Raw genomic sequence first — 57,671 nt, forward strand, 5'->3', positions numbered from 1 at the left:
ATTTTTGATATATCTGTATGGCAAGTTAACAATGTTGTTTTGGAGGTAAAAACTAATGTCTTCGCCCTTCACTTGTAGTAATGCAGAAGCTAGGCGACCACTATTTACTTGTTCTTCCATAAAGTCCATCAATGGTTGAAATGCTTTGGCAGTGTCCTTCTTCAAATCAGCTAAAGATACTTCGGCTGAGTAGGTTTCAAAGCTTTCAGCAGTTACATCATCGATAAATTTTTGTGCATCCATTTCCATATTATTAAAACACCTATCTTATTTTTTTACGTTCTTTTTCACGATTCTTACGTAGTCATTTTTAATTTGTTTAGCAGCAATTCGATACCATAGTAAGTTCACAATGATTCCTAATACCGCAAACACTACTGCGAGAATCGAAATACTATTATGACCTTGGGTCGCAAAAATAAATACAATTCGAATCATTGTTAAAGTATAGATACCCACCACGAATAATAGGAAGTGGTAAGCTAGACGCCACTTAAGTAAGCCACCTATAATTAGAAGTAGATATAATACCGTCGCAACAATAATTGTCTTGATTAGATCTTGGGCATTTCCACCCATCAAAAAATCACATATAATAAACATTACTAGTGATAAGAGACTCCAAAGGCTGATAATCTTTTTATTCATAACGTCCTCCGGTTTAAAATTACTATTTACACCTTATCACAACTCGACTGAATATAGTAACACATTTGACTAAAAGAGGTGAAAAAATGCAAAAATGGGAATATAAACTCATCGTTTCAAACGCTAACGAAGAAACATCGCTACGAGAATACCTACAAAAGCAATTATTAATCCCTAAGCATCTCATCTTCTCACTTAGGACCAATGAACGCGTCTTGGTTAATGATAAGTATTTGCCCATGAATTTCGCGATTAAAAACGGTGATGAAATCCATCTAACATTTGTTGAAGATGATTTTTCACTACCGGTGCAAAACTTGATTCCAGATGATTCGATTAAACCTGATATCTTGTACGAAGATGACGATTTGTTGGTTGTCAACAAGCCCCGTGGATTCAAAACCCACCCTAATCAACCAGGCGAAAACAACACCCTATTGAACTTTTGTGAGGCCTACCTTAATCACGCCAATCAACACGCATTCATGATTCATCGGTTGGATCAATTTACCTCTGGTGCCATTATCGTTGGAAAAAATCCGGCAGTCGTCCCTATTTTAGTCCGTCTAATCAAGGACAAAACAATTCATCGAAACTATCTCGCATGGACAGATGGCATATTTAATACGCCAACAGGTACCATCGATAAAGCAATTGGCTTTGATCCAGATGATAAACGAAAAAGAAAGATTGATGGGATAAAGCCACTCCAAGCCAAAACCGACTATCTGGTTAAATCTACCACCAAAGAGCACTCACTGGTCGAATTATCACTGCATACTGGGCGGACTCATCAACTGAGGGTCCATTTAGCATCCATTAGCCATCCAATTGTGGGCGACCCTTTGTATAACCATAATTCGGATAGTGATGAAATGTTACTTCATTCATGGAAGTTAACATTAATTAGACCATATCATATGGATCAAATTGAGATTGAATCACCATTACCCGATTCATTTCAAAAATTTATGTAAACAAAAAGAACCGTATCTTGCGATACGGTTCTTTTCTTTATGGTTTGACCATAAGTGAATCAGATAAATTATCTAATTACTTTAATGGTTTCCATTGCCATTCGTTAACTTCTGGTAAGTCAGTACCAACTTCACGGATGTAAGCATTGTGCTTGTCAACCATGTCGTTCATACGTTGTACGAATGATGCACCCTTAACAGAGTATTCTGGAATGTCGTTAACAACTTCCTTAGCTAGGTCGAAACGATCTAGTTGGTTCAATACACGCATGTCGAATGGTGTAGTGATATCACCGTTTTCACGGTAACCGTGAACGTGAACGTTGTGGTTGTGACGATCGAAGAATACATCCTTAACAAGGCCTTCGAATCCGTGGAATGCGAATACAACTGGCTTGTCAGTAGTGAATAGACGGTCAAATTCTTCATCAGTTAAACCACGAGGGTCAACCTTAGGTGAACGTAGTTTCAAGAAGTCAACAACGTTGATGAATCTGATCTTCATTTCTGGGAATTCGTCGTGTAGTAATGAGATAGCAGCTAGTGATTCCCAAGTTGGTTCAGTACCAGCAGCAGCAATAACTACATCAGGTTCTTGACCTTGGTCAGTTGAAGCCCAGTCGATGTAACCTAAACCATTGTTTACAAGGTTAGTAGCTTCTTCAATTGAGAACCATTGTGGACGTGGGTGTTTTGAAGTAATGATTAAGTTAATCTTTTCTTGGCTGGCGAAAGCAACGTTACCAACAGCTAATAATGTGTTAGCATCAGCTGGTAAGTATTCACGAATGAATTCTGGTTTCTTTTCAGCTAAGTGAGTTAACATACCTGGATCTTGGTGAGTGTAACCATTGTGATCTTGTTGGAATACAGTTGAAGTATCAACAAAGTTCAATGATGGGTACTTCTTTCTCCATGGTTGGTCAGCAGCTTTACGTAACCACTTGAAGTGTTGAGTTAACATTGAGTCAACAACACGACCGAATGATTCGTAAGTTGCGAAGAAACCATGACGACCAGTTAATACGTAACCTTCTAACCAACCTTCAGCTTGGTGTTCTGAAAGTTGTGAATCGATTAAACGACCTGATGGTGATACGTATTGGTCATTTGGTTCCATAACTTCTTCCATCCATTGACGGTTAGTTTCAGCAAACACACCGAATAGACGGTTTGACATTGATTCATCAGGACCAAATGCACGGAAGTTATCTGGGTTAGCCTTCATAACGGCACCTAACCAGTTACTCCATACAGCCATATCTTGGGCTACAGTTTCACCTGGAGTCTTAACGTCAACAGCAAATTCTTTAACGTCTGGTAAGATAAGTGGCTTAGGATCGATACCACCGTTAGTAATAGGGTTAACTGACATTCTTCTGTCACCCTTAGGTGCTAGAGCCTTAATGTCATCCTTGATAGTACCGTCATCGTTAAATAGTTCTTCTGGTTTGTATGACTTCAACCAGTTAACGATTAAGTCAGCGTGTTCCATCTTGTCTGATGAAACATCAACTGGGATTTGGTGAGCACGGAATGAGTTTTCAATTGGGTTACCGTCTAAGTCAAACTTAGGACCAGTCCAACCCTTTGGAGTTCTAACAACGATTACTGGCCATACTGGTTCAGTAGCAGTGTCAGCAGTTTGGTTTTCACGTGCATTCTTTTGTACGTCTTTAATTTCTTGAACAGCTTCGTCCATAACCTTAGCCATCTTTTCGTGGTAAGCCATGTGATCATCGAAGTCTTGTTCGTTTTCAACGAAGTAAGCTTTCCAGCCCATACCCTTGAAGTAGTCAGTAATTTCTTGGTCTGACATACGTGACATGATAGTTGGGTTAGAAATCTTGAAACCGTTTAAGTTAATGATTGGTAGAACGGCACCATCTTTAACTGGGTTGATAAACTTGTCTGAGAACCAACTTGCAGCTAGAGGACCAGTTTCTAATTCACCATCACCAATTTCAACAGCGGCAATTACATCAGGGTTATCAAAGATAGCACCAACACCGTGGGCTAGTGAGTAACCTAATTCTCCACCTTCATGAATTGAACCTGGAGTTTCAGGGGCAGCATGTGATGCAACTCCACCAGGGAATGAGAATTGTTTGAATAATTTAGCCATACCCTTTTCATCTTGTGAAATGTTTGGGTAAATGTCTGAGTAACTACCATCAATGTATGAGTTAGATACCATAACTTGGCCACCGTGACCTGAACCTTCAATGTAGAACATGTTTAGGTCATACTTGTTAATAACACGGTTTAAATGTGCGTAAATAAAGTTTTGAGATACGATAGTACCCCAGTGACCGATAGGCTTAACTTTAACATCACTTGATGTTAATTCTCTCTTTAATAATGGGTTATCTTTTAGATATAGTTGACCTACTGATAAGTAGTTAGCAGTACGCCAGTATTTATCTAATTCTTCCAAGTATTGCTTGGAATCGAAATCTTGAGCCATTAATTAACACTCCTTTTAAATAAAAACTATTGAAATTAATAATGGAAAAATCATCAGACTACGCCCGATAATTTTAATTACAATGAATATAATAAAGACTTTTTGCAAAAAGTCAACCTTTTTGCAAATTGATACGGTCCAATTTTTTCATCATAATTAAACCATTATTACATCGTCATTATTATGAACGATTTTGGCATAATAGTCCAATGATTTTCATAACTTTTTCTTATTAATTTTCTATACCATAACAAAAGTATTGTAACGTAAATATTGGTAGTGCAGACGCATGTTTGAGACCTCAAATGGAGTCCCGTCATCTAGGAAGAAAATTCCTTCCATGACACCAACTGGTTCGGTTGGCTTTAAGTCAAGCAATTCTTGATCTTGTTCATTCGATGGGCTAGCCAATATTGATAGGAATGAACGAGTGACACTCTTGTTAATTGTGTCTTCAACGTAGTTAAAGATAGACTTTTCGACAATCTCTTGTGTTAGTTCAGGAGCAATCTTAATTGGAATATATCCTGTTTCTATCATGAACGGTTTGTCATCAAACAAACGAAGTCGTTGAATTTCGTACACGAAATCCCCTTCGGCTAAGAATAAGTCTTGTTGAATTTCTTTGCTGGCAGGTACAACCTTGAAACTCAATAACTTAATCTTTGGAACTTTCCCCTGGCTCTTCATACTGTCAGTAATCCCTAGGTTAGAACCTTCGTAATGAAAAATTGTTTTATTCTTCATAAATAATGGATTAATAAAAGTTCCAGAACCACGTTTTTTGAAAATAATGCCGTCATCAGCTAACACTTTCAACGCCCGTTTCACTGAACTGCGGCTTACGTGGTATGTCTCACTTAATGTTCGCTCGTCGGGCAAGCGCTTATTAGGAAATTTGTTATCGACTATCTTTTGCTTCAAGTCGGATGACACTCTCCTGTAAACTAAATCAGCCATTTTCTACTCCTTGCGATTAATTTTCTAAAAATCAGTATAACAGATTTATCGAGACAACTTTGCAATTAAAATAAATTCTTCGGATGAGGTTTACCCACCATCTCATGTTTGACGTGTTGAATCATATCCGAAATCATCTCTACAACGTGTGGATCGTCGACACCGTATAATACGCTGATACCGACTTTTTCCTTACATACAATTTGATACTTATATAGGATACCAAGTTGTTTTGAAACCACCGGTTGATCCAATTTAGTCGCTTCACAAATTTGATTTACACTTAGTGATTCGTCCGCATCCATTAAGGAAGTAATGATTAAAATTCGACGTTCATTACTTAACACCTTATAGATGGCTGCGACTTCCTCAATGATTTTCATTTTGTCCTGCATTTAAACATCCCCTAGAACCAAGAAATCACGTGGGCGATTAATCCACTGTCGAATAATACATAGATTCCGACACCGATGTAGACCACCTTGGTCAAAATCTCACCGTATTTTTCCATCAAGTCATTAACCACTTTAATGTTACCAATCCACTTAATAATCAAAATGATTAAGATGGATAAAATCGTCAAGACTGCAATTACTTCGACAATTTGAATTGCGCTAATTGTAGATAGTACTGGTAAGAATAACGCCAGGTTGCATCCCGCACATACAGATAAGTAGGTAATTAGTGTAATCACTACAGGTGACTTGTGGTTCACCTCTTTGGCATCTTCGTCTTCATCTTTTAGTGCCATGTAGATAGGTAGAATTCCCATTAAACCTAATACCCATTCTGGTAGAAAACGGTCTAGGATTTGGCCGACACTAAAACTTAGAATTAGTAATATCCATAATCCGATTAGGTACCCCATCATTACAGATCCTAGTTTATGTTTCTTCAACAAAAGAAGTAGAATGAAGAAGAAGTCTAGATTCACCCCTAAAAAAGTAACTAAAATTAATAACCAATTCATTTATTTGTCCTCATTTCTTATATACCTGTTTTTATATATACCATTTTCGGTATATACTACATTAACGTGAATCGGTTGTCAATTCTATGCTAAAATAATTATCGAGGTGATTTTGAAATGGGAAAAAAGAAGAAAAATAAAGTTCATAAGACTTTAGTCGAACAAATTCTTGATAAACACAACATTTCTTATATCCAACACCAATTCGCAACACACGACGAAAATAACGTCGCTCAACTAGAAGTCGAAGAAGACATGGATCAACATCGTATCTACAAGACATTAGTGCTTGAAGGTAAGGAAACTGGTCCAGTTGTTGGCGTGGTGCCCTTGGATCAACATTTAGACGAAAAGAGACTTGCCAAAGAATCTGGCAACAAGAAGGTCAACATGGTTCCATTAAAGGACCTATTAAAGACCACTGGGTATGTTCACGGTGCTAATACACCAGTTGGAATCTACGAAAAATTCCACTACCCTATTTATATTGATAACGAAGCTAAACGCCAGGGCCAAATCCTGGTATCATCAGGACAAGTTGGTCGCTCCGTTGAACTAGACGCAACTGATTTAGTTAATTTAGTTCACGGTCACTTCGTTGATATCGTAAAGTAATTACGTATCTATTAATGAATGCCTTGCCATTCATTCTTAAATTCCCTCACAAAATCGTGCATATATTGACTACGTCTGTCCGCCATCTTCTTGGCCACCGGCGTATTCATTAAATCAGGTAATTTGAATAACTTTTCATAAAAATGATTAATGACCGTTGTATGCTCACGATATTGACTTTTGTCCATATCATTGCGAGGCATTTGTTCGGGGTCATAAATGGTATCGCCAAAGTGACCGCCGAAATACATAGCTCGAGCAACGCCAATGGCGCCAATCGCATCTAGTCGATCGGCATCTTGGACGATTTGCCCATTAATCGTTAATTCATAGTGATGCTTTAGGTTCGCACTGTAAGACATGTGCGTAATGATATCCATCACTTCAACAATTTGACTTGAGGTGTAATCCAGTTTTGCTAACTTGGATTGCACCTCTTTTTGTTTGTCATATGTATTGTCTACCAACTTATCGTCGATAACATCGTGTAAATATGCTGCGGTTAAAACAATCAATAAATCAGCGTCTTTGGTTTGTTCTCCGATTGTCTTAGCCAATGCCACAACACGTTGAATATGCGTGTAGTCATGACCGGTAGTGTCGTTACCGAGTTCCTGTTCAACGTATTGTTTTAATTTATCGATTGTTTCCATAATATCCACCCCACCGTTTATTTATAGTTTATTTTATATTATTTGAATTCACTTTTCTTTAAAATCGTTTTTTCTTTGTCGTTTCAAAATAACCCCAAACAAAAAAGCACCCTACCAACGTAGGATGCTTTTTTATTATTCATAAATCATATCTTCAAAGATTTCGTTAGCAATCAATCTGTTAACAATGGTGTCAGCGATTGAACTTAGTAGTTGTTCAATTTCTGAATCGTTGTTAGCTACTGACTTGCCGTCTGCGATATGGTGTAGCTTTTGAACCAACATTTCAATGAATTCATCATATGCTTGTTTAGGAAATTGTTGTTTGGTAATTTCGTCAATTCCGCGTCTGATGTCCTTAATTGAAAAAACTGGTTTTAATAAACTGATAATTATAATGTCTGCCACGTGGACAGTTTGATATTTCTTTTTAACTGGCGCAAATGTCGCCTTGTTTTTTACGTAATTATTAACCATGGACTTAGTTACCGTATCCATCCCTAGTGGTCCAATCGCCTCGTTGACAACGGCCACTAGCTGATCCATGTATAAATCAAACTTAGGAAGTTCTTCCCATTTTGGCAAAGTAACTTCTTTCATTTGGTCCTGCCACTTGGTATATTTGCTGTTCATTAGATCACCTCAATATCATTATTATATCATATCAAGTAGTTTTATATACTAGCTTAAATGGAGTCATCAAATTTTTCAGGATTAATCTTTATCAAAATTCGACGGACAACTGATGACATCACGATAAACACAGGTACAGCAGTCACTACGACAAGTGATGCTGGAATAAAGATTGGCATCTTGAATACATCTACCAGTGAAAATACTGATGGGAAGAATAAAAAGATAGCCGCAAATATAACAATCGATGGAACGATAATGGATAACTTCACCTTGCTTAGCGGACGTGAAGCCTTGAATAACGCAATCCAGTAAATAAATCCGGTAACCAAGACACTGATTGTCGATCTTTGAACGTAACCAAAGTGGAACGCCTTACCGATATAGATTATCAATACGACGTATCCAACAATCGTCATCGCTGCAGGCAACGCAATGTTGTAAATTTTGGCACTAAACTGATTAGTAACTCGTTGATAATTTGGTGCCAAGGCCAATAGGAACGATGGCAAGCCTACCATAAAGGTATTGATTGGTGTTAGTTGAATTGGTTGAAATGGGTAGCTGTGAATGCTAAACATAAACAAGATGGTAAGTGATAACGAGAACATTGTCTTAATCAAGTATAGCGAAGCCACACTACCAATATTATTGATAACACGACGTCCTTCAGCCAACACATCGATCATCGCTGAAAAGTTCGAATTAATTAAAACGAAGTCAGCAATTTCCTTAGTACTTTCACTACCGGACGCCATCGCGATTCCACAGTTGGCTTGTTTCATCGCCAACATATCATTCACACCGTCTCCAGTCATCGCAACTGTATTACCATTCAATTGATATGAACGAATTAGACGTTTCTTTTGTTGAGGTGTCACACGACCAAAGACTGCGTTATTCTTTACCAATTCTTGGTAATCGGCATCAAATGGCACTTCTGTCATGTCGACAATCTTGTCGCTGTCCTTTAGACCCACTCGTTTAGCAATTGCACTAACAGTCTTAGGATCATCCCCAGAAATTACCTTCAAATCGACACCTTGGTCGACGAAGTATTGAAGAGTACTCTTAGCGTCTGGTCTAATTTCATCACTGATTAGGATTAAACCAAGTAGCTCAGCATCATCTAAGTCTTCGGTTAGATCCTTGTGACTTTGTAGCAATGCCAAGACCCGATAACCTTGGTTCGCGTATCCACTAATTGCGTCAGACACTTCTTTACTCATGTTTTCAATGATGAACTGAGGCGCACCCATGATAAAGTTTCCTTCGGTGGTGTCCACCCCACTCCACTTCTTATCAGATGAAAATGGGAAGCTCTTTACAATCTCGACATTTGGATTTTTAATAGCCTGTTTGATTGCTGCAGATGTTTCGTTATCGTCTTCAAACGCGTATACCAAACTACCCAAAATGTGCTTTAACTCATCCTTGGAATGATGATTGTAAGGTAATACATCCTCGAATTTTAGCTTTCCAGATGTAATCGTCCCTGTCTTGTCCAAACAAATGGTATCAACTCGTGCCAACGTTTCAATCGCAGGTAGTTCACGCACTAAAACCTTGTGACGAGCCAGCTTTGCAGCAGATACTGCAAGAGTTACAGACGATAGTAGAACCAATCCTTCTGGAATCATTCCAATCATCGCAGCAACGGTTCCTAACATTGCTTGATCGATGTTATCCCCGCGCATAATCTTGGTGTACAACAGCAATGCACCCAATGGAACAATCACAAATGTTAGCCACTTAATGATTTTGTTGATGGTCTTTAGCATCTTGCTGTCGGAATCCTTCTTAGTACGACTAACTTCGAATTCCATCCTATTAATGAACGTATCTTCGCCAACTTCGGTTGCCACAATTCTGGCACTACCACTTAAAACGACACTACCAGATGTAACGGAGTCACCGTGATTTTTTTCGATTGAATTAGTTTCACCGGTGATTTGAGATTCATCGACTTGAAGTGAATCTGAGGTTAGGACTCTCCCATCGATTGGAATTTGGTCCCCATGGCCGATTAACAAGACATCCCCTAAGACAATGTGGTCATCTTCGACTTTTTTGATTTGGCCGTCACGCACGACCCTAATCAATCCTTGTGATAAGATTGCCATTTTATCGAGTTGACGTTTAGATCTAATTTCTTGGATACTACCGATAACGGTGTTAGAAATCGCAATCACTAAAAACAATAGGTTTTTGTAGTCACCAGTGTAAAAAACCATTGCCGCCAAAACGATATTGATAAAGTTAAATAATGTGAAAGCATTTCCCTGTAAAATTTGTGGAATGGTCTTGGTGAAACCCTTCCGTTTAGTGTTATGTAAGCCTTGCTCATATAGACGTTTGGCTTGTTTGGTAGTCAGTCCCTTTTGACTGTCTATTCGTGATTGCAAAAAAACACCCCTAACGTGTAAAAAATTTGATTTATATTGTTTTTAAGGACTATCATTAATCATGGTACTTAAATAATCAAAGGAGGCCATTTTATTATGCCTAACTCAATTAAAGATACCATAAAGCTAAGAGACGGTAACCAAATGCCTGTAGAAGGATTTGGAACCTATAAATTAGCGGATCAAGATAGTATGGATGCAGCAATTAAATCTGCATATGAAGCTGGATATAGATTATTCGACACCGCACAATTCTATAATAATGAAGAACTACTAGGTAATTCAATCAAAAAGCTACAAATTAACAGAAATGAAATATTCATTACCACTAAAATCCCAGAACCAAAGCAAGGTTACCAATCAACTTTAGACGCGATTGATGAATCACTTGCAAAGTTACAAACTGACTACATCGACTTATTACTAGTTCACTGGCCAGTTCGTTCACACTTCTTTGAAACTTGGCGTGCATTTGAAGACGCTAAGAAGGCTGGTAAGGTTAAGTCAATTGGTGTAAGTAACTATCACCAAACTCACTTAGATTTACTAAAGACTAAGGCAAATGAAATGCCTGTCGTAAACCAAATCGAAGTGCACCCTTACCTAAGTCAAAAATCAATGCTAAAGGCTAACGAAGACGAAGGAATCGTTACCCAAGCATGGAGTCCAATGGGTCGTGGTGCTACTCTAAACGATGACACCATCCAAGAAATTGCCAAGGCTCATGGTAAGTCTACTGCTCAAATCATTTTAAGATGGCATCTACAAAATGGTGTAACCATCATTCCTAAGTCCAGCACTCCACAAAGAGTTGCCGAAAATGCTGACTTATATGATTTTGAATTATCAGATCACGAAATGAAATTAATCGATGACTTAAATCAAGACTTCCGTACAGGTGACGATCCAGAAGTCGTTTACGAAATTGAACATCAATACCCTCGTCACAAGTAAAAAAATTAGTAAGTAATTATACTAAGTGTATAATTACTTACTAACAATACATATTAAGGAGTTTTGGTTATGGGTTATATAATTGTCGCTTTGCTAGCAATGGGTCTTTTCCTAGGATTTGGTTACGTTATCGTCTACGGTGCCCTATTCATCATTTGGCTGATTAGCTTATTTTTCGATCGCGATGAACGAAAAAGAGCAAATGAAGAAGCAAAGAGAAACAATGAAATGTATCAACGAATGATTAGTGACCTACAAGCTGAAAACGAGGTCATCCGTCAGAGAACCGAAGAATTAAAGGCAGAAAACCAACGAAAACGAGAAGAAATTGCTCGTAATCAAAACCAAAATTAGATATCTATATATTTTTTGTTGCATTTTTCTCAATTAGCGTTACTATATATGTAATTTAATAATTTATCTAAGGAAGAGGCGCAAATGTTAAAAGTAGCTTAGTAGAACCATTTAGGTGGTATTGAAACTAAGTGAAAGGAACATTTGCCGAAATAATTGGTTACCTGAATAACTAGTTGTTGGGTCCTAGTTGAACAAGCTAGGGACTGTCGTGAATAGTCATTCACGGGGTGCTTTTAAGATTATACGTAGAGAATTTAACACGATAATAATTTTAAAAGGACTATTCGAATGAATAGTCCTTTCTTATTACAAGACCTCCTTTTGATAACAATCAATCGGTGGTCTTTTTCTTTACTGTGGCACTCTTCTTTTGAAGGGAGAATATAATTTATGGATAAGGTTTCAGTCAACAAGAAGATTTCAACGATGGGATTAGTATTAATTATCTTTTCCACCATCTTTGGAATTTCCAATTCACAAACAGCGTTTTATCAAATGGGATACTCAAGTATCCTCTGGTATGTATTAGGAGCGGTGCTTTTCTTCATCCCTACTAGTATGATGTTCGCCGAATTTGGTTCATCATACAAGGATGCTCATGGCGGGATTTACTCCTGGCTTGAAAATTGTATTGGTAAGAAGTGGGCATTCATCGGTAGTTTCACATGGTTAGCCGGCTGGATTATTACCCTTGTCTTCATGTTAACTACAATGTGGATTCCTTTAGCCGTTACCATTTCAGGACATGATACTACTGGTAGTTGGCACATCGGATCATTAGATTCAACTGCTACAGTCGGAGTCCTAGGAATTATCGTCATCATTGCCGTTACCTGGTTAGCCAACCATGGTATGAAGTCAATTGCTAGTCTATCCTACTTCAGTGGACTTATCGGAATCTTTGATATGGCAATTTTCATCTTACTATCAATCTTCGTTTTAGCAGCCAACCACGGACACTTTGCCGAACCGGTTACTGCACAGGCATTTGTACATTCACCAAACCCTGCCTTTCAATCACCAATTGCTGTATTTTCTTTCCTAGTTTACGCCATCTTTGCATACGCTGGTATGGAAACACTAGGTAGTATCACAGATAATACCAAGAATCCTAAGAAGACTTTCCCTCGTGCCGTTGTTATCGCAACCATCATAATGACCGTTGGATACCTAGTTGGCATTTTACTTTGTGGTATTAGTACTAATTGGTTACATACTTTAAGCGGATCAAACGTCAACTTAGGTAACGTTCGTTTCGCATTACTTACTAACTTAGGATATGTATTCGGTCACAACTTCTTGCATCTAAGTGTTGCCCAATCCTTAGTAATGGGACAATGGGTAACTAGAATCACTAGTTTGACTGGTTTTCTAAGTTACGCTGGAGAATTTATTTTCTTAACATATGCACCAATCAAGTCATTTATTGAAGGTTCACCTAAGGAATTATGGCCAAAGCGTTTAACTAAGATTAACCGCTTCAACGTTCCTGCCAACGCACTATGGGCACAATGCCTTGTCATCGTCTTAATCATCGCAGGAATTTCATTCGGTGGATCAAGTGCACAAACCTTCTACACTATCTTGACCGACATGAACAACATGACCACTGCCGTGCCATACTTATTCTTAGTCATTGCCTTCCCTGTCTTTAAGAAGCACATCACTCAAACAAGTGATAACTTTGTTTTCTACAAGAACAAGTGGACAACCTGTATAACTTCTATCGTGACAATTTTAGCTTTAAGTTTTTCAATTATTTTTACGACACTTCAACCACTATTACAAAATGACTTCCAAACCGCATTCTGGACACTATTTGGACCAGTCTTCTTCATCTTCATCGCATGGTGTTTTTACCATCGTTTCCAAAGTAGAATTCCAAATTAATTAAAGAAATAGTTTGACAGTCAAATTTTTTTGGTCTATTCTTAAAAGCAACTTGAAAGTAGTAGTTCAAAAAGACTTGTTAAGCGAGTATCTGATTTAGTGAAACGAGATACCTTGTCCTTGAACGAAGGCAGTCAAGATTTATCAATTGAATCGAAATCTTAATGCGCATTAAGAACCAGAGGTATCAAGTGCGAGCTTGATATAAAACTAAGGTGGAACAGTGTTACGACGCCCTTGTACGAAAGTACAAGGGCGTTTTTTTATTTACCAAAAGGAGAATGAATTATGTACGATTTTTCAAAAGAAGATCCAGAAATTTTCAAGGCAATCGAACACGAAAACGATCGTCAAGATAACGTAATTGAATTAATAGCATCAGAAAACATTGCATCCAAGGCTGTTTGCGCGGCTCAAGGTTCTGTATTAACTAATAAATACGCAGTAGGTTACCCCGATAAACGTGTCTACACTGGAAACGAAGCAATCGATGAAATCGACAAGATTGCCAAGAAACGTGCCGAAGAATTATTCCATGCTGAATATGCAAACGTTCACCCTCACTCAGGAAGCCAAGCTAATCAAGCTGTCTATGCCGCCTTCTTACAACCCGGCGATAGAATTCTTGCAATGAGCGAACATGCTGGTGGTCACTTCACTCACGGTCAAAAACATAACTTCTCTGGTCAACTTTACGAATCACACTTCTATGGTGTTGATCCTAAAACAGAAATGTTAAATTTTGACAATATCCGTCAAATTGCTTTAGAAGTAAAGCCTAAATTAATTATCGCTGGTGCCTCAGCATACAGTCACATCATTTACTGGGAAGAGTTCAGGAAGATTGCTGATGAAGTCGGTGCCATCCTAATGGTCGACATGGCCCACATCGCTGGTCTAGTCGCTGCCGGTGTTCACCCTAACCCAGTTGAAGTTGCAGATGTTGTCACCACAACTACTCACAAGACATTGCGTGGACCACGTGGTGGTATGATCTTAGCCAAATCAAAATACGCAGATAAGTTAGACTATGCAGTCTTTCCTGTCTCACAAAGTGGTGCTTTGGAACACGTTATTGCAGCTAAGGCCGTTGCATTAGGTGAAGCTTTAAAACCAGAATTCCATTACTACGCTAAGCAAGTAATTAAAAATGCTAAGGCCATGGCCAATGTCTTCAACCAAGACGAAAAAATTCGTGTTGTCTCAGGTGATACTGAAAATCATGAAATGACTTTAGATTTAAATGCCGTTGGTTTAACCGGTGATCAAGCAGCTGAATTACTTTATTCAGTTGGTATCGCCACCAACAAAGAATTACTACCACTAGAAGACGGTGATACTATGGAAGGAATCCGTATAGGTACTCCTACCATCACCAGTCGTAACTTCAATGAGGAAGATTCCACTAAGGTGGCAACTATTATTGTGGATGTATTAAACCACCCTGGTCATCAAAACATTTTAGATGATGCCAAACAACAAGTGCATGACTTAGTTGTAGCACATCCAGTTACCAGATAAATATGTAAAATAAAAAAGACCTTCTTGAGAGAGAGCGGTCTTTTTTGAGAGAGATAAGAAAATATAAATGCATTAACGAGATGAGAGGTCTCATTAATATAATAAATATGAGTTAACTGATCGCCTTAATGCGAACAACTGTTCTTATTATATATGACGATCTAAAAAAACACAAGGATTAATATAAAATAAAAGCTGTTCATAAGCAAGGGTTTATAACATATTCATATATTTTTTAATTAGAAATTAATTATTTACAAATATATCTCTCTTTTAAATCCAATGTAATATAAACCTAGAATAACGGCAAATCGTTGATATCATCAATGATTTGATTACTATATTGTTCAATGCCACCGTTTTCTAATTTTACATCATCATCAGAAAGTAAATCAAAATCAATCCACCACGATTTTAGCTTGTCGACGTCATGTGGTTGAATTTTTTGTTCGTTATACTTCAATGTTTGTTTGAACGAATCACTGAAATAATATACCAATTGTTGGCTACCGAAGTCTTCAATTAATTCTTGTATCATTTCCCCATATGCATCCTTGGGCAAAATTCCATCAAGAATGACATAGTGAAAATGTTTCTTCCCATAGTTAACCAACTTTTTGATCATTTCGATTTGGGTTGCGTTATGTTCTTCATTGATATCTTGTTGAACCAACATTACGTTTGTGGTTCCTAATTTTTCTTGTAGAGATGAAGCAACACTGGTCTTACCGGTCGCTGCGTTTCCTCTAAGCACAATTAATACAGGATCCATGTTTTCCTCCGTTTTCAATAATCAATGTATCTATTATAAACGTTTTTGTACTATATTAATATGTAAAAAGCAGCAGGCATTCGCCTACTGCTTTTATTTATTTTCATATTCATCTAAAACTTTTTTCCATTCAGCTACGTGTTCTGGTGTGTCGGGTTTTGGCATTAACATGTAGTTAAACTTGATATCTTCAATATCATCAGTAGAAGTCACTTGTTCAACAAGTGGGCGTAACTTCCAACCTAACATAGGATTAATCATTTTTGATGTATCCAAGAAAACATCTCCCCTTTGCTTTTGATACCATTATATACGTGTATGAATGAAATCAAAAATATTAAGCATTCTTATCGATAATCGGTAATAAGCGCTTTGCGATGAAAGCAGCGATAACTGCCTTGATGACATCACCTGGAATAAACACCATGTTGGCAATAAAAGATTGTGATAAGGTAATGTGACTTTGCACACTAATCCATACAATCGCAATTAAGTATGTAATAACGATCCCGACAACAATGGATGTGATTAATAAGTTGCAGAAACCATCTCTTGGTAGGTATTTACCTAATAGGCGATTGAAGAACGCCATTAGTGATGGCATTAATAACCATGAAATTAGGTATCCACCAGTTGATCCGATGAAGATAATGGCTCCACCACGGCCACCAGTTAGAACTGGTAAACCAACAGCGACCATCACCATTAGGATTGCCACTGAAATAGTTCCTTTCTTGCCACCTAATAGTAGTCCGGCAAGGATAATCCCGAAATTTTGTAGCACAATTGGTACTGGAATAACCGCGACCGGAATCGCTGGTACAAATGCCAATGCGATAATTAGTGCTGTCATTAAAGCAATTTGTGTAATATCTCTTGTTTTCATATCTCTCTCCTCATTGTTAACCAATACCTTTTAATAAGTTAACAATTAGATATATTACAGATTGTTAACCATAAAGTCAAATTTAGTTGTTAATAAAGACATACAAAAAAGACGCCATCATTTGATAGCGTCTTTTTAGATTACTTAGTTAACTTACGAACTACTTTTCTTAGGTGAGCACGTTTAGCAACTAAACTACGTCTGTGCTTTTTAGTTAAGTGTTTTGACTTTAACTGTTTGCTAATCTTAGCAATTGCCTTCTTGTCGGCCTTCACTTTTTTAGCAGCACGTTTGGTTAGGTTTTTGTGGTGTTTCTTTACCTTTTTAGCAGCTTTCTTTGACTTCTTTGAAACCTTTTTTGATTTCTTAGTTGTCTTCTTAACATGTTTCTTAGCAGCCTTTTTAGCTACCTTCTTCTTAGCAGGCTTTACATGGTTCTTCTTAATTTCTTTACGAAGAGCTGTTGCTTTCTTGTGAAGACGTTTTCTAGTCTTCTTAGAGATCTTCTTACTGTGTAACTTCTTAGTAATCTTAGCAAGTTTCTTCTTGTCACGTTTGACAATAGCACGCTTAATCTTGTTCTTTAAAGCGTGAATCTTCTTTAGAAGAGCCTTCTTAGCATGCTTGGTTAACTTCTTGTGTTTTAGTCTCTTGTTTAACTTAGCAAGTGCTTTTTTACTCTTCTTAATTGAAACCTTCTTGGCCTTTGGAGCCTTCTTAGCGGGTTTCTTAGGTTGACCTGAATTGTTCTTGTCTGATGGCTTATCAGCGGGTTGATCAGGCTTTACATCTGGTGTAATAGTTGAATCGTTACCCTTGTCACCATCAATCTTAGTAGATGATGCAGTGTTGTCATCATTGGCTTTTTGGTCATTTGATGGCTTCTTATCATCATTAGCCTTTTGGTTAATACTATCTTGTAATTCAGCAATAGCTAATGAATGGTTGTTTTTTAATCCTTTAAGTAAAGAATTGATTTCTGACAGTTTTTGAATGTTGCTAATGTCAGAATTATCATCTTTGTTTGCATCATTGATTAAGTCATAAGTTCCGTTCAAACTATTGTTTAATTCGGAAGAATTACTAAAGCTTTCACCAGATTTTTGAATTAGGGACTTAGTTTCAGATTTCATTTGGTTAACAGTTGATAACTTGCTATTAAGTTCATCAATCTTGTTATTAACAATACCAGAATTATCTAAAATATTAATTAAATGTTGTAGATACTTATCTTGATAATTTTCAGGAATTTCTAGTTTATCTTCAATATTTGAAACTGATTCAGTATCAGCATTATCACCCACTCTAAATGAAAGTCCATCATTTGAAGAATCATTAGTACTCTTGTTTACTTGTTGTTTCTTGATAATTCCATTTAAAAATTGATCAAACTTTTTGTAGTTAGCTGCTTTTTTCTTCTTAGATGCTGCTTTTTTAGCTGCTTTTTCAGTTTTTGCCTTAGCTTTTTCCTTTTTAGCAGCATCTTTTTTAGCTGCCTTTTGCGCTTTACTTGAAGCATCTGCCAATTCATCTTGTAACTTATCTGAGTTAATCATGTCTGTTACTTCTGAACTTTGTTCTTTTTCTTGGTTTAGAGCATCGTTGTAAGCCTTATCTACTTCTGCCATCTTGGCATCAGCGGCCTTTTCGCTCTTTTCAAATGCTGCTTCTTCTTTTTTAGCTTCTGATTTTTCCTTTTGTTTTTTAGCTTTTTTGGCGGCCTTTTCTTGTTTAGCTTCTGATTTTTCCTTTTGTTCTTTAGCTTTTTTGGCGGCCTTTTCTTGTTTAGCTTCTGATTTTTCCTTTTGTTCTTCAGCTTTTTTGGCAGCCTTTTCTTGTTTAGTTTCAGATTTTTCACGTTTAACTTCTTTAGATAAACTATCATTAGCAACTTTATATGAATCATCCATCATGTGTGACATTTCATCCATGGCTTCTGCTTCATATCCGTGATGATTATAACTGCTAATATTTGCCTTAGTAGTTTTTACTTCATTTTTTAGTTCATTTAAATACATTTCTGTATTTTGACCATGATTATCATCATTAAGTGATTTATTTAGACTGTTTAAATCGTTTTCAACTGATGATTTTAATTTCTTGAAGTTATCATTAGTGTTATTTTTTATAATTGATGATGCTTCATTTAAAGCTTTATCAATATATTCTAAATAATTCACTTCATTAGAAATCTCTTTTTTTAATTCATTCGTATTCTTAATATCCTTGTTTTTATCACTTAAGGTTTGTAATTTGGCTTGGCTTATTTCCTTAGAAAATGCTTTTTGAACATCTGCATCATAAAGAGATGCTTTTGCCAATTCTTCAATATAAGAACCCTTTACATAGCCAATTGATTCATTGTAATAATCATACAAGTAGTTTTGAATTTTATTTGCTGCTTCTAGTAAATCACGATCATTTATTTTTTTACCCCTATTATTATCGTTGATTTTACTATTTGAAATGCTAACATCAGCTTTAGAAATTGCTCCAGTTGTTGTAGATAACAACATTACTGATAGCGGAATAATAGCTAATGTCATATTTTTGAACTTTTTGTTCATTTTAAAAAAATCCTCCCTAAAAATATAAATGAAAATAATACGAATGATTTCATAGTAGCATTTTCTTTTTTAAAAAAATTATTCATGCTAAAAAATTTATTATCTTTTAATAATGCTTAATTTATAATTAATACAAATCAGCATTCATACTAATTTTATTCTTAATCAATAAATATAAAATTATTAAAATATAACTATTTATATTTTTAGAGACAAAAATGAGAATAAAAAAATAACCGGCTTCATGCCGGTTATTATTCTATATTGACGTTTATTTTTTGATAATTATACCGTAATTCACGAAAATTATTGGAATACTTGTCTAGCAACGTTGAACGCTGACCATGCTTTTGGCCACCCAACATAGAATGATAAATGGGTGATTATTTCCGCAATTTCATCCTTGGTAATCCCATTTTGTTTACCCATTTTAAGATGTGCTTCCAATTGTTCGAAATTGTCTGCAGCAATCAAACTGCTGATGGTAATCATACTTCTTTGTTTTAAAGATAACTTTGATTCTCTGCTCCACACCTGACCGAATAGAACGTCATCGTTGATTTCCGCAAATTTAGGAGCAAAGTCGCCTAGATTGTCTCTACCTGCTGTTTGTTTCTTCATATTAATCACGCTTTCCTTCATTATTAGCTCGATTGTATTGATCATCATTGACTGGTTCTAGCCATTCTGGAGTCCCTGCAGTGATGGCAATGTGAGAGAACCAACTATCGTTAGTAGCACCATGCCAATGTTTAACACCATCATGAGTCACCACTACGTCACCCGGTTGCAATAATCTAGCTGGTTTGCCTTCTTCTTGGTACAAGCCCATTCCACCAGTAACTAGTAGTAGTTGATATCCATCGTGGTGAATGTGCCAATTGTTACGACATCCAGGTTCAAAGGTAACGTTTCCCACTCCGACATTTACCTCGTCTTCAGGGCTAATCAAGCCTTGAAGGTAGCTTTGACCTGTAAAGTATTGTGCGTATGCATCGTTCTTTGGTCCGCAATCAAAAATAATTCCGTTCTTTACTTCTTCGTTCATTAGCGATAACTCCTATCTAAATCGTTTAAGATATTCTTCGAAGCTTTCGTCGACTTTATGACTTAGTTTGCCATCATACCAATCAATCTTATGGGACAAAACATTTAGGTGAGATTCTCGTTCGTGAATTTCTGCCAAACTCCTCTTCTTCACTGACTGTAATAACTTCTTTCTTTGGTCAATGGTGGAATCACCTTGTTTGCGTAATTCCACATATTCCTGAATTTCAGTCATTAACATCCCAGTTCCCTTTAAATGCAAAATAAAACCAATCCATTTCACGTCTGAATCATCGTAATAACGACGATCGTTTTCATCACGCTTGGGGATAATTAGTTTTTGTTTCTCGTAATATCTCAATGTGTAGGTTGTCAAACCAACCTGGCTGGCAAAGTCACCAATACTGTATTTACTCATAAAAAAGTCCTTTCTACTAACTTCAAGGATAAATGTACTATTTAGAGTTAACTCTAAGTCAAGTATATAAAAAAAGAATCATCATTTCGATGATCCTTTTTTATTTTGACTATTCCTTGTGAGCAGCCTTTTTGTGTGAAGCTTTCTTTTCAGCCTTCTTGTGTGAAGTCTTGTTAACATGCTTCTTAGTTACTTTCTTTGAGTGCTTCTTAGCATGTTTTTTAGCGTGCTTCTTTGAAGCTTTCTTTTCTGATTCTTTCTTTGAATGCTTCTTTGCATGCTTCTTTGCATGTTTCTTAGCAGCAGCCTTCTTATGTGAAGTCTTCTTTACATGCTTCTTAGTTGTCTTCTTTGAAGCTTTCTTAGCTTTCTTTTCAGCAGCCTTCTTGGCTTCCTTCTGAGCAGCAGCTTTCTTTTCAGCCTTTTTAGCTTCTTTCTTAGTAGTCTTCTTTACAACTTTTTTAGCAGCTTTCTTTGAATGTTTTTTAGCTACATGTTTTTTAACCGTCTTAGTTGCTTCTGACTTAGTTGCTTCAGTTGAAGTAGTAGTCTTGGTTGCTTCTGGTTTAGCTTCTGACTTCTTGTCTTCAGTAGTTGTAGCAGTCTTATTTGTGTCTGTTGAAGTAGTAGTTGCGGACTTATTTGTGTCTGTTTTTGCAGCATTTTTGTCATCTGCTTTTGATGCAGTTGTGTCTGATGACTTTGTATTGTCTGTTGTTGTAGCAGTTTTATCATCTGAACTCTTTGATGCATCTTTTGATGCAACTGGAGTACCTTCTGAACTACCCTTGCTTGAATCTGATGCAGGTGCTGGTGTTGATGTTGCAGCAAATGCACTTACACCAGTTGAGAAAAATAGAGTTGCGGCAGGTACTAGAGCTAGTACAGCCTTTTTAAAGTTCTTTTTCATAATAAAATCCCCCTTGAAATCCTTATTCAGGATTCGTTTTTAATTTAAAAATTTCGGTAATGACGTCGTCATCATCGTAAAACAGTAAATCTAAAAACTGTATAGATGCATCATATATGTACTATACAATCAGGTGATCATTTCGGTTAAAATGAAAAATTCTAATCAAAAAATCATCTTTATTGATACAAAAATCGAAAAACACGATTAGCTCGTATCTTCCGTAAAATCAACAGACCAGACATGCAGTAAACCAGACTAGATTATAAGTTTTATAATCTATGTTTAATATATCACTAATCTTATAAATTAGATGAATAAAATATCAACATGTAATAGACGTTATGTTCAAATATACTTAAGAAACATTGACAATATAATGTTTGTACATGTTAAATTTTTTTAAAGATAATCGCATATATTTCACCAACGTGTACAATGAGTGAAAAAAAGACACCTTGTCCAAGGTGTCTTTTAAAAATTCACTTTTACAACTTCACCATTATTAATGGTCGTCTGTTTTCCATCAACGTCCAATAACAAGTGACCATCTTTATCGATTCCAGTGACAGTTCCGTCAATTGTTTCTTTAGTGGTATCAACGCTGACCTGCTTGCCATTTAAGAATGACATCTTTTGGTAGTCTTCGATGAAGTTAGCTTCTAAGTAATGTGGGAACTCTTCATCAAAACCATTCACGATATTGGCGACTAGCTCGTTCTTGTCGATTTGTTTATCACTGATCCAGCCGACCTTATCCTTCATTTCTTCGGGAATTTCTTTGGCAGATAAACTAATTCCAACCCCGACAACGATTGCTGATGGCTGCATTAATTCTGCATCCATGACCAGTTCAGTCAAAATTCCAACAACCTTTTTGTTGTCTACATAGATATCATTAATCCATTTAACTTTAAAATCAATTTCTGGATAGCTCTTCTTTAAAGCTTTAGCCACTACCACTGCTGTCATGGTAGTTAGTAGACCAGGATTAAGATGTTTAGCATCGTGGAATGGAACCACCATACTCATGTAGATTCCACTCTTGGCAGGTGAATAGAAACTTCTTCCTCTTCTACCGTGTCCTTGAGTTTGCTTTTCAGCAATCACCAAACGATGTTTGCCATCTGGATTTTGATCATTAATTTGTTTGGCATATGAATTGGTAGATGTGATTTCCTTTTTAAAGATAATTTCGTAATCATCATTCAAGTCGGATTCAATTAACTGTGGATTTAGTTCGTCGTTTCCTATGTACTTGTAACCTTGATTAGTCTTGCTATCGATTTGGTGACCTTGTTCTTTAAGTTGATTAATCAGTTTCCAAATCATGGTACGACTAATGTTCATTTCATTTGCTAATTGATTACCAGACACCCATTTACCCTTGTGTTCGATAAACAATTGCAACAATTGATCTTTTTTCATCGTGAACTTCCTTTCATTACTAAGTAAATCATATCATAATAAAAAAATTTTAAAAAAAGTATTTGCTTTTTTAAATTACCTGATATAGAATAATTTCCGTTAAGTAAGTTAGTACTCACTCACCTAATTATTAGGAGGTATTATTATGACAGAAAAAATCATCTCAATTAACAATTTAAAGAAAAAATATGGCCAACAAGTCGTTTTAAACGACGTATCATTTGAAGTCGATTACGGTCAAATCGTTGGCCTAATCGGACCTTCCGGAGCCGGTAAATCTACCATTATCAAGTTAACCTTAGGAATGGAAAAAGCCGACAGCGGTAACTCTGAAGTGTTCGGCATTCACATGCCTAACCGTAAAATTCTAAACAAGATGGGCTACATGGCACAATCTGATTCACTATATAGTTCCCTATCAGCTAGAGAAAACCTAATCTTTTTCGCCAATATGCGCGAAGTTAAGAAGGAAGATTTGGATAGCGAAATTGACCGCGTTTCTCAAGTTGTCGATTTAAAAGATCAATTAGACAAAAAAGTAGATAACTTCTCTGGTGGTATGAAACGTAGATTATCACTAGCAATCGCCCTTCTAGGCAACCCCCAACTACTAATTCTAGATGAACCCACAGTTGGAATTGACCCCGCTCTTAGAAAAAACATCTGGATAGAACTGGGCAAACTAAGAGATAACGGTTGCTCCATTCTAGTAACTACCCACGTTATGGACGAAGCAGAACTAACAGATCGTGTTGCTCTTCTAATTGATGGAAACATCATCGCAGACGACACACCAAATAATCTAAAACAACAATATGATGTAGATAGCATTGAAAATGTATTTATGAAAGCCGAAGGTGATATGTAATGAAAACACTATCAATCTCAAGTCGTATATTAAAAGAAATTTTTCGTGACAAGAAAACATTAGCAATGATTTTTATCGTACCTATCATTGTAATGGCATTGATGTCATACGTTTTTAAATCATACAACAATACAGACATTAACATCGGTACTGTGAATGTCTCACAACAAGTTGAAACTAACCTTACTAAGGTGAAAAACGTTAACATTAAGGAATACAAATCCCAAAAGGATGCAGAAAATGCATTACACGATGATCACATTGATTCCTTCATCGTTTACAAGAACAATGATTACAAGATGGTCCACGCCAACATCGATGCTTCAAAGACTAGCATGACAAAGGCTGCACTATCATCTGCATTGACTCAATCAAGCATCAAGAACATGTCTTCCGCACTAGCAAAGGTTTCACCAGTAAAACAACCTCAACCTAAAATTCACCTATCCAATGAATACAAGTACGGTAGTAGCAAGACTAACTTCTTCGATAAGATGATGCCTACTTTAATGGCATTCTTCGTCTTCTTCTTTGTCTTCCTAACTTCTGGAATGGCACTTCTAAAGGAAAGAACTTCTGGAACATTGGACCGTCTACTAGCTACCCCAGTTAAGAGATCCGAAATTATCTTTGGATACTCACTAAGTTACGGACTAATGGCTATTTTCCAAACAGTCTTAATCGTTTTATTTACAATCAAGGTGTTAAACATCGAAGTAGTCGGATCAATCTGGCTAATCCTATTAACCACATTCCTACTATCATTAGTGGCAATTGCAGCCGGCCTTCTTCTATCAACTTTCGTAAAATCAGAATTCCAACTAATGCAATTCATCCCACTAGTGGTAATTCCACAAATCTTCTTCTCTGGATTAATTCCACTAGAATCTCTTGATACTTGGGCAAAAGCATTATCATTTATCTTCCCAATCAAGTACGCTGCTGAAGCAATTAGCAACGTGATGATGAGAGGCTTTACATTCACTGGGATTGGTATAGACTTGGTAGTAATAATATTATTCATTGTCGTTTTGACCTCCGTAAATATTATCGGATTGAAACGTTACAGAAAGGTATAATCAATGGAACAATCTAATTACACCAGTTTTAATGATTGGCTTGAGAATAGCGAGATGCCAAACGGTAAACGTAAGGTATTAAAATCTGCTATCAAGCTTTTCTCACAAAATGGATACCAATCGACTTCGACTTCGTCAATCGCCAAAGATTGTGGTCTAAGTGAAGCCACTGTGTTTAAACACTTTAAAAACAAAAAAGAATTACTAGATACAATCATTACCCCTATCGTGAATACCTTAGCACCTAGCTTTGGTCAACAATTCGTTGAATCGGTGAACCAACACACCTTCAAAATCGATGAAATGATTGAATACATCATTACCGATCGTTTCCACTTTATCGAAGAAAACCACCAAATGATTAGTATCATGGTCAGTCAATTATTGATTGATAATGAGTTAAAAGACCAACTCGAAGAAATCATGCTACCAAAATTATCTTTCATCATCGATAAAGCTAACGCTTTAATGAAGCAAGATGACAGTGTTTCTGACGACGTTTCTGCTGAAGAATTATTCAGAACCATCAGCGGTCAGTTACTAGTATCGACCGTAATTGAATTCAAATTCCCATCAGATAGTTGGGATACTGAAAAACAAATTCAATCGATGATTAAAGTCTGCAAGAAAGTAATTCATAAATAGAAAAAGCATCCTGAATGGATGCTTTTTTGTTGATATATCAACGTTGCAAAGAAACTTAGCTAACTATTTTTGACAAACTTTTATATAATTATCACAATCAATATTTGAAAAGGAAGCGATAAAAATGCAATTTGGCGATCGTTTAAAACAACAACGAAAAAATAAAAACTTAACCCAAGACGATGTAGCAGCAAAACTCAATGTTTCTCGTCAGACCATATCCAGTTGGGAAAATGAAAAAAGCTACCCTGACATTAAGAGTCTAACTGCTCTAAGTGATATGTATGATATTTCATTGGATACCATGCTAAAGGAAGATAGTGGAATGAAGGAATTTATTGAGAAAAATGATTTACGAAAGAAGCTTTCTGGACTAACTTACTTCACTTACGCTCTATATGGTTTAGTCGTAACTATGTTCATCTACATAATTAGCAATATTGTAAAACTTAATCACACCTTTCAGTTATTAGGAGTATTAATTTTTATACTCTCTTTAGCTCTAATGATAGCAATTTCGAAGATACTTAAGGAGTTAGGATTTTTGAACAATTGGAGCCCAATAAATAAAATACATAATAAAACATTCGCTTTATTTGCTGTTGTAATTGTTTCTTCATTTACTTCAGAATTATTTGTTAGTCGTCATATTTATATGCCATTCATAATTTTAATCGTAATCTATGAAGTAATGATACTCATTTATTATTTACGAAACAGATAAAAGTTCAACATAAGAAATCCTATATCAAGCCTTTAATCAAATCGTTTATAAAATCATCATTGTTAAACTTATATAGCAAAGCTCTATGTTTAGCGTCTGTAATCTTTAACATTTTCGTTTTGACATTACCTTCTATATAAATGTTTTTATATCCTTCTTCATATAAGGTGTTTTGCACGTTGGTGAAGTACTTATTCAATCTTTGGTTATCCTTTAAATTATAATTCGTTATAGAATTAAGTATATATGGCATTAATGTTATAAGGGATCCATCTACCCCCCTAACATAAATTGGAGTAGTTCCATTTAACTTTCTTATTTTGTATATATTATCGCTACTAATATTGTAAATTTTTTCTTCATCTATGTTCTCACCCAGTATTCTGTTTCCTAACGCTTCAGGAAAAACATCATATAATTTCTGAACATCGTTCACATTTGTATATGCCCCCCTCCCATGTCTACCAAAATTAAATATATATACCGTTCCTTCACTATAATAAACTTGTAAAGTGGTGCCACTATTATTTGCAATATCAACGACCCTATTTCCTATCTTTTTGTTTAAATGTAAATGAAGTATTCCAAAGTGTATAAACATTCCATCCCTATTTAAACGTCTAGCTTTTTTTGACAAATACATGGATATCCCATTTCCATTTTTTAGCGATTTTACAATATCTTTTACTACATCAATATACTCTTTTCTTTTATATATTTCCGGAGATACCTTTACTTTAACAGGAAATTCCAAACATTTCCTCTTGTACTCAAGGTACTCAGAAAGGGACGGATTAGACACTTTCAATTCGTATTCTGCTATTCTTTCACAAATCTCTGTCCAAGCATTAAAAAGATTGCTTATTTCCATAAAATATTACCTACCTTTATAAATTCAATGCGTTCGTTATATATTATATTTCATTAACTAAATTGAACTACAACCTACTTACTTTTAGTAATATCTAAAATTACAATATAAATATTTTGCTCTTTTTTCTTGCATTGGAGTTCACCCCAAGGTTTATACTTTTCAATAATCAAGTCTGGAGGTAATCAAATGAACATTAATGAAGTCAGTAAAAAACTAGATATATCAAAAGATACCCTTCGTTATTGGGAGAAAATTGGCCTACTTCCTCCCGTCAAGAGAAACGCGAGTGGCTATCGCGATTACTCAGAGCGAGACGCCAATTGGGTATATTACATTAAGGCATTGCGCAATGCTGGTATGTCGATTGAAAGACTACTGGAATTTGTTCATTTATATCTAAAAGACATTGATGATTTGGATCGTCGCAAACAGCTATTAATCGAACAACGCAAAGAACTTCAAGCTGAAATTGCCAAACGACAAGAGACCGTCGATTATCTAACGTTTAAAATCGACCACTTCGAAGAACACGTAATGAATCAAAAAGACGAAATTAAAGGAGAATAATTATGAACACAAGAACTTTAGCAAACAACGTTACTGTCCCTACCCTAGGTTTTGGTGTCTTCCAAGTACCTAATCAAGGTGCTGCCAAACAAGCAGTCATTGACGCAATCAAATCCGGTTACCGTTTAATCGATACCGCCGCTAGTTACGGAAATGAAAGAGAAGTCGGTGAAGGAATCAAAGCAGTAATTGAAGAAGGCATCGTCAAACGTGAAGATTTATTCATCACTTCAAAGCTATGGGTACACGATGTTACTGCCACAAAAGCACCTAAGGCAATTCAAGATTCACTTGACCGCCTTCAATTAGACTACTTAGACTTATTGTTAATCCACCAACCATACAACGACGTGTTTGGTGCATGGAAAGTAATGGAATCTGCTTATAAAAAAGGTGTCGTAAAATCTATTGGGGTTTCTAACTTCGACAACGCCCAAATTACTAACTTGGCTGAATTTAACGATACCAAACCAATGGTTGCTCAAATCGAAGTTAACCCATTCTGCCAAAACATTGAAAAGGTTCAATATATGCAAGATTATGGTGTGCAAATCGAAGCTTGGGCACCTTTTGCTGAAGGTCAACACGACTTATTCAAGAACGAACTACTTCAAGCAATCGGTGACAAGTACAACAAGTCAGTCGCTCAAGTTGTGCTTAGATGGTTATACCAAAGAGATATCATCCCTTTGGCAAAGTCTGTTAAACCAGAAAGAATGCAACAAAATATTGACGTCTTAAACTTCGAACTATCTAACGAAGATATGAAACAAATCAAGACACTAGATACTAATCAAAGTCAATTCTTTGATCATCATGATCCAAAGATGATTAAGTGGATGGCTGGACGTACAATCGAATATTAAAAGAAAAGACCTTGACGTACGTCAGGTCTTTTTTATTCTTCATTGTCAATTGTAGAATTTCAAACGTTTCGATCGCAGGAAATCCGATAATCATAAACGTTTCTGCAAATTGAGTTCTTTTTAAATTTGATATACCATGTCTACGTAATACATTAATTATGAACGGATGTGAAAACAAAATGGGATTCATTATTTTTCTACTAGTCCTTGCTGCACTTTACCTACTAGAAGTATACGTACTAACCGATACGAAGTACTTTTGGGTTGGTGGAATTCTACCACTAATAATTGATATCTTAGCCATCTTCTTAATGATTGCTTCAAAGAGTTATTCATTCCACGACTTCGCAATGGTATTTATTGTCTTCTTTGGAACTCTATGTATATGGGGATATGGTGACGATCGACACAAAAAGAAAAACGGCATTAAAAATGATAAATAAAAGGCCTGACATTTGTCAGGTCTTTTATTATTCTTTAGTTTCTTTCTTTTCGTTGTTTTGCTTTAGTAATTTCGCAAAAGTAGTCATTTGACCGTATGAGTCTGCACCATCGTTTGGTACAACCACCATGTTGGTGTCTGAATTAGCTAGATTGCTGAATGCTTCGATGCTTTGAGCATTGAAGTACTTGTCATCTGCGCCACGTAAGGCTTCTTGAATCTTATCGATTCTGTACTTTTCGGCATCTGCCTTAGTCTTAGTAGCTTGAGCGTTAGCTTCAGCAGTCGCAACTAATGCTTCGTTTTGCGCCTTAGTACGTAGTTCAACTGACTTGGCATCCCCTTCAGCACGTGAAATTTCAGCTTGACGTTCACGGTCAGCAGTAAGTTGAGTATTCATGGCTTCTTGAATTGCCTTACTTGGAGTTAATTCATCGATATTAATACGATCAACGTTAATTCCATAGATGTCGGTTAAATCACCAATTGCATCGGCTAGTTCTTTATTGATTTCCTTAGTGGAACCCAACACTTCGTTTAGATCCATACGACCGATGATATCTCTTAAATGACCACGGACTAATTGAACCATGGACATTACTGAATCAGTGTTTTCGTATTGGTACTTAACGGGTTCAGTTACGTGATAGTTCAAACTGACGCTACCTAATACTTCGGCGTTATCCTTAGTAATCAATGAATACTTTGGTAGTAACTTAGGTTGCATTGCAAGACTAACGGTTCTAACGCGTTGAATGAATGGAATGTAGAAGTGCAAACCAGAACTTAAAGTGTGGCTGTACTTTCCTAATGTTTCAACTAATCCTTCGTTATTTTGACGAATGACTTTAACTCCAAATGGCATAACAAATACCTCACTTAATTTTTTGTAAATGAAGAGTATTACCTGTGTTATTCACGACCGAATATTCCGCATGGTCATCATAGGTAGAATTGTCGGATAACTCATAGCGATACCAAATACCGCCAACTTGAACCAATGATTTGTCAGTCGAGAAATCACTATTGGTGACGACCCTTCCTAAAAACATTCGATGTTCTAAATTGTCAGTCATGAAAAACACCTCCCCCTTTATTCACGTCCCATTATCCCATTGTTGTATTTAATAGTCGATACATTTTGTATAAAAAAAGACCGGCATCAGCCGATCTTTTCTTTTTATTTATTAATCGTTAACAACAGTAGCCTTGATAGTATTTCTTTCAGCCATGTCCTTGTATGCTTGGTTAATGTCTTCTAGTTTGTATTTACCAGTGAAGACCTTACCTGGGTGGATAGCACCAGATAATACGGCATCCAATAGTTCTTGTCTGTCGTAAGTAGTAACTGAGGCAATTCCACCAGCAAGTGCAATGTTCTTACCAAATGGAGTCACAACATCTAGGTTACCTGAATGAGGCAAACCAACACGACCAACCTTAGCACCAGGACGAGCAACATCTAAAGCAGTTTGAGTTGATAGTTCAGTACCAACACATTCTAGTACAGCGTCTGCACCGTTACCGTGAGTTAGTTCCATAACCTTCTTCACGGCTTCGTCACCACGTTCAGCGATGATATCGGTAGCACCAAATTCCTTGGCTAGCTTTTGTCTGTCTTCGTGTCTACTCATTGCGATGATTTGTTTTGCACCACGTAGTTTAGCGGAAATAACACCACATAGACCAACGGCACCATCACCGATAACTACGGCAGTGTCACCCTTTTGAACATCAGCAGTACGAGCTGCGTGGTATCCAGTAGCCATAACATCTGATAAAGCTAATAGTGAATCTAACATTTCATCACTGTAGTCTTCTGGTTTACCAGGAACCTTAACTAGTGACCATTCACCGTGTTGAGCTCTTAGGTATTCAGCTTGAGCACTTTGAGTGAAGTTATCTGAATGGTTTAGACAACTTCCATCGTAACCAGCTAAACAAGCGGCACAGTGACCACAACCGTGAGTAAATGGAACGATTACGAAATCACCAGGTTGTAGAGTAGTGATGTCTTTCCCAACAGTTTCAACAACACCCAATGCTTCGTGACCATTGTTGTAAGCTGTCTTCTTGTATTCGTCTAATCCACGGTATGACCATAGGTCTGATCCACAGACACAGGTACGAACTACCTTTAGGATAACGTCGTCATCTTTTTCAATCTTTGGCATGTCGACGTCTTGAACTTCGACCTTACCAGGTTCAATAAATACTGCACTTTTCATAATTGAAGCCTCCCATATTTTCAATAAGTACAATTATTTCATATAAAGTGCACTTTAAGTCAAATGATAAGACTCGATTTTTTTGGTGTAAAACATTTGCATTATACGAACAAATGTTCTATTATAATTACAACATACATTTATCCATGAATTCATTCAAAAAAGACATCTTACAACGCTGCGTAAGATGTCTTTTTTATTCCCCTTCAAATCTAAGTCTAACCTGATTAACGACCAATATTGATTCTAAAACGTTTAAGAATCCTTGTCCGTAGATGATGATTGTGTATCGGTGCAAATCAATCGTTAATATGACAGTTAGAATTACAACGATTAACGGGATTATTAGCCCTGCTAATACGAAGTGTTTTCCAGATCTAACATAGTAGTGTGTGCAACATAGACCTAGGAAAAAGATAAAAAATAGTGTTTCTAACATTAAGTACTTCTCTCCTCTTGAGTTACACTTTACACCCGTTATTAATGAATGTCTTTAAAAAATTTTCTCATAATTAAAAAAATTTTACAAAACATTAATAGACCAATCGTATTAGCATTCAACTGAAAGTTACAAATTAGACATTTGTATAAAAATACTATTTATTTTTTCTTCTTAGACCGTAGTAAGCAACACCAATACCAACTGCGATAGTGGCTACACCTAAGGCAATTGCTCTGGCTTGGTTAGTGTTATCACCAGTTTGTGGTAATTTAGCACGAACGTCTTTCTTATCTGCAGCTGGAGTTTGTTGAGCCTTCTTGTGTTCACCCTTGTTGACAGGATCAACAATAACCATTGTCTTTTCATCGTTCTTTGGAGCTTGTGATGCAGCTGATGAAGCAGTTGATGATTGGGCTGAGCTTTCAGTTGAAGTAACAGCAGATGATGAATCAGCTTCTGATTTTACATTTTCACTTGCTGCACTTGATTGCTTAGTTGATTCGCTTGATTGTTCAACTGGTTTAGTTGCTTCACTAGTTGAAGTTGATGAAGCACTTTCCTTCTTTTCATCACTTGATGCAAATGATTGAGCTGATGAACTTGGTTGTGCTGAACTCTTTACTGTTTCGTCTGAAGCATTTGATTGAACTGTAGTGGTTGCAGAACTTTGAGTAGTTTCAGTGTTTGTTTCAGTAGTTGTGCTGTTTTGTTGAGTGTTTTCGTTAACAACTGTGGTGGTTGGTGCTTTTACTGAAATGTTGACGGTAGTTTGGCTGTTATCAACAGCTGATGGGAATGAATCGTATCCGTATTTGTTGTCTTGAGCCCAAGTAGCTAAATCATCAGTCTTAGTTTGACCAAAGTTAGTTACATTAGATACTGTCTTAGTTTCAACAGTATGACCGTTTTGATCAACTAGGTTGATGGTTAATGTGTGAGTTGGTTGAGTTAGTACATAAGTGTGTTGACTTGTTAAATCAAATGTATCAGGCATATCAGAAACATTAACACCATTAGCTTTATATGATTGTTTAAAATCAGCAGAAGATTGTGCTGTAATTCCTGCTTGAATTGGATAAACGCTACCAGGAATAGCATTACCAAATTGATCGACAAAAATAGTCGCATAATTATTACTTTGTGCAGTTTCATCCGCGTGAGCAGTGTATGTAGATGTGAATTGACCCGCTTGTGTTCCAGTCAACAATACCCCGGTAATTGCTGAAACGTAAACGAACTTTTTGGTGTTCTTGAATAGTTTTGAATCCTTCTTATTGAACTTCATAGTACAACGTCTCTCTTCTTTATAATTTTTTGATTACAATAAAATTAAATCTCTTTAATTATTCTATATTATTTTTTGCTTTTTATACGTTTTTTTACATTATTTTAGATTTTTTTAACCTTTTAAGACATTTTTAGACAAAAAAAGAAGGCCTTAAAGGTCTTCTTTTTCTAAATATGAACGGATTATCTATTCTTTCTTCTTAGCCCAAAGAATCCAAGAACAGCACCCACAATCATAGTGATAATACCAGCACCGGCAATTGCTTGTTGATTTGTCTTATCACCAGTTTGTGGTAACTTGTTAGCTTCTTCCTTAGCAGGTGTACCAGCATTGTTACCAGCCTTTACATTACCTGTGTTTGCAGGATCATAAATAACTGATGTCTTTTCGTTATTCTTGTTAGCTTCTGACTTCTTTTCAGCCATTGATGATGCTACAGATGAAGCAACTGATGATTCAGCTGATGAAACATTTGCAGCTTCAGAGCTTTGATTTCTTGCTTTTGATGCGTTAGTTGCTTCACTTGAAGTTTCACTGCTTTGGCTAGCCTTTGAAGATTCAGCTGAGCTTTGTGTTGAACTTTCTGCACTTGATGCGTTTGAGCTTTCAGCACTTGAAGCTTCGCTTGATTGACTTGAACTAGCTGCACTTGATGTTTCAGCTGATGAGCTTTCGTTTGAAGTGGAGCTTGCTTCGTTAGTTTCAGTGCCAGTTGAAGCGGTAGCTGATGATGTAGTAGTTGATGCACTTTGTTTACCTTCGTTATCGTAAGATGCGGAAGCCTTACCATGAATGGTAGTACCACTTGCGCTTGATACGTTATCCTTTGATACTTCAACATTGTATTGATTTTCGTAATTGAATGGATCTGTGTAGCTGTAACTGTAATCATTTGAGAATGGTTCAACTAAATCCTTGATATCAGTTGTACCAAAATCAGTTACGGTGTATCCCTTTGTAGCAAGAACAGCATGAGTATCCTTATCAATGATGTTAACTGTCAAAGTGTGAGTTGGTTGATTTAATGTGTAATCGTATTCTGACTTGCTTAAATCAATTGTGTCAGGAATATCCTTGTCATTCTTGATTTGGTCAGTGAAGTCATATGTCTTATTGTTGTAGTGCAAAGTGTATGAAAGACGTGACTTCTGAAAGTTATTGTTATCACTTGAAGCGGTAACACCACCAAGTGAGTTCTTGTTTTGATCTTGGAAGTTAATTGTTGAATTGTATTTGTATTGGTGTTGAGACGTATTGTTTGTTGTATCCGCCTTAGCTAAATAGTTACTGGATGAATTAGCATATTGGGCTCCAGCAAATAACACCCCAGTCATGGCTGCGGCATATACCCATTTCTTAGTATTATTGAATTTAGTCATAATACACAGCTTCTTTCCTATTTCTTTTTACAATTCTATTTTAGGAGTTTTTTGAACATTGTGTATAGTTACGGCTGCATTTTTACTTTTTTTTAAAAAAGGTTACAAAAGTTTAAAAGGCAAACAAAAAAGCGGACCTCTTTAGGTCTGCTTTTCGTATTATTTAAAGTTATTTACAAACTTAGTTGCTGCTTTTAATGAACTGTTAGCTTTCTTCAAAGCCTTGGCAGCTTTTGCATATTGCTTCTTACTTGCCTTTGAATGCTTTTTCTTTAGCTTCTTCATTTGAGCAGTTAATGACTTAATCTGTTTGTTATCACGATTAATAATTGAAACTTCTTTGAAGTACTTAGTTAGTTTTGCTTCTTGTGCTTTGTATGACTTAACCGCTTTTTTATCAGCAGCTAATTTCTTTTGAATAGCTTTGTAAGCTGATTTTTGTTGCTTAGTAGCGTGTTTCTTCATCTTTTTCTTTAGTGCCTTTAGTTTGGCTGTGTCAGTCTTAATGGCACGTTTAGAAGTATTAATAGATTTAGTAGCAGCTTTTAGTTGAGCCTTAGTTGGCTTAGCCTTGGCAACCGGTTGAGCTGGTTGTGCTGTAGAAGCTGGTGCAGCAGCATGTGATTGAGTAAATTGTGCTGGTTGTGGTGCAGGAGCTTGTTGCGAGTTACTATTGGCAGGTTGTGCTGATGGTTGTGTTGCTGTAGAAGATGATGCTTGACTTGATTGTGAATCCTGAGATGCTGAAGCTGATTGTTGAGCTGCAGCAGCTTGACTTTGTGCTGCCGCACTAGCTTGTAATGCAGATAATGTATCATTACTGTGGAAAGTGTATGGTCCCTTGGTCAAATCAATAAACGAGGGAAAATCTGTAACATCGGCAAAGTTTATATAGGATCCGTCATTAGTATCTTCTCCGATTAATTGACTAGGATCTACATTTTGAGATGAGTTACTACCAACAATAATTGATGTAATTTGCTTACCATCAGCACCTATGAAATTAAGGGTAGTATGGTAAGCATACAGGTCTGGACTCAAAAAATTAATATTTGTGTCACTAGCTATACTAGGAAATGTATATCCATGATCATAAGTGGGAACTTGGCTCGGATCTGTAGGCATTTGAAAACCTGGATTTGTTGTAACATTAACTGTTGCTGTAGATTGATTATTCGATACAACTGGCTGATCCGGATTAATTTGTACATAATCAGCATTATTACCAAAAATATCTTGTACGTAATCATCATAAAAATCAGTGTGACCAAAGTTGGTAACTTGTCTAGTTGTCTTAAGAACCGTTACACCATTTTGATTAACATAGTTAAGGGTTAATGTATGTGTTGGTGCCACTACAGGTATCGTCACAATATTATCACCTGATGATTCATGCAAAGGCGTAGTATCTATATTAGCCTCAGCAATTGTGTACTTATTAGCCACAAACTTATCAGTTTCTTGGGATAAAGCATCAACGATTTTCTTTCCAGTTGAATTATAAATAGGATAATTATAGTCTAGAGTATAATTTCCATCAGTACTATCATACTTGGATTCTATATAATTACCATTTTGATCCCTAATTTCGAAAATAAGATTATTTGGACCAGAAAGATTGCTTGGTTTATTTTCCACACTAACGTGCTGAATTGGAACAGGATACAATTCTTTCTGTTGCTTTGTCGGTGTGTATGTATCAGAAATATTTGACACATCATATCCCATGTCTTTAAGTATCGTTTTGGCATTAACTAGACTCGTCTTTTGCCCGACAGTAGTGTCAACTTCAAAGCCATTTATAGAATCATTGTGACTTCGGGCATCAACTACCTCGTATCCATTACTTGCATCGGTAAATCTAATTTGCGTGTAATTAGACTGGTCATTATCTTGAGTAGCTGTTGTATCAGCTTTTACTTGAACTGAGCTTAGATATTGTCCCCCAACAAAAATCGCACCCAGTACAACTGATGAGTACAGTGCTTTCTTCCAGAATTTTGAAACTTTCATGCTATTACCATTTTTTTCTTTCATTCAATGGCTCCCCCTAAATATAAAACATAAATTTATTAAAATATAATCGTATTATAATACAATTAATCAGTTTTTAACATACAGATTATACATAGGTTATTAGTTATGTTTACACAAAAAAGACCGACTCAATCGAGTCGGTCTAATACTTTAAATATTCCACTTACCGTCTACCTTTTTGAACTTAGGTGCACGGTGTTTTTTAATATCTTCTTCAGCTTCACTTACAGCTTGTTCACGAATGTCTTCTGAGTATTCGGAAATCATATCAATGAAGTCGTCGTCGGTGATATTTTGATCATTTTGGCTGTTGTATTCTTCCTTACTATTCTTTAATAGCACTTGGCCAATTTCTTCGACGTCAGCGTCACTTAAGTCTGAGTAGACAGCTACCCATAAATTATACATGTAATTAAAAACGATTTTATCGTTAAACACGTTATTGTCCCTCCTGATATGATTTACATTATTATACTTATAATTTTACTATATTTGCTAATAAATTTATATGATATATCGCAAAATGATTATTCTAGAACTGTAATTGTTCCTGTGTTGGATTTAAACTCATAAGGTTTGTGGGTATTGACCGCCTTGGCTCCTGCACTAACGGTTGGCTTAGGACCAGAAGTCTTCACATCTAGCTTGGCATCCTCTGACTTCTTCAACTTCGCAAAGATGTTACCAGTGTCGGTCTTAACTGTTAGGTGGTTGGCAATCGTTGGTCTTTGGATATTAACATCCCCAGTGGTTGTTTTCACTGCCAATGATTTAAAACTACTGTCGTGTAAATCAACGTAGTCGTCGCCGGAATCAATTTGGCTAGCATCCCCATTGAACGTGCTATCGCTGATTGAGACACGGTCCTCAATTCCACGCACGCGAATTGACTTAGCGCTACTGTCCTTGATTTTCACGTTACCCCATCCAGTAATATCCAATGATTCCTTATTACTGTAGTGTTTTAGTTTTAGACTGAAACGATTATCAAGCCCATCAATCTTAGTTAATTGACGAGTTGGCACAGTCACGGTCACAAATGATAGTCGTGATAATTCACCCATTTGGAAGTTGGTTGAAAAGCTACTTTCGTTGTTGTCTTGGCGTAGTTCCAAAGTCCCATTTTTAACTTTATATGCTAGTGGATGATCCTTGGAATCGGTAGAGGTGATGGTAAACTTGCTACCGGATTTGATTGTTAAATTGATGTTTCCATAGGCACTAATCTTGTCGTAAGCCTTTAGTGGTTTGGTATATGTCTTATCCATATTACGACTAAAGAATATGTCGGTGATGCTTTGGTCGGCCTTAGCGTAACCAATTGAGAAGACGATTCCTCCAGCAACGATTAGACCTAATCCGATTAGACTAAATTTCTTCATTGTTGAGTCTCCCTTCTGCACTGCCATATCTTAGGCACTTCCTGTATGTCCAGATTGTGACGTGTTGAATCCAGTTGGCTAATCTTTTTACTAGCCACTTGGATAATGGATACAATTCCATCGATAGACCAAGGGAAATTAAAGCAATTCCCAATACCATAATGCTTTCAAACATGTTCCCTGATAGGTTAGTCACACCCCAGACCGTAGTACATAGGAAAACGATAAAGGTCAAAATTAAAACTAAGATTACCGCAAGTACCATTAGGCTGGCTGCCAATACGGCACCAAAGATTGCTAGAACTAGACTAATCACTACTGGTATTAGTAGTGGGCTAGCAAATAATGCCATGATTACAATTGATGGTAACTCCCATAATTTTTGTGGAATTGAACTATCTTGATTGTTGATTGAAATGTCCGCGCGAATTTGAAGTGCCAAACGTTTTGGTAATCCCAATTCATTCACACAATCTTCGTATGTAGTTAGGTTGCCATCTGTTAGATAGTCCCTGTAATAGTTAATAGCGTCAGTCGCGTCCTGTTCGCTAAGTTTGCTTAGATGTTGAGTCAGTTCCTCGATATACTGATCCAATTTTATCCCCCCATTAAATCATCAATGCCGTTTTTAAACGTCATCCATTCTTGCTCTACTTCTCTTAGTTGTGTCTTCCCTGCTTCAGTAATGCGATAGTATCTACGGTTTCTTCCCTCAAACGATTCGTCGTACGTGTCGACTAGCCCCTCTGCTTTTAATCGTCTCATAACCGGATACATCGTTGAATTAGAAACATTAATGGATTCTTGAACCCGCTTAGTAAGTTCGTATCCATACATCTCTTCTCGTTCCAATAGACCCAAGACACAACCATCCAATAGCTTTGTCGCTACTTTTATGGTCATTTGAACATCTCCAATTATATTTCAAATAATATTATATGACATATAATATTATACAAAAATAAAAAAAGCAACTAGAATTTTGATCTAGCTGCTTTTTTATTAAAGTTGATTGAATCTTTGTATTATTTAACCTTCATATCTTGATACTTATTAATTTGTTTTTCCAAGGCTAATGATTTTGTAAATATAAGTACTCTACCAGACTTAAGGTTGTACATGTAAAAGTATTTAGTACCCTTGTCAGAGTACACATAATAACCTACCTTAGGTTTTTTTGATTTCTTTGTTCCCCATTTTTGATTGTAAAACACAATTTGTCCGTTTTTCTTTCCACTTACGGCATAAACAGGAATGATATAGCTATTCTTTTTCACTTTTACGTGCTTATCATGGATGTTGTGTAGTTCAAGAATCGCTTGATCATTGTGATTGTTATCAATAAAAATCATACGATTCTTAGTAATCTTTAAATCAACATTTGCGTTTTCATGCTTACTTTTGTATCTCAAGTGCCATGTTCCGCGTGCTATCTTAGGATATGAACTAATATAGTACTTTTTAGCTGATGCAGACGCTCTATTTGTTGAAAAACTAACGGCAACGAATGCGAATGCTACTAACGCTAGTAGTTTGATTATATTTTTAAACCTCATAAATGTATCCCCCCGAATATAATTATTACGTTTCGATTATAATTATATTATTATTTTTTAATTTAGTCGATACAAAATCAGAAAGGCAACTAGTCATTACGCTAGATGTCTTTTTAAAATTATTGATATTTTATTCATTTTTGGGCAAATAATTTTACGTAATTTTAAATTTAATTAACACCCTCAAATGTTAGTATTCCCTTGAACAGTGAAAAACACTACAAGAATTAGTCTAAATAATTTCATTGATCAAATAACATTATTTTAGAAGGAAAGTTTGATATGAGAAAGAATAAATTATTTAAATTAACTGCCATTCCTTTTACTATCTTTTTCATCCTAGGTGTATTTAGCAACGTATCAGCACAGGCTTCAAATAAATACAATCATTCGGTTAATGTAAAGCATGTGAAAGTGAAAATTAAAACTAAATATGTATATACTTCTCTTTCTTTAAAGCACAGGAAACGTATCAACAGTAACAAAGTATTTGTTTATTCCAAATACATACATTTCAACAAAAAACATAATCATACTTTATATAAATACGTGTCATCGGGAAAAATACATGGTTGGGTGAACACTAAATATGTAAAAACAATAAAATATGTAAAGCACAAAGAAACAAAACGTCAGTCTGGAAAACAATATATTCCAAATAAAGAAAATATAAAAAGAGAATTTAAAAAGTTACTAGATCCCTATTTAGTGAAATATGGTAAAAAATATGGAGTAACTACTGGTAAAATGATTGAACCTATTGTTGATAAAAATGGCTATGGCTCTGAATTTGTTGTTACATCTGGAAACGCTGCGAAATCTGATAAAGAAATGGCAAAAATTCTTTTTAACGGACTACTTAATGGAACTCTAATGACTTACCTTGAAGATCATAGTTATGTGAGTGTCATCATAGATCACATTGACATAGACCCTAGCGATGGCACCATTGACGCTAAGCTATATCTAACTTGGTATAGTGATATGAGTATTCAACCTAAGTTCGAAATTCTTAATGGAAAGCCCGTCTATAATTACTAAATAATATTGATTCAGAAAAATAAATTTATTTTTTGGGAGAGATGAAAAAATGTCAAATAGAGTTAGTGAAGAAATATATGATCAAAATAATATTTACTGTACAGAGATGCTAAAAAATAATTTTCTAAGTCATCAATTAATTTCAAAAAGCATATCTGTATATAAAGCCGGTATACAAAAAAGAAATGGTAAATATCCAGTCCGATTAACTGATAGTCATAATAGTAGAGACATTATAATTGACTGGGATAACGGTGAAACTTATGGAATTGATTCATTACCAAATAATTTTTATCAAACATATTCGTTACTTTATAACGAATTGTCATATGAAAATGACACACTTACAATTCGTACAGGTGAATATGATATAGATATTAATGAATAATCAAAAAGGCAACTAGTAATCGAGCTAGTTGCCTTTTGTTTTACATATTGTTTATCAAAGTAATCATCTATCTGATATTTATAGATAAATAACATGACTTATACAAGTCAATTATTAAATATGTTATATAAATATTACTTTTTTATTTAAAAAAACATTATAAAACACATAAAACTTATGATGATATAATTTCAGCGAAAGAAGGATTGATAACTATGATAAATAAAAAAATTTTAGTTAGCGCACTTGGTGGAATAGCAATAGCATCAACTTTATCTGTTAGTGCAAAAGCATCTACGTATAAAACTACCCCTATTCTTCCATATAGATACGCAAAGAAATCAGCAAATTATCATGACAAATCTACCTCAGCCCACTATAAGTATGTTTGGAAAAAAGCCATAGAGGCATGGCAACATAAAGGTTTCAAATGGACTTCAAAAGGATCATCAAAGACCAATCTGACATCATATAGTGACTCTTCTAAGGAAGGCCTAACAATAGCTGGATATGATTCAATAAGATACAATCCTAGTAACGGTTATATCATCAGAAATAATGTCATGATTAATCGAGCTCTTTTTAAAAAATACCATTACTCTACTGATGATCAAATCCACGTTGCAGAACATGAATTAGGACATGCTTTAGGATTGGCTCACAACAAGGTAAATAGTAAGTCTGTTATGAATCCATCCAATAGATTCTACGGAATTCAACCTTGTGACGTTAGAGGAATGAATAAAAGATATTCAACTGCTATTTATAAAGATTCAGTTAATCCAAATCAATATGTAGACGTAATAGAATACATGAAAGTAAAACCACGAGTATCAAGGGTTACCTATAAATACAACGCAACCAATAAACAACTTCTAATTAAAGGTCAAGCTGAAGGATTGAGTAAAATTGCCGTTAAGTACGGACACAAAAAGGCTCGTATATTTAAGGTCGATAAAAATTCTGCATTCAATGTAAAATACCATTTTAGAGGATACAGTACCTTTACTGTATATGGGGTAAACCGTAAAGGTAAGATTGTTTCTAACAAATACAAGCTTAGTTCAGATAAATATGCCACTGAAAAACCCGTAGTTTATAAAAACACTAGAAACAAAAAGGGAGAAAAAATCTATCTTAGAAATGTCTCTCCATCTATTATCAGGGTCTTTAACAAAGGAAAGTTAATTAAAAAATTCGTTTCAGATACAAGTGTAAATACAATTTTTATTAGCCAAAAACAATTAAAAAAGACCAATTCAATCACAATTGATCAAAAAGCTTTTCATAAGAAAACAAGTATTAGAGTAAAAGTTCCGAAGTTATCAATTGATGAAAACTATGTGATTAACTACTAAGTCGATAGCAAATCAAAAAGGCAACTAGCCATTAAGCTAGTTGCCTTTTGTTTTACATATTATTTACTCTGTTTTGTTTAACACTCATATTTTCGCTATTCACCCTGACCTCATTACCATCATGGAAGAATTGTCCAGTCATAGTAATCTTGCCACCTAAGATGTAGATTTCAAATACGGTGTTGTCTAGATAGAAGTCAATTGATGACGCTTCACCCTTGAATGTGCGAATTGAGATGTCTTCACCGACATTCTTACGTTTCAATGTCCATTCTTGGTCGCTTTCATCGTATGACAAACGAAGATAGCTATCTTCTGATTCCAAGTTCAAATTAAAGTGTTCATCAAATGGAGCAGCTTCAATGTGCTTTTGTAAATCGGTGTCGTTAGCTTCACCTTCTGAAATTAGTTGTTTAATTTCTTGGACTGGGCGTTGGGTCAAATCACCGTTTTCAATGTGTAATTCCCTTACCATTGAAAGTTCACCTTCCCAGCCTTCTTGATCTGATAGGTATTCAGTATCGGGTAGTCCAATCCAGCCGACTGATAGCAAACGACCATCGGGAGCATTTAAGACTTGAGTGGCGTAATAATCAAAACCTTCATCAAGTTGCTTCATTTCTGTTGGATTGATTAACTTCATTTCATCAAAGTCCAAGTCATCGGCAACAATATATGCGTTTGGATGAACGTTGTCGTAATGGAATTCGTGTTTATCAGCACCCTGTGGGCAGAAAATGACTACGACCTTGCCATCGATAAAACCAACGTTGGGACATTCTGCCATGTAACCAAGATTATCGGTGCCTAAATCAAGTTTCTTATATAGTTCCCAGCCATTTTCGACATCTTTAGTGCGGTAGGTTAGAATTTCTCCAGCATTGTCGACGGTTTGCGCACCTAAAAACGCGTAGTAGTAATCACCGTGCTTAATCACCTGTGGGTCTCTGAAATGACCGGTAACGCCAGCTGGTTCACTTTCAATCAATGGATGATCTAGTTTTGAAATATTATTATCGTAATCCATCCAAGCACCCAATTGGTAAGGATGTCTGGCCATTTCTTCGCCTTCAAAAGTGTTTCCGGTGTACATCAAGAATAGCTTACCATCGACATTAATGGCACTACCGGAATAACAACCGTTACGATCAGAATATAAATCCGGCACCATTGGTTTATCAACGCGTGTCCAATGAACCAAATCGTCTGACACCATGTGTTGCCAGCTCTTTAATCCATGCACTGCACCATATGGGAATGCTTGGTAGAACAAGTGCCATTGGTTATTGAAGTATGAAAACCCGTTGGGGTCATTTAAAAGACCTGTCTTGGTAGTAATGTGATATCCGGGACGCCAGTGTGATTTAGCAATTTTTGCTTCCAATTGTTTTAACACTTCTGGGTCCCAATCTTTGTATAGTCGACCTAGTCGATCGATATTCCAGTACTTTGTATCCATTTTTCTAGCCTCACTTTTTTTGTTTTTATTGTGTCCAATTGTATCAGTTTCAAGGGTTAAATGAAACCGTTTACATTATCTTTATAAAATCTTTAAAAAGCCCGCCATTATAGTTATATATCCATGACAACCACTTTGGCAATTCTTAACCTTTTTTTAACCATTTTTTACTTGTATTTAGAAAAATCCGGTCCATAATAAAAATTGGGAGCGCATTCAAAAACTAATACTCCCCATAGAAAAAGGTTAAAGGAGATTCAACTATGAAATTTGGTAGCATTGAAGCAGGCGGAACAAAATTTGTTTGCGCCGTAGGTAATGAAAACTATGAAATTCTTGACAGCGTGAGAATTCCTACCACCACTCCTGATGAAACATTAAGCAAATGTATTGAATACTTCAAAAAATTTGACGACTTAACAGCCATGAGTATTGCGTCATTTGGTCCCATCGAAGTGCGCACAGACTCACCAAAATATGGTTATATAACAGACACACCAAAACCAAACTGGTCCAACACTAACTTCTTAGGAACAATGAAGGAACACTTCGATATTCCTATTTTCTGGACTACTGATGTTAATGGTTCCGCTTATGGTGAATACATTACATCAATTAGAAATCATAATCCATTACAAACACTGGTATACTATACATTTGGTACTGGTGTTGGAGCCGGAATTATCAATGAAGGATCATTCATTGGTTCTCTAGGTCACCCTGAAGCTGGACACATTTATCTAAAACGCCACCCAGACGATTTAGACTTCAAGGGATTATGTCCATACCACCACAGCTGTCTAGAAGGTCTAGCAGCTGGTCCTACTTTTGACGTTCGTTGCGGTAAGAAAGGTAAAGATGTTCCTATGGATGACCCTGTATGGGACATCATGGCTTACTACATCGCCCAAGCGGTAATGCAAGCTACCCTATTTATCCGTCCACAAAAAGTTATCTTAGGTGGAGGAGTAATTTCTGAACCAGTAATCAAGAAAGTTCGTGAACAATTCAAAGAAATGTTCAACGACTACGTTGAAGTTGGCGACTTAGACTACTACATCACCATGCCAGCATGTGAAGATAACGGTTCTGCTACAATCGGTAACTTCGCATTAGCATCAAGACAATACTACAAAGAAAACATCGTTAAGATTGATTAATCGATGGAGGAACATAAAATGAAACGAGTTGAATTAGACACTAAAGGTCTAAAATCCTTTGTGCAATCAAATGAATTAAAGGAAATCGCCCCAATGGTACAAACCGCCCGCGACTTGTTAGTCCACGGAACCGGTGTTGAAGCCAAAATGGGTGACTGGGTAAACTTACCAGAAGAATTCGATCAAGTTGAATTCGACCGCATCAAAGATGCAGCAAGAGACATTCAAGAAAACTCTGATGTCTTAGTTGTTATCGGTATCGGTGGTTCATACCTAGGTGCCAAGATGGCATTAGATTTCTTACACGGAAGTTTCTTCAACCTTGAAGGTACCGACAAGCACCCTCAAATCTTCTTCGCAGGTAACACAATTAGTCCTGCTTACACTGCCGACTTACTACGTGTAATCGGTGACCGTGACTTCTCAGTTAACGTTATTTCTAAGTCAGGTACCACTACTGAACCAGCAATGGCATTTAGAATCTTCAAAGAAAAGTTAATTGAAAAATATGGTTTAGAAGAAGCCAACAAACGTATTTACGTAACTACTGACGCTAAGAAAGGTGCTTTACACGATGAAGCAATCGATCAAGGCTACACTAGTTTTGTTATCCCTGATGGAATCGGTGGAAGATACTCAGTACTAACTCCAGTTGGTCTACTTCCAATCGCTGCATCAGGTGCTAACATCGATGATTTAATGAACGGTGCACATGAAGCTCAAGTTGCATTAAAGGATGCTCCTTTATACGAAAACGACTCACTTCTATACGCTGCTTACAGAAACATCTTATACCGTAAGGGCTACACTAACGAAATCCTTGAAAGTTACGAACCACATCTTCGTTTCCTAGCTGAATGGTGGAAACAACTTGCTGGTGAAACTGAAGGAAAGAACTACAAGGGTATTTACCCTAGTTCAGCCATCTTCAGTACTGACCTACACTCATTAGGTCAATACATCCAAGAAGGTATGAGAAACCTAATGGAAACAGTTGTTGAAATCAAACAACCTGCTTCTAACCTAGGTATTCCTGCCAACGAAGAAAACTTAGATGGTCTAAAGTATCTTGAAAACACTACAATGGACGAAGTTAACAAGACTGCTAGAGAAGCCGTTGTTATCGCCCACACTAATGGTGGTGTACCAAACATGTTGGTAAATGCTGAAGATAACAGCGAAGCTACTTTAGGTTACCTAATCTACTTCTTCGAATTTGCGATTGCAGTTTCAGGTTACCTAAACGGTATTAACCCATTCAACCAACCAGGTGTTGAAGACTACAAGCAAAACATGTTTGCCCTACTTGGTAAACCAGGATACGAAGAAAGACGTAAGGAAATTCAAGAACAAGATAACGAAAAATTTCACTAAAAAGAGGCGTTGAATATGTTATTAGGAAGTCTCTGTACCACTGATCACAACCAAATGGTTTGTGCCGTTGGTGACGGTAAGTGCAACATCTCAGACTGGATTGTAATTGATTTAACTGAACCTCAAGAAACTTTGAAAAAAGCTATCGACTACTTCAAAGGTTTTGACGATTTAGCAGCAATTGGTATCTCATCATTCGGTCCTTTGGAACTTCGTACTTACTCTTCTCAATACGGTTATATTAAAGAATCCTCCCGCCCTAACTGGCAAAATATTAACCTATTGGGCACATTCAAGCATCATTTCAATATTCCAATCTCATTTACAACTGATGTTAACAGTCGTGCCTATGGAGAGTACATTAGCTCGATTCTAAAAGATGATCCTATCTTGAGTCTGGCATACATCACAATCAGTGATGGTGTCGGTGTCGGAATTGTAAACGATGGAAAGTTTGTTGGACATATGGGAAGTCCTGAAATTGGTCATATTATCCCCCAAAGACATATTGACGACCAAGACTTCAAAGGAACTTGTCCATATCAAGGTGACTGCTTAGAAGGTCTTGTATCAACCAAGGCAATCGAGGCTAGAACCCACCAACGTCCACAAGAAATCTCAATGTATAACCCCCTATGGGATATTGTGGCATTCTACATCGCACAATCCGTAATTCAAACCACTGTCTTCATCAGACCACAAAAGGTTATCTTAGGTGGTAGTATCTTAAACGAAATTGAATTAGGCAAGATTAAGGAACAATTCAAGAAGCTATTCGATGGCTACCTTGATATCGGTGATATTGATCAATACATCACCCTTCCTAGTCAAGATGCTGACAAGTTATCAATCATTGGTAACCTTGCTTTAGCAAAACAACAATTCTATTCAGAAGACATTAGATAATAAAAAAGACGCCGTAACGGCGTCTTTTTTTATTTTGTTTACTTGTCTTCGTTTTCACGTTGGCTACGGCGTTCTTCTGACTTACGACGAGCTTCATCGAAACTGTCCTTAGCCTTACCGAAGAAGTTTTGTGCCTTACCCTTTAATTCGTCTAACTTGCTACCGGTTACCTTACCTTTTAATTCGGTTGCTTTACCTACAACTTTGTCTTTTGTATTTTCCAAACTCATAGTATCACCTCAAGTTTTTTATTGGATAAATTCCTTTATCTGCCACTATCATAAATCATTTTTTCTGTAATAGTGGTAAAGATTTTACTAAGATTATGTTACAGTTTTGGAATTGGTAAAGTTGTCCAATTAAAGATATAATAATGACAAATACTTCGGAGGTTTTCACCAATGAAAAACATCTACACAATCTTGATGATTGTCCTATTATTAATCAATTTAGCGCTAATTAGTAATGATATCTTACCGCACACCACTGTCGGTACTATCTTTCATCTAGTATTAATTATCGCTTTATTTGTCACTGTTATCATGTGGATTAAAGATCGTCATAAAAAATAAAAAAGGCTGCTCGTTTGAGCAGTCTTTTTTGTTTACCTAAATTACTTTAAGCAAATGTTATTTAATTTTTTGAACTAAGTTTTTGTTAGCACTAATGTAACTACCATTAGTTAATTGCAATCTGTAAGTAGTACCAACCTTCTTCACTGCTTTAACATTCAAAACAGTTCCGCGTTTGTATGACTTCACGGACTTGGTTAACTTAATGTTCTTGTAGGCACGGATTCTAGAACTGATTACGCGAACCGCGCGAATCTTGCTGCTGTAGTACAAAGGTTTTACGTATGAAGGCTTAGTGGTGATGTAACCCCACTTCTTGCGATCTACTCTAAATAGTCCCTTCTTATTACGTACAATTTGGTTAACCTTGTATCTCTTTAGTCCATTCTTGTTGATAGTTTCGCCAACAATTCTGAACATCACAGCGTTTGGACGGGCTTGTTTCTTGTAACCTTGGATTCTGTTCTTGTGACTGAAGTTGACACTTGAGTATCTGTAGAATCCTTTAACCATGTAGACGTTACGTGGTGTTGTTTGCTTACGAACCAAGTTCTTGTTAGCAGTAATGTAGTGACCGTTAGTTAATTGTAATCTGTAAGTGCTACCATACTTCTTCACTGCCTTAACCTTCAAAACAGTGCCATGTTTGTAGCCTTTAACAGCCTTACTCAACTTAACGTTCTTGTATTCACGGATTCCTCTACCAATAACCTTAATTTGTTGAACATTGCTACTGTAATACAAAGGTCTCATGTAAGAAGGTCTAGCAGTGATGTAACCCCACTTCTTACGGTCCACTTTAAATAAACCATTCTTCTTAACAACAATTTGATATACCTTGTATCTCTTTACTCCGTTATTGTTGGTAGTTTCGCCGATGATTCTAAACATTACAGCGTTTGGACGGGATGTAGCCTTGTAACCTTGAACACGGTTCTTCTTAGTGAAGGTGGTGCTTAGGTATCTGTAGAAGTTCTTAACCATGTATACATTACGTGGAATAGTTTGTTCAGGGCCACTTCCGTTATTTTGTTTCTTAATGTGTTGAGCATCAATGATTTGGATGTAATCAGCAACTGCTGCGTTAATGTCATCAGCATTAGTCAAACCATCAATGGCTGCTTGTGCATCCGCTTGAGCACGTTCAACGTTGTTTCTTTGACGTTTCTTTTCAGCCTTACTCAAAGTCTTATCAGCATCAATGGCTGCCTTAACCTTGTTGGCTTCATTATTGATAGCATCCTTAGCAGCTGTCTTTTGATCATCAACTGATTGACCAGAAACATGGTCTGCATCAATCTTTGCATTACCATTGCTGATGGCTTGGTTAATACTGTCGGCATCTGATGCGTTGTCAATGGCTTGTTCAGCAGCTGCTTTGTCAGCATCTACTTTATTGATTTGAGCATCCTTTTCAGCCTTAGTTAATGTGGCGTCATTTAAGATGTCGTTCTTAACCTTGGTTGCTTCTTCTTCCAGTTTAGCCTTGGCATTAGTCTTTTGATCACCCAATGAAACCTTACCAGGTACATATTGAGTATCGATTTCTTCGACACCTTGAGCAGTTAAAGTATTGATGTTGTCAGCGTTAGTTTGAGCATCAACTTTATCTTTGGCAGCTTGGTTTTGGCTATCTACATTTTGCTTTTGTTGTGCTTTTTCAGTGCTGTTTAATGTGACATCATTGTCGATGGCATTCTTAATCTTTTCTGCTTCTGCATCTAGTTTCTTCTTAGCAGCAGCTTTTTGATCATTGGTAGAATTACCTGGTTTATGATCACCGGATGTCTTGGTATTACCATCTTTTAATGCTTGGTTAATTCCATCAGCATCTGAAGCATTATCAATGGCTTGTTCAGCTGTAGCTTTATCAGCATCTACTTGCTTAGTTTGAGCATCTTTTTCGGCTTGAGTTAGGGTGTCATCATTTGCGATGTCTTGCTTAATCTTGGCTGTATTTGCATCTAATTGTGATTTAGCAGCATTCTTTTGAGTATCAATTGAATCAGCAGACTTATGCACGTCACTAACATCAGTCTTGCCTAAGCTTACCGAACCATTAATATTATCGGCATCTTGGGCATTATCAATTGCTTGCTTACTTGCTGTCGCATTTTCATCAACCTTAGATTTTTGTGATTCTTTTTCATCACTAGTTAGAGTGTTATCTGCATCGATGGCTGCCTTGGTGTTCTTTGCCGCTTCATCAATTGCTGATTTAGCATTTTCCTTTTGAACATCTAATGAATCAGCAGGTTTATGTTCAGAACTAACTTGAGAATCTGAATCACTTCCAGCCTTGTTGATTGAGTCAGCGTCAGATGCGTTATCGATGGCTTGGTTACCAGATTTTACATCGTCTTCAACCTTAGTTTTTTGTGATTCCTTTTCTGCTTGCGTCAATGTTGCATCGTTTTCAATGTCTTGCTTAATCTTATCTGCTTTTGCAGTCAATTGATTCTTAGCGTTTGCCTTTTGTGTATCAATTGAATCAGCAGATTTATGATCATCATTAACTTGGGCACTGGTATCATCTACAGCTTTATTGATACTGTCAGAATTTTTAGCGTTGTTGATAGCTTGTTTTCCGGCAGTGACATCTGAGTCAACCTTGGCCATTTGATTGTTCTTTTCAGTTTGGGTTAATGTTGCGTCATTTGCGATGGCATTCTTAGTCTTAGCAGCCGTTTCATCTAATTTAGTCTTAGCAGCATTCTTTTGATCTGATAATGAAGCTCCGGGAATGTAATCAGCATCAAGTTTTGGACGGGCATCACTTAACGCTTGGTTAATATTGTCAGCGTCAGATGCAGCATCAATGGATTTTTCAGCGGCTGCCTTATCATTATCTACCTTATCCTTTTGAGCATCCTTTTCCGCTTGTGTTAATGTGTCATCACCAAAAATTTGGTTGATTAAATCTTGCACATGTTGAGATAGTTTATCTTTTGCTGCTTGCTTTTGGGCATCTAATGATGTTCCCGGCACATAGCTTTGGGCAATGTCACCAATCATTCGGTCACTTAATGAATTAATATCATCAGCATTAGTTGCAGCATCAATCTTATCTTGGGCAGTTGCATTTTCACTATCTACCTTATTCTTTTGAGAAGTCTTTTCAGCACTGGTTAAAGTGTTATCCGCATCAATGGCCGCCTTAGTTTGCTTTGCTTTATCTTCAGCAGCTTGTTTAGCAGCTTGTTTTTGAGCGTCTAATGATTGTCCTGGTACATGTTCTGCATCTACTTGTTCATTAGTATCGTTTACTAATTTATTGATGCTATCTGCATCTGTAGCTTTTTCGATGTTTTGCTTACCAGTAGCGACATCTGAATCCACCTTCGCCTTTTGGGTTGTTTTTTCGGCACTTGTTAAAGTGTTGTCCGCATCAATGGCTGCCTTTGTCTTATTTGCTTCTGCATCTAATTTGGCATTTGCAGCTGTCTTTTGATTATCTAATGAAGTTCCTGAAACATGGTTCGCAGAAACCTTGTCGTTAGCATCACTGACTGCCTTATTAATGCTATCTGCATCTGATGAATTATCAATTGCTTGCTTACCAGCAGTAACATCAGAATCCACCTTAGCCATTTGATTGTTCTTTTCAGTTTGAGTTAGTGTTGGATCATTTTGAATATCCTTCTTAACTTTATCTGCTTGATCATCCAATTGCTTCTTAGCGTTTGTCTTTTGATTAGCCACAGATGTACCTGGTTGGTGCTCGTTTTTGACCTTGTCGTTAGTATCACTCACTAGCTTATTGATACTATCAGCATCATTTGCATTATCAATTTCTTGCTTACCAGCTTTGACATCGTCATCGACTTTATCTTTTTGAGCATCTTTTTCAGATTGAGTTAATGTTGCATCATTATCGATTGCATTCTTAATGCTTTCGGCATAAGCATCCAATTGACTCTTAGCATTTGTCTTTTGGTCAGACAATGGTTTGCCAGATACATGTTCGCCGTCAATCTTATCATTGGTGTCGCCGATAGCTTTATTAATGCTGTCAGCGTCTGATGAGTTATCAATTGTCTGTTTACCGGAAACGACGTCTGCATCAACTGCTGATTTTTGAGCATCTTTTTCTGATTGACTCAAGGTTTGGTCAGCATCAATTGCATCTTTAATCTTCTTAGCTTCTGCATCTAATTGATTCTTAGCAGCATTTTTTTGATCACTAACTGACTTGCCTGGTTGATGTTGAGCATCAATAGATTGACTGTTTCGTGAAACTAAATCGTTAATTTCATCAGCGCTGGATGCAGCGTCAATCTTATCCTTAGCAGCTTGGTTAACTTGATCCACATTATTCTTTTGTTGTTGCTTTTCTGCACTAGTCAAAGTGTTGTCAGCATCAATGGCTGCCTTAACCTTGTTCGCTTCTGAATCAAGTGATGATTTAGCGTTTGCCTTTTGGTCATCAACGGACTTACCTGGTTGATGTTCACCATCAATCTTCGCATTACTGCTATCAATAACTTGTTTGATGCTTTCAGCATCGGATGCATTATCGATGGCTTTCTTACCATCAGCAACATCTGCATCAACATTAGCCTTTTGAGCATCCTTTTGAGCTTGAGTTAGTGTATTGTCAGCATCGATGGCTGCCTTAATCTTGTTTGCTTCTGCATCTAGTTCAGCCTTCTTGGCTGTCTTTTGATCATTTACAGATTGTCCTGGCACATGATCACCGTTGATTTTATCGCTAGTGTCACTAATTAACTTGTTAATATCATCAGCATTTTCAGCACTGTCAATGGCTTTTTCACCAGATGTCTTATCAGCATCTACCTTGGCCATTTGGGCATCCTTTTCAGCTTTGGTCAATGTATTATCATTGGCGATGTCATTTTTAACCTTAGCTGCTTGATTGTCCAATTGTTTCTTAGCGTTTGCCTTTTGAGTATCTACAGAATCTCCTTGTACGTGGTCCTTATTAATCTTATCGTTGCCACTATCGATTGCTTCCTTAATACCTTCAGCATCATTGGCGCTATCGATGGCCTTTTCTGCAGATTCTCTATCAGAATCAACTTGAGCCATTTGGGCATCCTTTTGCGCCTTAGTTAAAGTTGTATCATTTGAGATATCTTGCTTAACCTTTGCTGCTTGGGCATCCAATTGCTTCTTAGCATTTGTCTTTTGGTCATCTACCGATTGATGTGAAACATGGTCGGAAGCAATCTTATCATTATTTTCTTGAATAGCTTGGTTAATGCTATCAGCATTTTCCGCATTATCAATTGCTTGTTTCCCAGCGGATGTATCTGAATCCACCTTCGCCTTTTGTGCATCCTTGTCAGCTTGAGTTAATGTAACGTCATTTTCAATGTCTTGCTTAATCTTATCTGCTGTGGCATCCAGTTGAGCTTTAGCTGCTTGTTTTTGGTCATTTAAGTCCTTACCAGACTGATGTTGAATATCAATATCGCTCACACTTTGAGTGATTTGAGCATGAATGTCATCGACATTGGTTAAACCATCAATCTTACTTTGGTCAGCAGCACTTACAATATCAACCTTATCCTTTTGAGCAGCTTTTTCAGCACTAGTTAAAGTTGAATCTGCGTCAATTTCAGACTTAATCTTACTAGCTTCTGCTTGAATAGCTGCTTTGGCATCAGCTTTTTGGTCAGCAAGTGACTTACCTGGTTGGTGGTCTGAGTCAATATTTTTATTACCATCACTAATTGCTTTATTAACAGCATCAGCATCTTTAGCGACGTCAATTGCTGTTTCAGCTGATTCTTTGTCAGCATCAACCATAGCGATTTGTTCATTCTTTTGAATTTGAGTTAATGTGGCGTCATTTACGATGTCTTGTTTGACCTTAGCTGCTTTAGCATCTAGTTGTGACTTGGCATTGGTCTTTTGATCAGCTAGTGAATTCTTGCCTGGAACATATTGAGCATCAATGTCTTTAATCCCTTGGTCGTATGCTGACTTAATATCATCAGCATTAACTGCTGAATCAATCTTAGAGTGGGCAGCTGATTTCACATTTTCGACATTGTTCTTTTGTTCAGCTTTTTCAGCACTAGTTAATGAAACATCAGCATCAATTTGGTTCTTAACCTTAGTTGCTTCTGCGTCTAAGTTGGCATTATTAGAATCCTTTTGGCTATTAACTGAAGTACCAGCTTGGTGGTCTGAAGCAATTTGATCATTGCTATCTTTAGTTGCTTTGTTAATGCCATCAGCGTCAGAAGCGTTATCAATTGCTTGTTTTCCAGCAGATGTGTCTGAATCAACCTTGGCGATTTGCGCATTCTTTTCATCGTTAGTTAATGTTGCATCATTTTCGATGTCACTCTTAATCTTGGCTGCTTGAGCATCTAATTGACTCTTAGCATTAGCCTTTTGAGTATCTAGTGATTGGCCTGGTTGATGGTCACTATCAATTTTGGTTTTTCCATTGGTAATTGCTTTATTAACTCCGTCAGCATCAGCAGCGTTATCGATGTCGGCTTCCGCAGCTGCTTTATCTGAATCAACTCTGGCCATTTGAATGTTCTTTTGGTCATTGGTTAATGTTGCATCATTTGCAATAGCTTGTTTGATATTGTTGGCCTCATCATTTAGTAGTGACTTAGCGTTAGCTTTTTGTGTGTCTAATGATGTACCAGCCACGTATTTTCCATCAACGTTGGAAATACCTTGTTTGATTGCTGAATTGATATCGTCGGCGTTTGTTAAACCGTCAATATTAGTTTGGGCAGCGGCAGAAGCTGAATCTACAGCATTCTTTTGCTTGGCTTTTTCTTCACTAGTCAAACTGGAATCGGCAGAAATGGCAGCTTTTACCTTGTTAGCCTCAGCTTGAATAGCTTGTTTAGCAGATGCCTTTTGATTATCAATCGCTTGGCCAGGTTGATGGTCCGCTTCCATATTCAAATTACCATCACCCAATGCCTTATTAATACCATCAGCATCAGCAGCATTATCAATTGCTTGCTCAGCAGCGACTTTATCAGCTGCTAACTGATTCATTTGGTCATTCTTTTGATCTTGCGTTAATGTAGCATCATTTGCGATATCATTTTTAATCTTAGCTGCTTGGGCATCTAAATCAGCCTTAGCGTTAGTCTTTTGGTCCGCTAACGATGTCTTACCAGGAATGTATTGATTATCAATGTCTTGGATTCCCTTGTGGTATGCAGTATTAATATCATCAGCATTGGTTGCCGTATCAATAGCAGTTTGATCAATTGATTTAGTGCTGTCAACATTAGCTTTTTGCTTTGCTTTTTCCGCACTAGTCAAAGTATTGTCAGATTCAATTTGCTTTTTGACCTTGGTTGCTTCAGCATCCAATTGGGCTTTCGCATTGGATTGTTGATCAGCTACTGATGTCTTGCCAGCAACGTATTGAGCATCAATGTCTTTGATACCTTGTTGATATGCTGTGTTGATATCATCAGCATTAGTTGCGGCGTCAATTTTTCCTTGAGCAGTTGCTTTTACACTATCGACATTAGATTTTTGAGTTGCTTTTTCTGCGCTAGTTAAACTATTGTCAGCATCAATTTGTTGTTTTACCTTAGTGGCCTCAGCATCTAATTGGGCTTTCGCATTAGATTTTTGGTCAGGTAGTGAGGTCTTTGCTGTGGTATATTGACCATCGATATCTTGAATTCCTTGTTGGTATGCTGCATTAATGTCATCAGCATTGGTTGCAGCATCAATTTTTCCTTGATCAATTGCTTTTACACTATCGACATTGGCTTTTTGAGTTGCTTTTTCTGAGCTAGTTAAACTATTATCAGCATCAATTTGTTGTTTTACCTTGGTTGCTTCAGCGTCCAATTGGGCTTTTGAATTCGCTTGTTGATCAGCTACTGATGTTTTGCCGGCAACATATTGCGCATCAATGTCTTTGATACCTTGTTGGTATGCTGTGATAACGTCATCAGCGTTTGTAGCAGCGTCAATTTTTCCTTGATCAGTCGCCTTTACACTATCGACATTAGCTTTTTGACTGTTTTTTTCTGCACTAGTCAAAGTATTGTCAGCATCGATTTGTTGTTTTACCTTATCTGCTTCAGCATCTAATTGAGATTTAGCATTACTCTTTTGATCAGATAATGAGGTTGAGCTTGTTTGATGTGCATTGTCGATTGAAGCAATCCCTTGGCTTTGTGCATCGTTTATACCATCAGCATTAGTGGCAGAATCAATCTGGGATTGTGTTGCTGCTTTAATGCTATCCACATTACTCTTTTGACGATTCTTTTCATCATTGGTCAATGTATTATCAGCATCAATTGCAGCTTTAATTTTGTTGGCTTCATTATCTAAACTATCTTTGGCCGTTTGTTTTTGCGTACTTAAAGGAGTTCCCGGAGTGTAATCACCATTAATTTGGTTAACAGCATTATCACGTACACCTGAAATCTTTGATAAATCGTTACTTGATTGAATCAACCCAGTGTAATAAGTCTTATCGACTGAAACTAATCTAAGTTGTCTATCTGACTTTTCTTTAGACAGTGTAATATCCGAATTGATTTTATTAGTGGTATTTACAACCGCATTGTTAATATCATTAATAGCTGAATTAATAGTTGCTTGTAATTCAATTTTCTTAATGGAATTAATACCATCTGATAAAGCACCCGCAATGTCACTTGATTGAGAAACACCCATCACATTCGATTGAGCGGTTTGTAAAGCACTCTTAATCCAATTGTTAGCGGTTTGCTTATCATTAGCAGGTAAGTTACCAAGATTGGAAACATTGTTTGTAGAAGTTGCGGCTTGACTGTTTAGTTGTGAAATCGCATTAGATAACGAACTGTTATCTGCTTTGTATGAATTTTTAATAGAGTTTAAAACATTAACGAAATCATCACTGGTTGTAACAGCGTTGATTTGAGAAACATAGTTATTCTTAAGTTGGGTAGTTTGGCTCAATGGAGAGGTTTGATTTAAGTCATTTAAAACTTTACCTTGCAATTGGGCAAGTAATTTAGAATTAAAGTCATTGCCGAATTGGTCATATGTCAAACTTCTAGTGGATGAGAAGGCAATTTGAGTACTAAAGTTAATAAGTTCTCCCCTGCTATTTTCTCTATGTGTGGACATGAATGCTGAAATCCAGTCCCCAGGAGTTGCCTTAATTGGATCAACATAAACTGCTAGATCAATATTTCCACCGACAACTTTACCTGTCTTGTACTTAATATAATATCTACCATTATTCATGGTTAGGTCTTTAGTACCATCATCATTGGTAACAGTTACCTTGCTAACTCTGCTTGATAGATTTGGACTCAAGTTCAATGCAAACTCTAAAACACGGTCAGCACCACCGGTACTACTAATTACTTCAGATCCAAATTGGAAGTTAATCATGTATTTATTAGTAGAAGGGTCATAATTTACCCCGTTATAAGTTAACTTAGTGTTGGCAATGGCATTCTTATATTGGGTACCATTTGCTCCACCAGGTCCAGTAATGAAGGTGTTGCTATCAGCAGGAGCACTTGATCCGCTGTCTCTCAATGATAGTCCCTCTTTAGCATGTGACGAACTTGATGCAGAGCTTGCTAAAGAAGCCACTGATGAGGTGCTTGATTGTTGTGATTTAATATCATTTGAGCTTTGATTAGCACTTGAACTAGCACTGCTAGATTCATTTGAGTCAGTGTTGTTATGGCCTGCAACATGACTTGCGTCAATGTTATTCTTACCATCAATTAGTGCTTGGTTAATGCTGTTAGCATCTTTGGCACTATCGATTGATTGTTCGCCAGCTACCTTGTATGAATCTACTTCAGCCTTTTGGCTATCCTTGTCAGATTGAGACAAAGAAACATCATTACTGATGTCATCCTTAACCTTGCTAGCTTCGGTATCTAATTGTGCTTTTGCGTCATTTTTTTGACTGTCTATTGTTGAGATATTATTGTCGTTATTATTTTTATTTGTGGTTGAATTTGCAGAAACTTGA

The 57,671-nt window shown here is 36.6% G+C and carries 54 protein-coding genes and 1 riboswitch (2 of these 55 running past the window's edge); of the genes, 20 read left to right on the plus strand and 34 right to left on the minus strand.

Annotated features, from left to right (window positions below; translation table 11 throughout):
• Both K5Q07_RS04960 and K5Q07_RS04965 read right to left on the minus strand, forming a co-directional pair.
• Positions 1 to 249, minus strand: the 5' end (the start) of a protein-coding gene (locus K5Q07_RS04960) for a hypothetical protein (protein ID WP_220729984.1). Its footprint begins 285 nt before the window's first position; the window shows 249 of its 534 coding nt (coding positions 1–249); it begins with the start codon at positions 247 to 249; its stop codon lies off the left edge, out of view.
• 18 nt (positions 250 to 267) lie between these two features.
• Complete coding sequence (locus tag K5Q07_RS04965; RefSeq protein ID WP_220729985.1) at positions 268 to 648, minus strand: hypothetical protein; 381 nt, start codon at positions 646 to 648, stop codon at positions 268 to 270.
• A gap of 86 nt (positions 649 to 734) precedes the next feature.
• Here K5Q07_RS04965 and K5Q07_RS04970 point away from each other — a divergent pair, with 86 nt between their 5' ends.
• On the plus strand, positions 735 to 1,625 hold the full coding sequence (locus tag K5Q07_RS04970; RefSeq protein ID WP_220729986.1) for an RluA family pseudouridine synthase: 891 nt from the start codon (positions 735 to 737) through the stop codon (positions 1,623 to 1,625).
• Positions 1,626 to 1,701: 76 nt separating this feature from the next.
• On the opposite strand, the gene K5Q07_RS04975 is transcribed toward K5Q07_RS04970, so the two are convergent.
• The 4 genes from K5Q07_RS04975 to K5Q07_RS04990 all read right to left on the minus strand — a co-directional run bounded on the left by K5Q07_RS04975 (position 1,702) and on the right by K5Q07_RS04990 (position 6,022).
• Complete coding sequence (locus tag K5Q07_RS04975) at positions 1,702 to 4,092, minus strand: phosphoketolase family protein (protein ID WP_054606131.1); 2,391 nt, start codon at positions 4,090 to 4,092, stop codon at positions 1,702 to 1,704.
• 240 nt (positions 4,093 to 4,332) lie between these two features.
• Entirely contained in the window at positions 4,333 to 5,052 is a 720-nt protein-coding gene (locus K5Q07_RS04980; RefSeq protein WP_220729987.1) for a GntR family transcriptional regulator, read from the minus strand.
• A 65-nt stretch (positions 5,053 to 5,117) separates the two neighbouring features.
• The gene (locus K5Q07_RS04985) at positions 5,118 to 5,435 is read right to left on the minus strand and encodes an ArsR/SmtB family transcription factor (RefSeq protein WP_251067641.1); all 318 of its coding nucleotides are present in this window, start codon (positions 5,433 to 5,435) and stop codon (positions 5,118 to 5,120) included.
• A gap of 23 nt (positions 5,436 to 5,458) precedes the next feature.
• Complete coding sequence (locus tag K5Q07_RS04990) at positions 5,459 to 6,022, minus strand: cadmium resistance transporter (RefSeq protein WP_220729989.1); 564 nt, start codon at positions 6,020 to 6,022, stop codon at positions 5,459 to 5,461.
• Positions 6,023 to 6,139: 117 nt separating this feature from the next.
• On the opposite strand from K5Q07_RS04990, the gene K5Q07_RS04995 reads away from it, so the two are divergent.
• The gene (locus K5Q07_RS04995) at positions 6,140 to 6,637 is read left to right on the plus strand and encodes an aminoacyl-tRNA deacylase (RefSeq protein WP_054606127.1); all 498 of its coding nucleotides are present in this window, start codon (positions 6,140 to 6,142) and stop codon (positions 6,635 to 6,637) included.
• 11 nt (positions 6,638 to 6,648) lie between these two features.
• On the opposite strand, the gene K5Q07_RS05000 is transcribed toward K5Q07_RS04995, so the two are convergent.
• From K5Q07_RS05000 to K5Q07_RS05010, 3 genes are all read right to left on the minus strand, one after another.
• Positions 6,649 to 7,290: an HD domain-containing protein gene (locus K5Q07_RS05000; protein ID WP_220729990.1), complete on the minus strand. Its 642-nt coding sequence runs from the start codon at positions 7,288 to 7,290 to the stop codon at positions 6,649 to 6,651.
• Positions 7,291 to 7,425: 135 nt separating this feature from the next.
• On the minus strand, positions 7,426 to 7,923 hold the full coding sequence (locus K5Q07_RS05005; RefSeq protein WP_034530989.1) for a DUF1836 domain-containing protein: 498 nt from the start codon (positions 7,921 to 7,923) through the stop codon (positions 7,426 to 7,428).
• Positions 7,924 to 7,976: 53 nt separating this feature from the next.
• Positions 7,977 to 10,328: an HAD-IC family P-type ATPase gene (locus tag K5Q07_RS05010; RefSeq protein ID WP_220729991.1), complete on the minus strand. Its 2,352-nt coding sequence runs from the start codon at positions 10,326 to 10,328 to the stop codon at positions 7,977 to 7,979.
• A gap of 96 nt (positions 10,329 to 10,424) precedes the next feature.
• Here K5Q07_RS05010 and K5Q07_RS05015 point away from each other — a divergent pair, with 96 nt between their 5' ends.
• The 4 genes from K5Q07_RS05015 (at position 10,425) to glyA (ending at position 15,050) form a co-directional block, all read left to right on the plus strand.
• On the plus strand, positions 10,425 to 11,282 hold the full coding sequence (locus tag K5Q07_RS05015) for an aldo/keto reductase (RefSeq protein WP_220729992.1): 858 nt from the start codon (positions 10,425 to 10,427) through the stop codon (positions 11,280 to 11,282).
• A gap of 69 nt (positions 11,283 to 11,351) precedes the next feature.
• Positions 11,352 to 11,636: a hypothetical protein gene (locus K5Q07_RS05020; protein WP_220729993.1), complete on the plus strand. Its 285-nt coding sequence runs from the start codon at positions 11,352 to 11,354 to the stop codon at positions 11,634 to 11,636.
• 65 nt (positions 11,637 to 11,701) lie between these two features.
• Positions 11,702 to 11,880, plus strand: a riboswitch (Lysine riboswitch).
• 149 nt (positions 11,881 to 12,029) lie between these two features.
• A complete protein-coding gene (yjeM, locus tag K5Q07_RS05025) occupies positions 12,030 to 13,529 on the plus strand; it encodes a glutamate/gamma-aminobutyrate family transporter YjeM (protein WP_220729994.1) in 1,500 nt (499 codons plus the stop codon).
• Between the two features lie 288 nt (positions 13,530 to 13,817).
• Entirely contained in the window at positions 13,818 to 15,050 is a 1,233-nt protein-coding gene (gene glyA, locus K5Q07_RS05030) for a serine hydroxymethyltransferase (protein WP_220729995.1), read from the plus strand.
• A 295-nt stretch (positions 15,051 to 15,345) separates the two neighbouring features.
• On the opposite strand, the gene K5Q07_RS05035 is transcribed toward glyA, so the two are convergent.
• The 9 genes from K5Q07_RS05035 to K5Q07_RS05075 form a co-directional block, all read right to left on the minus strand.
• Positions 15,346 to 15,822 carry a P-loop NTPase family protein gene (locus K5Q07_RS05035; RefSeq protein WP_220729996.1) on the minus strand — a complete coding sequence of 159 codons (477 nt, stop codon included), beginning with the start codon at positions 15,820 to 15,822 and terminating at the stop codon, positions 15,346 to 15,348.
• A gap of 93 nt (positions 15,823 to 15,915) precedes the next feature.
• Positions 15,916 to 16,098 carry a hypothetical protein gene (locus K5Q07_RS05040; RefSeq protein WP_220729997.1) on the minus strand — a complete coding sequence of 61 codons (183 nt, stop codon included), beginning with the start codon at positions 16,096 to 16,098 and terminating at the stop codon, positions 15,916 to 15,918.
• 61 nt (positions 16,099 to 16,159) lie between these two features.
• The gene (locus tag K5Q07_RS05045) at positions 16,160 to 16,708 is read right to left on the minus strand and encodes a biotin transporter BioY (protein WP_220729998.1); all 549 of its coding nucleotides are present in this window, start codon (positions 16,706 to 16,708) and stop codon (positions 16,160 to 16,162) included.
• A 140-nt stretch (positions 16,709 to 16,848) separates the two neighbouring features.
• Positions 16,849 to 19,275 carry a hypothetical protein gene (locus K5Q07_RS05050; RefSeq protein ID WP_220729999.1) on the minus strand — a complete coding sequence of 809 codons (2,427 nt, stop codon included), beginning with the start codon at positions 19,273 to 19,275 and terminating at the stop codon, positions 16,849 to 16,851.
• A gap of 306 nt (positions 19,276 to 19,581) precedes the next feature.
• On the minus strand, positions 19,582 to 19,896 hold the full coding sequence (locus tag K5Q07_RS05055) for a carboxymuconolactone decarboxylase family protein (RefSeq protein ID WP_220730000.1): 315 nt from the start codon (positions 19,894 to 19,896) through the stop codon (positions 19,582 to 19,584).
• A gap of 1 nt (position 19,897) precedes the next feature.
• Entirely contained in the window at positions 19,898 to 20,323 is a 426-nt protein-coding gene (locus tag K5Q07_RS05060; protein ID WP_220730001.1) for a cupin domain-containing protein, read from the minus strand.
• 12 nt (positions 20,324 to 20,335) lie between these two features.
• The gene (locus K5Q07_RS05065; protein WP_220730002.1) at positions 20,336 to 20,740 is read right to left on the minus strand and encodes a MerR family transcriptional regulator; all 405 of its coding nucleotides are present in this window, start codon (positions 20,738 to 20,740) and stop codon (positions 20,336 to 20,338) included.
• Positions 20,741 to 20,849: 109 nt separating this feature from the next.
• Positions 20,850 to 21,650 carry a hypothetical protein gene (locus K5Q07_RS05070; RefSeq protein WP_220730003.1) on the minus strand — a complete coding sequence of 267 codons (801 nt, stop codon included), beginning with the start codon at positions 21,648 to 21,650 and terminating at the stop codon, positions 20,850 to 20,852.
• A 474-nt stretch (positions 21,651 to 22,124) separates the two neighbouring features.
• Positions 22,125 to 23,078 (minus strand): biotin--[acetyl-CoA-carboxylase] ligase, encoded by a 954-nt coding sequence (locus tag K5Q07_RS05075; RefSeq protein ID WP_220730004.1) that lies wholly within the window; start codon positions 23,076 to 23,078, stop codon positions 22,125 to 22,127.
• A 145-nt stretch (positions 23,079 to 23,223) separates the two neighbouring features.
• On the opposite strand from K5Q07_RS05075, the gene K5Q07_RS05080 reads away from it, so the two are divergent.
• From K5Q07_RS05080 to K5Q07_RS05095, 4 genes are all read left to right on the plus strand, one after another.
• A complete protein-coding gene (locus tag K5Q07_RS05080) occupies positions 23,224 to 23,946 on the plus strand; it encodes an ABC transporter ATP-binding protein (protein ID WP_220730005.1) in 723 nt (240 codons plus the stop codon).
• Positions 23,946 to 25,025 (plus strand): ABC transporter permease, encoded by a 1,080-nt coding sequence (locus K5Q07_RS05085; protein WP_220730006.1) that lies wholly within the window; start codon positions 23,946 to 23,948, stop codon positions 25,023 to 25,025. The genes K5Q07_RS05080 and K5Q07_RS05085 overlap by 1 nt, the downstream gene beginning before the upstream one ends.
• A gap of 3 nt (positions 25,026 to 25,028) precedes the next feature.
• A complete protein-coding gene (locus K5Q07_RS05090) occupies positions 25,029 to 25,670 on the plus strand; it encodes a TetR/AcrR family transcriptional regulator (RefSeq protein ID WP_220730007.1) in 642 nt (213 codons plus the stop codon).
• Positions 25,671 to 25,794: 124 nt separating this feature from the next.
• Positions 25,795 to 26,394 carry a helix-turn-helix domain-containing protein gene (locus K5Q07_RS05095; protein ID WP_220730008.1) on the plus strand — a complete coding sequence of 200 codons (600 nt, stop codon included), beginning with the start codon at positions 25,795 to 25,797 and terminating at the stop codon, positions 26,392 to 26,394.
• Positions 26,395 to 26,413: 19 nt separating this feature from the next.
• On the opposite strand, the gene K5Q07_RS05100 is transcribed toward K5Q07_RS05095, so the two are convergent.
• Entirely contained in the window at positions 26,414 to 27,265 is an 852-nt protein-coding gene (locus tag K5Q07_RS05100) for a hypothetical protein (RefSeq protein ID WP_220730009.1), read from the minus strand.
• A gap of 189 nt (positions 27,266 to 27,454) precedes the next feature.
• Between K5Q07_RS05100 and K5Q07_RS05105 the strand changes: the two genes are divergently transcribed.
• From K5Q07_RS05105 to K5Q07_RS05115, 3 genes are all read left to right on the plus strand, one after another.
• On the plus strand, positions 27,455 to 27,835 hold the full coding sequence (locus K5Q07_RS05105; protein WP_220730010.1) for a MerR family transcriptional regulator: 381 nt from the start codon (positions 27,455 to 27,457) through the stop codon (positions 27,833 to 27,835).
• Between the two features lie 2 nt (positions 27,836 to 27,837).
• Positions 27,838 to 28,701, plus strand: a complete 864-nt coding sequence (locus tag K5Q07_RS05110) for an aldo/keto reductase (RefSeq protein ID WP_220730011.1) — start codon at positions 27,838 to 27,840, stop codon at positions 28,699 to 28,701.
• 158 nt (positions 28,702 to 28,859) lie between these two features.
• Positions 28,860 to 29,144: a hypothetical protein gene (locus K5Q07_RS05115; protein ID WP_220730012.1), complete on the plus strand. Its 285-nt coding sequence runs from the start codon at positions 28,860 to 28,862 to the stop codon at positions 29,142 to 29,144.
• Between the two features lie 27 nt (positions 29,145 to 29,171).
• On the opposite strand, the gene K5Q07_RS05120 is transcribed toward K5Q07_RS05115, so the two are convergent.
• The 12 genes from K5Q07_RS05120 to K5Q07_RS05175 form a co-directional block, all read right to left on the minus strand.
• Positions 29,172 to 30,008: an SPFH domain-containing protein gene (locus tag K5Q07_RS05120; RefSeq protein ID WP_220730013.1), complete on the minus strand. Its 837-nt coding sequence runs from the start codon at positions 30,006 to 30,008 to the stop codon at positions 29,172 to 29,174.
• Positions 30,009 to 30,018: 10 nt separating this feature from the next.
• Positions 30,019 to 30,219, minus strand: a complete 201-nt coding sequence (locus K5Q07_RS05125; protein WP_054606104.1) for a hypothetical protein — start codon at positions 30,217 to 30,219, stop codon at positions 30,019 to 30,021.
• A gap of 111 nt (positions 30,220 to 30,330) precedes the next feature.
• On the minus strand, positions 30,331 to 31,371 hold the full coding sequence (locus K5Q07_RS05130) for a zinc-dependent alcohol dehydrogenase family protein (protein WP_053796176.1): 1,041 nt from the start codon (positions 31,369 to 31,371) through the stop codon (positions 30,331 to 30,333).
• Between the two features lie 196 nt (positions 31,372 to 31,567).
• The gene (locus tag K5Q07_RS05135; protein ID WP_054449585.1) at positions 31,568 to 31,810 is read right to left on the minus strand and encodes a hypothetical protein; all 243 of its coding nucleotides are present in this window, start codon (positions 31,808 to 31,810) and stop codon (positions 31,568 to 31,570) included.
• Positions 31,811 to 31,967: 157 nt separating this feature from the next.
• Positions 31,968 to 33,098 carry an LPXTG cell wall anchor domain-containing protein gene (locus K5Q07_RS05140; RefSeq protein ID WP_220730014.1) on the minus strand — a complete coding sequence of 377 codons (1,131 nt, stop codon included), beginning with the start codon at positions 33,096 to 33,098 and terminating at the stop codon, positions 31,968 to 31,970.
• A gap of 185 nt (positions 33,099 to 33,283) precedes the next feature.
• Positions 33,284 to 34,480 (minus strand): LPXTG cell wall anchor domain-containing protein, encoded by a 1,197-nt coding sequence (locus tag K5Q07_RS05145; protein ID WP_220730015.1) that lies wholly within the window; start codon positions 34,478 to 34,480, stop codon positions 33,284 to 33,286.
• 159 nt (positions 34,481 to 34,639) lie between these two features.
• The gene (locus tag K5Q07_RS05150; RefSeq protein WP_220730016.1) at positions 34,640 to 36,517 is read right to left on the minus strand and encodes a hypothetical protein; all 1,878 of its coding nucleotides are present in this window, start codon (positions 36,515 to 36,517) and stop codon (positions 34,640 to 34,642) included.
• Positions 36,518 to 36,667: 150 nt separating this feature from the next.
• Positions 36,668 to 36,955, minus strand: a complete 288-nt coding sequence (locus K5Q07_RS05155) for a hypothetical protein (RefSeq protein ID WP_034530871.1) — start codon at positions 36,953 to 36,955, stop codon at positions 36,668 to 36,670.
• 89 nt (positions 36,956 to 37,044) lie between these two features.
• Positions 37,045 to 37,899 carry a DUF4097 family beta strand repeat-containing protein gene (locus K5Q07_RS05160; RefSeq protein WP_220730017.1) on the minus strand — a complete coding sequence of 285 codons (855 nt, stop codon included), beginning with the start codon at positions 37,897 to 37,899 and terminating at the stop codon, positions 37,045 to 37,047.
• Positions 37,886 to 38,494, minus strand: a complete 609-nt coding sequence (locus K5Q07_RS05165; protein WP_220730018.1) for an HAAS signaling domain-containing protein — start codon at positions 38,492 to 38,494, stop codon at positions 37,886 to 37,888. The genes K5Q07_RS05160 and K5Q07_RS05165 overlap by 14 nt, the downstream gene beginning before the upstream one ends.
• A gap of 2 nt (positions 38,495 to 38,496) precedes the next feature.
• Positions 38,497 to 38,802, minus strand: a complete 306-nt coding sequence (locus tag K5Q07_RS05170; protein WP_220730019.1) for a PadR family transcriptional regulator — start codon at positions 38,800 to 38,802, stop codon at positions 38,497 to 38,499.
• A gap of 122 nt (positions 38,803 to 38,924) precedes the next feature.
• A complete protein-coding gene (locus K5Q07_RS05175; RefSeq protein ID WP_220730020.1) occupies positions 38,925 to 39,455 on the minus strand; it encodes a hypothetical protein in 531 nt (176 codons plus the stop codon).
• Between the two features lie 282 nt (positions 39,456 to 39,737).
• On the opposite strand from K5Q07_RS05175, the gene K5Q07_RS05180 reads away from it, so the two are divergent.
• The 3 genes from K5Q07_RS05180 to K5Q07_RS05190 all read left to right on the plus strand — a co-directional run bounded on the left by K5Q07_RS05180 (position 39,738) and on the right by K5Q07_RS05190 (position 42,242).
• Positions 39,738 to 40,496, plus strand: a complete 759-nt coding sequence (locus K5Q07_RS05180) for a hypothetical protein (protein WP_220730021.1) — start codon at positions 39,738 to 39,740, stop codon at positions 40,494 to 40,496.
• Positions 40,497 to 40,545: 49 nt separating this feature from the next.
• Positions 40,546 to 40,884, plus strand: a complete 339-nt coding sequence (locus tag K5Q07_RS05185; protein ID WP_220382364.1) for a hypothetical protein — start codon at positions 40,546 to 40,548, stop codon at positions 40,882 to 40,884.
• Positions 40,885 to 41,099: 215 nt separating this feature from the next.
• Positions 41,100 to 42,242: a matrixin family metalloprotease gene (locus K5Q07_RS05190; RefSeq protein ID WP_220730022.1), complete on the plus strand. Its 1,143-nt coding sequence runs from the start codon at positions 41,100 to 41,102 to the stop codon at positions 42,240 to 42,242.
• Positions 42,243 to 42,294: 52 nt separating this feature from the next.
• On the opposite strand, the gene K5Q07_RS05195 is transcribed toward K5Q07_RS05190, so the two are convergent.
• Complete coding sequence (locus K5Q07_RS05195) at positions 42,295 to 43,701, minus strand: sucrose-6-phosphate hydrolase (protein WP_220730023.1); 1,407 nt, start codon at positions 43,699 to 43,701, stop codon at positions 42,295 to 42,297.
• Positions 43,702 to 43,964: 263 nt separating this feature from the next.
• Between K5Q07_RS05195 and scrK the strand changes: the two genes are divergently transcribed.
• Genes scrK through K5Q07_RS05210 form a run of 3 tightly spaced genes read left to right on the plus strand, consistent with a single transcriptional unit; the run spans position 43,965 to position 47,141 of the window.
• Positions 43,965 to 44,861 (plus strand): fructokinase ScrK, encoded by an 897-nt coding sequence (gene scrK, locus K5Q07_RS05200; protein ID WP_138726667.1) that lies wholly within the window; start codon positions 43,965 to 43,967, stop codon positions 44,859 to 44,861.
• 18 nt (positions 44,862 to 44,879) lie between these two features.
• Complete coding sequence (locus tag K5Q07_RS05205; RefSeq protein WP_220730024.1) at positions 44,880 to 46,235, plus strand: glucose-6-phosphate isomerase; 1,356 nt, start codon at positions 44,880 to 44,882, stop codon at positions 46,233 to 46,235.
• Positions 46,236 to 46,250: 15 nt separating this feature from the next.
• Positions 46,251 to 47,141, plus strand: a complete 891-nt coding sequence (locus K5Q07_RS05210; RefSeq protein ID WP_220730025.1) for an ROK family protein — start codon at positions 46,251 to 46,253, stop codon at positions 47,139 to 47,141.
• Between the two features lie 38 nt (positions 47,142 to 47,179).
• On the opposite strand, the gene K5Q07_RS05215 is transcribed toward K5Q07_RS05210, so the two are convergent.
• Entirely contained in the window at positions 47,180 to 47,365 is a 186-nt protein-coding gene (locus tag K5Q07_RS05215; RefSeq protein WP_373310044.1) for a CsbD family protein, read from the minus strand.
• 177 nt (positions 47,366 to 47,542) lie between these two features.
• Here K5Q07_RS05215 and K5Q07_RS05220 point away from each other — a divergent pair, with 177 nt between their 5' ends.
• Entirely contained in the window at positions 47,543 to 47,713 is a 171-nt protein-coding gene (locus tag K5Q07_RS05220) for a hypothetical protein (RefSeq protein WP_220730027.1), read from the plus strand.
• A gap of 57 nt (positions 47,714 to 47,770) precedes the next feature.
• Here K5Q07_RS05220 and K5Q07_RS05225 read toward each other — a convergent pair whose 3' ends face one another.
• On the minus strand, positions 47,771 to 57,671 hold the 3' portion of the coding sequence (locus K5Q07_RS05225) for a DUF1542 domain-containing protein (RefSeq protein ID WP_220730028.1). Its footprint extends 158 nt past the window's final position; the window shows 9,901 of its 10,059 coding nt (coding positions 159–10,059); its start codon lies off the right edge, out of view — the gene reads right to left on this strand; its stop codon occupies positions 47,771 to 47,773.

The sequence above is a fragment of the Apilactobacillus zhangqiuensis genome, from assembly GCF_019656215.1.
GTDB lineage: Bacteria > Bacillota > Bacilli > Lactobacillales > Lactobacillaceae > Apilactobacillus > Apilactobacillus zhangqiuensis.

Excerpts from the sequence above, each read along its gene's own strand:
- K5Q07_RS04965 (WP_220729985.1), bottom strand. The coding sequence starts at position 648 with ATGAATAAAAAGATTATCAGCCTTTGGAGTCTCTTATCACTAGTAATG.
- K5Q07_RS04970 (WP_220729986.1), top strand. The coding sequence starts at position 735 with ATGCAAAAATGGGAATATAAACTCATCGTTTCAAACGCTAACGAAGAA.
- K5Q07_RS04975 (WP_054606131.1), bottom strand. The coding sequence starts at position 4,092 with ATGGCTCAAGATTTCGATTCCAAGCAATACTTGGAAGAATTAGATAAA.
- K5Q07_RS04980 (WP_220729987.1), bottom strand. The coding sequence starts at position 5,052 with ATGGCTGATTTAGTTTACAGGAGAGTGTCATCCGACTTGAAGCAAAAG.
- K5Q07_RS04985 (WP_251067641.1), bottom strand. The coding sequence starts at position 5,435 with ATGAAAATCATTGAGGAAGTCGCAGCCATCTATAAGGTGTTAAGTAAT.
- K5Q07_RS04990 (WP_220729989.1), bottom strand. The coding sequence starts at position 6,022 with ATGAATTGGTTATTAATTTTAGTTACTTTTTTAGGGGTGAATCTAGAC.
- K5Q07_RS04995 (WP_054606127.1), top strand. The coding sequence starts at position 6,140 with ATGGGAAAAAAGAAGAAAAATAAAGTTCATAAGACTTTAGTCGAACAA.
- K5Q07_RS05000 (WP_220729990.1), bottom strand. The coding sequence starts at position 7,290 with ATGGAAACAATCGATAAATTAAAACAATACGTTGAACAGGAACTCGGT.
- K5Q07_RS05005 (WP_034530989.1), bottom strand. The coding sequence starts at position 7,923 with ATGAACAGCAAATATACCAAGTGGCAGGACCAAATGAAAGAAGTTACT.
- K5Q07_RS05015 (WP_220729992.1), top strand. The coding sequence starts at position 10,425 with ATGCCTAACTCAATTAAAGATACCATAAAGCTAAGAGACGGTAACCAA.
- K5Q07_RS05020 (WP_220729993.1), top strand. The coding sequence starts at position 11,352 with ATGGGTTATATAATTGTCGCTTTGCTAGCAATGGGTCTTTTCCTAGGA.
- yjeM (WP_220729994.1), top strand. The coding sequence starts at position 12,030 with ATGGATAAGGTTTCAGTCAACAAGAAGATTTCAACGATGGGATTAGTA.
- glyA (WP_220729995.1), top strand. The coding sequence starts at position 13,818 with ATGTACGATTTTTCAAAAGAAGATCCAGAAATTTTCAAGGCAATCGAA.
- K5Q07_RS05035 (WP_220729996.1), bottom strand. The coding sequence starts at position 15,822 with ATGGATCCTGTATTAATTGTGCTTAGAGGAAACGCAGCGACCGGTAAG.
- K5Q07_RS05045 (WP_220729998.1), bottom strand. The coding sequence starts at position 16,708 with ATGAAAACAAGAGATATTACACAAATTGCTTTAATGACAGCACTAATT.
- K5Q07_RS05050 (WP_220729999.1), bottom strand. The coding sequence starts at position 19,275 with ATGAACAAAAAGTTCAAAAATATGACATTAGCTATTATTCCGCTATCA.
- K5Q07_RS05055 (WP_220730000.1), bottom strand. The coding sequence starts at position 19,896 with ATGAAGAAACAAACAGCAGGTAGAGACAATCTAGGCGACTTTGCTCCT.
- K5Q07_RS05060 (WP_220730001.1), bottom strand. The coding sequence starts at position 20,323 with ATGAACGAAGAAGTAAAGAACGGAATTATTTTTGATTGCGGACCAAAG.
- K5Q07_RS05065 (WP_220730002.1), bottom strand. The coding sequence starts at position 20,740 with ATGAGTAAATACAGTATTGGTGACTTTGCCAGCCAGGTTGGTTTGACA.
- K5Q07_RS05070 (WP_220730003.1), bottom strand. The coding sequence starts at position 21,650 with ATGAAAAAGAACTTTAAAAAGGCTGTACTAGCTCTAGTACCTGCCGCA.
- K5Q07_RS05075 (WP_220730004.1), bottom strand. The coding sequence starts at position 23,078 with ATGAAAAAAGATCAATTGTTGCAATTGTTTATCGAACACAAGGGTAAA.
- K5Q07_RS05080 (WP_220730005.1), top strand. The coding sequence starts at position 23,224 with ATGACAGAAAAAATCATCTCAATTAACAATTTAAAGAAAAAATATGGC.
- K5Q07_RS05085 (WP_220730006.1), top strand. The coding sequence starts at position 23,946 with ATGAAAACACTATCAATCTCAAGTCGTATATTAAAAGAAATTTTTCGT.
- K5Q07_RS05090 (WP_220730007.1), top strand. The coding sequence starts at position 25,029 with ATGGAACAATCTAATTACACCAGTTTTAATGATTGGCTTGAGAATAGC.
- K5Q07_RS05095 (WP_220730008.1), top strand. The coding sequence starts at position 25,795 with ATGCAATTTGGCGATCGTTTAAAACAACAACGAAAAAATAAAAACTTA.
- K5Q07_RS05100 (WP_220730009.1), bottom strand. The coding sequence starts at position 27,265 with ATGGAAATAAGCAATCTTTTTAATGCTTGGACAGAGATTTGTGAAAGA.
- K5Q07_RS05105 (WP_220730010.1), top strand. The coding sequence starts at position 27,455 with ATGAACATTAATGAAGTCAGTAAAAAACTAGATATATCAAAAGATACC.
- K5Q07_RS05110 (WP_220730011.1), top strand. The coding sequence starts at position 27,838 with ATGAACACAAGAACTTTAGCAAACAACGTTACTGTCCCTACCCTAGGT.
- K5Q07_RS05115 (WP_220730012.1), top strand. The coding sequence starts at position 28,860 with ATGAACGGATGTGAAAACAAAATGGGATTCATTATTTTTCTACTAGTC.
- K5Q07_RS05120 (WP_220730013.1), bottom strand. The coding sequence starts at position 30,008 with ATGCCATTTGGAGTTAAAGTCATTCGTCAAAATAACGAAGGATTAGTT.
- K5Q07_RS05125 (WP_054606104.1), bottom strand. The coding sequence starts at position 30,219 with ATGACTGACAATTTAGAACATCGAATGTTTTTAGGAAGGGTCGTCACC.
- K5Q07_RS05130 (WP_053796176.1), bottom strand. The coding sequence starts at position 31,371 with ATGAAAAGTGCAGTATTTATTGAACCTGGTAAGGTCGAAGTTCAAGAC.
- K5Q07_RS05135 (WP_054449585.1), bottom strand. The coding sequence starts at position 31,810 with ATGTTAGAAACACTATTTTTTATCTTTTTCCTAGGTCTATGTTGCACA.
- K5Q07_RS05140 (WP_220730014.1), bottom strand. The coding sequence starts at position 33,098 with ATGAAGTTCAATAAGAAGGATTCAAAACTATTCAAGAACACCAAAAAG.
- K5Q07_RS05145 (WP_220730015.1), bottom strand. The coding sequence starts at position 34,480 with ATGACTAAATTCAATAATACTAAGAAATGGGTATATGCCGCAGCCATG.
- K5Q07_RS05150 (WP_220730016.1), bottom strand. The coding sequence starts at position 36,517 with ATGAAAGAAAAAAATGGTAATAGCATGAAAGTTTCAAAATTCTGGAAG.
- K5Q07_RS05160 (WP_220730017.1), bottom strand. The coding sequence starts at position 37,899 with ATGAAGAAATTTAGTCTAATCGGATTAGGTCTAATCGTTGCTGGAGGA.
- K5Q07_RS05170 (WP_220730019.1), bottom strand. The coding sequence starts at position 38,802 with ATGACCATAAAAGTAGCGACAAAGCTATTGGATGGTTGTGTCTTGGGT.
- K5Q07_RS05175 (WP_220730020.1), bottom strand. The coding sequence starts at position 39,455 with ATGAGGTTTAAAAATATAATCAAACTACTAGCGTTAGTAGCATTCGCA.
- K5Q07_RS05180 (WP_220730021.1), top strand. The coding sequence starts at position 39,738 with ATGAGAAAGAATAAATTATTTAAATTAACTGCCATTCCTTTTACTATC.
- K5Q07_RS05185 (WP_220382364.1), top strand. The coding sequence starts at position 40,546 with ATGTCAAATAGAGTTAGTGAAGAAATATATGATCAAAATAATATTTAC.
- K5Q07_RS05190 (WP_220730022.1), top strand. The coding sequence starts at position 41,100 with ATGATAAATAAAAAAATTTTAGTTAGCGCACTTGGTGGAATAGCAATA.
- K5Q07_RS05195 (WP_220730023.1), bottom strand. The coding sequence starts at position 43,701 with ATGGATACAAAGTACTGGAATATCGATCGACTAGGTCGACTATACAAA.
- scrK (WP_138726667.1), top strand. The coding sequence starts at position 43,965 with ATGAAATTTGGTAGCATTGAAGCAGGCGGAACAAAATTTGTTTGCGCC.
- K5Q07_RS05205 (WP_220730024.1), top strand. The coding sequence starts at position 44,880 with ATGAAACGAGTTGAATTAGACACTAAAGGTCTAAAATCCTTTGTGCAA.
- K5Q07_RS05210 (WP_220730025.1), top strand. The coding sequence starts at position 46,251 with ATGTTATTAGGAAGTCTCTGTACCACTGATCACAACCAAATGGTTTGT.
- K5Q07_RS05220 (WP_220730027.1), top strand. The coding sequence starts at position 47,543 with ATGAAAAACATCTACACAATCTTGATGATTGTCCTATTATTAATCAAT.